Annotated in this window: 50 protein-coding genes, 1 rRNA gene, 1 pseudogene and 1 riboswitch (1 of these 53 cut by a window edge); of the genes and pseudogenes, 16 read left to right on the top strand and 36 right to left on the bottom strand. The window is 69.7% G+C overall.

The window, feature by feature from the left end; genetic code table 11:
• A protein-coding gene (locus ACIA8X_RS43815) for a cysteine hydrolase (RefSeq protein WP_399460616.1) crosses the window boundary here: on the bottom strand, window positions 1–239 show its beginning. Its footprint begins 412 nt before the window's first position; only the first 239 of its 651 coding nucleotides appear in the window; the start codon lies at window positions 237–239; its stop codon lies off the left edge, out of view.
• A 160-nt stretch (window positions 240–399) separates the two neighbouring features.
• On the opposite strand from ACIA8X_RS43815, the gene ACIA8X_RS43810 reads away from it, so the two are divergent.
• Complete coding sequence (locus ACIA8X_RS43810; RefSeq protein WP_399460615.1) at window positions 400–867, top strand: pyridoxamine 5'-phosphate oxidase family protein; 468 nt, start codon at window positions 400–402, stop codon at window positions 865–867.
• Between the two features lie 6 nt (window positions 868–873).
• Here ACIA8X_RS43810 and ACIA8X_RS43805 read toward each other — a convergent pair whose 3' ends face one another.
• Complete coding sequence (locus tag ACIA8X_RS43805; protein WP_399460614.1) at window positions 874–1,776, bottom strand: LysR family transcriptional regulator; 903 nt, start codon at window positions 1,774–1,776, stop codon at window positions 874–876.
• A gap of 74 nt (window positions 1,777–1,850) precedes the next feature.
• Here ACIA8X_RS43805 and ACIA8X_RS43800 point away from each other — a divergent pair, with 74 nt between their 5' ends.
• Window positions 1,851–2,801, top strand: a complete 951-nt coding sequence (locus ACIA8X_RS43800) for a DMT family transporter (RefSeq protein ID WP_393461768.1) — start codon at window positions 1,851–1,853, stop codon at window positions 2,799–2,801.
• A gap of 98 nt (window positions 2,802–2,899) precedes the next feature.
• Here ACIA8X_RS43800 and ACIA8X_RS43795 read toward each other — a convergent pair whose 3' ends face one another.
• Window positions 2,900–4,231 (bottom strand): aminotransferase class I/II-fold pyridoxal phosphate-dependent enzyme, encoded by a 1,332-nt coding sequence (locus ACIA8X_RS43795; protein ID WP_393461766.1) that lies wholly within the window; start codon window positions 4,229–4,231, stop codon window positions 2,900–2,902.
• Between the two features lie 35 nt (window positions 4,232–4,266).
• Here ACIA8X_RS43795 and ACIA8X_RS43790 point away from each other — a divergent pair, with 35 nt between their 5' ends.
• Together ACIA8X_RS43790 and ACIA8X_RS43785 are read left to right on the top strand one after the other, a co-directional pair.
• Complete coding sequence (locus tag ACIA8X_RS43790) at window positions 4,267–4,950, top strand: pyridoxamine 5'-phosphate oxidase family protein (protein ID WP_393461764.1); 684 nt, start codon at window positions 4,267–4,269, stop codon at window positions 4,948–4,950.
• Window positions 4,950–5,582, top strand: a complete 633-nt coding sequence (locus ACIA8X_RS43785; protein WP_393461762.1) for an FMN-binding negative transcriptional regulator — start codon at window positions 4,950–4,952, stop codon at window positions 5,580–5,582. Before ACIA8X_RS43790 ends, ACIA8X_RS43785 begins: the two co-directional genes overlap by 1 nt.
• 40 nt (window positions 5,583–5,622) lie before the next feature.
• Here the strand turns inward: ACIA8X_RS43785 and ACIA8X_RS43780 are convergent, their stop codons facing one another.
• The 3 genes from ACIA8X_RS43780 to ACIA8X_RS43770 all read right to left on the bottom strand — a co-directional run bounded on the left by ACIA8X_RS43780 (window position 5,623) and on the right by ACIA8X_RS43770 (window position 8,381).
• Window positions 5,623–6,567 carry a DMT family transporter gene (locus ACIA8X_RS43780; RefSeq protein WP_393461760.1) on the bottom strand — a complete coding sequence of 315 codons (945 nt, stop codon included), beginning with the start codon at window positions 6,565–6,567 and terminating at the stop codon, window positions 5,623–5,625.
• A gap of 176 nt (window positions 6,568–6,743) precedes the next feature.
• Window positions 6,744–7,748, bottom strand: a complete 1,005-nt coding sequence (locus ACIA8X_RS43775) for an EamA family transporter (RefSeq protein ID WP_399460613.1) — start codon at window positions 7,746–7,748, stop codon at window positions 6,744–6,746.
• Between the two features lie 75 nt (window positions 7,749–7,823).
• Window positions 7,824–8,381 carry a Clp protease N-terminal domain-containing protein gene (locus ACIA8X_RS43770; protein ID WP_393461757.1) on the bottom strand — a complete coding sequence of 186 codons (558 nt, stop codon included), beginning with the start codon at window positions 8,379–8,381 and terminating at the stop codon, window positions 7,824–7,826.
• Between the two features lie 199 nt (window positions 8,382–8,580).
• Between ACIA8X_RS43770 and ACIA8X_RS43765 the strand changes: the two genes are divergently transcribed.
• Window positions 8,581–8,769, top strand: a complete 189-nt coding sequence (locus tag ACIA8X_RS43765) for a hypothetical protein (protein ID WP_393461755.1) — start codon at window positions 8,581–8,583, stop codon at window positions 8,767–8,769.
• A gap of 114 nt (window positions 8,770–8,883) precedes the next feature.
• Complete coding sequence (locus ACIA8X_RS43760) at window positions 8,884–9,318, top strand: SRPBCC family protein (RefSeq protein WP_393461753.1); 435 nt, start codon at window positions 8,884–8,886, stop codon at window positions 9,316–9,318.
• 84 nt (window positions 9,319–9,402) lie between these two features.
• Here the strand turns inward: ACIA8X_RS43760 and ACIA8X_RS43755 are convergent, their stop codons facing one another.
• Complete coding sequence (locus ACIA8X_RS43755; protein ID WP_393461751.1) at window positions 9,403–10,023, bottom strand: PadR family transcriptional regulator; 621 nt, start codon at window positions 10,021–10,023, stop codon at window positions 9,403–9,405.
• A 669-nt stretch (window positions 10,024–10,692) separates the two neighbouring features.
• Between ACIA8X_RS43755 and ACIA8X_RS43750 the strand changes: the two genes are divergently transcribed.
• The gene (locus ACIA8X_RS43750; protein ID WP_393461749.1) at window positions 10,693–11,502 is read left to right on the top strand and encodes a PhzF family phenazine biosynthesis protein; all 810 of its coding nucleotides are present in this window, start codon (window positions 10,693–10,695) and stop codon (window positions 11,500–11,502) included.
• Between the two features lie 84 nt (window positions 11,503–11,586).
• Here the strand turns inward: ACIA8X_RS43750 and ACIA8X_RS43745 are convergent, their stop codons facing one another.
• Window positions 11,587–12,387, bottom strand: coding sequence for a CPBP family intramembrane glutamic endopeptidase (locus ACIA8X_RS43745; protein ID WP_393461828.1), 801 nt, complete (start codon window positions 12,385–12,387; stop codon window positions 11,587–11,589).
• A 104-nt stretch (window positions 12,388–12,491) separates the two neighbouring features.
• Window positions 12,492–14,009, bottom strand: a complete 1,518-nt coding sequence (locus ACIA8X_RS43740; protein WP_393461747.1) for a glutamate-cysteine ligase family protein — start codon at window positions 14,007–14,009, stop codon at window positions 12,492–12,494.
• Between the two features lie 578 nt (window positions 14,010–14,587).
• Here ACIA8X_RS43740 and ACIA8X_RS43735 point away from each other — a divergent pair.
• Entirely contained in the window at window positions 14,588–15,202 is a 615-nt protein-coding gene (locus ACIA8X_RS43735) for a hypothetical protein (protein ID WP_393461745.1), read from the top strand.
• 428 nt (window positions 15,203–15,630) lie between these two features.
• Window positions 15,631–15,837 carry a DUF5999 family protein gene (locus ACIA8X_RS43730; protein WP_177000843.1) on the top strand — a complete coding sequence of 69 codons (207 nt, stop codon included), beginning with the start codon at window positions 15,631–15,633 and terminating at the stop codon, window positions 15,835–15,837.
• Between the two features lie 164 nt (window positions 15,838–16,001).
• Here the strand turns inward: ACIA8X_RS43730 and ACIA8X_RS43725 are convergent, their stop codons facing one another.
• From ACIA8X_RS43725 to ACIA8X_RS43665, 13 genes are all read right to left on the bottom strand, one after another.
• Entirely contained in the window at window positions 16,002–17,045 is a 1,044-nt protein-coding gene (locus ACIA8X_RS43725) for an endo-1,4-beta-xylanase (protein WP_393461743.1), read from the bottom strand.
• A 56-nt stretch (window positions 17,046–17,101) separates the two neighbouring features.
• Window positions 17,102–17,866: a carbohydrate ABC transporter permease gene (locus ACIA8X_RS43720; RefSeq protein ID WP_393461826.1), complete on the bottom strand. Its 765-nt coding sequence runs from the start codon at window positions 17,864–17,866 to the stop codon at window positions 17,102–17,104.
• Between the two features lie 68 nt (window positions 17,867–17,934).
• The gene (locus tag ACIA8X_RS43715) at window positions 17,935–18,942 is read right to left on the bottom strand and encodes a carbohydrate ABC transporter permease (RefSeq protein ID WP_399460612.1); all 1,008 of its coding nucleotides are present in this window, start codon (window positions 18,940–18,942) and stop codon (window positions 17,935–17,937) included.
• Between the two features lie 6 nt (window positions 18,943–18,948).
• Entirely contained in the window at window positions 18,949–20,244 is a 1,296-nt protein-coding gene (locus ACIA8X_RS43710) for an extracellular solute-binding protein (protein WP_393461824.1), read from the bottom strand.
• 551 nt (window positions 20,245–20,795) lie between these two features.
• Window positions 20,796–22,130, bottom strand: coding sequence for a diaminopimelate decarboxylase (gene lysA / locus ACIA8X_RS43705; protein ID WP_393461739.1), 1,335 nt, complete (start codon window positions 22,128–22,130; stop codon window positions 20,796–20,798).
• Window positions 22,131–22,144: 14 nt separating this feature from the next.
• Window positions 22,145–22,510, bottom strand: coding sequence for an SAV_915 family protein (locus ACIA8X_RS43700; protein WP_393461737.1), 366 nt, complete (start codon window positions 22,508–22,510; stop codon window positions 22,145–22,147).
• A 375-nt stretch (window positions 22,511–22,885) separates the two neighbouring features.
• A complete protein-coding gene (locus ACIA8X_RS43695) occupies window positions 22,886–25,429 on the bottom strand; it encodes a DUF4118 domain-containing protein (protein ID WP_399460610.1) in 2,544 nt (847 codons plus the stop codon).
• 2 nt (window positions 25,430–25,431) lie between these two features.
• Complete coding sequence (locus tag ACIA8X_RS43690) at window positions 25,432–26,115, bottom strand: response regulator (RefSeq protein ID WP_393461733.1); 684 nt, start codon at window positions 26,113–26,115, stop codon at window positions 25,432–25,434.
• Between the two features lie 3 nt (window positions 26,116–26,118).
• Window positions 26,119–26,751 carry a potassium-transporting ATPase subunit C gene (locus tag ACIA8X_RS43685; RefSeq protein ID WP_393461731.1) on the bottom strand — a complete coding sequence of 211 codons (633 nt, stop codon included), beginning with the start codon at window positions 26,749–26,751 and terminating at the stop codon, window positions 26,119–26,121.
• 5 nt (window positions 26,752–26,756) lie between these two features.
• On the bottom strand, window positions 26,757–28,907 hold the full coding sequence (gene kdpB / locus ACIA8X_RS43680; protein ID WP_393461729.1) for a potassium-transporting ATPase subunit KdpB: 2,151 nt from the start codon (window positions 28,905–28,907) through the stop codon (window positions 26,757–26,759).
• The gene (gene kdpA / locus ACIA8X_RS43675; protein ID WP_393461727.1) at window positions 28,904–30,568 is read right to left on the bottom strand and encodes a potassium-transporting ATPase subunit KdpA; all 1,665 of its coding nucleotides are present in this window, start codon (window positions 30,566–30,568) and stop codon (window positions 28,904–28,906) included. Before kdpA ends, kdpB begins: the two co-directional genes overlap by 4 nt.
• Before the next feature lie 8 nt (window positions 30,569–30,576).
• Window positions 30,577–30,666: a K(+)-transporting ATPase subunit F gene (kdpF, locus tag ACIA8X_RS43670; protein WP_016434100.1), complete on the bottom strand. Its 90-nt coding sequence runs from the start codon at window positions 30,664–30,666 to the stop codon at window positions 30,577–30,579.
• Window positions 30,667–30,908: 242 nt separating this feature from the next.
• Window positions 30,909–32,750 carry an APC family permease gene (locus tag ACIA8X_RS43665; RefSeq protein WP_393461725.1) on the bottom strand — a complete coding sequence of 614 codons (1,842 nt, stop codon included), beginning with the start codon at window positions 32,748–32,750 and terminating at the stop codon, window positions 30,909–30,911.
• Window positions 32,751–33,015: 265 nt separating this feature from the next.
• Between ACIA8X_RS43665 and ACIA8X_RS43660 the strand changes: the two genes are divergently transcribed.
• Window positions 33,016–33,324, top strand: a complete 309-nt coding sequence (locus tag ACIA8X_RS43660; RefSeq protein WP_393461723.1) for a hypothetical protein — start codon at window positions 33,016–33,018, stop codon at window positions 33,322–33,324.
• A 179-nt stretch (window positions 33,325–33,503) separates the two neighbouring features.
• Here the strand turns inward: ACIA8X_RS43660 and ACIA8X_RS43655 are convergent, their stop codons facing one another.
• The gene (locus ACIA8X_RS43655; RefSeq protein ID WP_393461721.1) at window positions 33,504–35,978 is read right to left on the bottom strand and encodes an ATP-binding protein; all 2,475 of its coding nucleotides are present in this window, start codon (window positions 35,976–35,978) and stop codon (window positions 33,504–33,506) included.
• Window positions 35,979–36,163: 185 nt separating this feature from the next.
• On the opposite strand from ACIA8X_RS43655, the pseudogene ACIA8X_RS43650 reads away from it, so the two are divergent.
• The 3 genes and pseudogenes from ACIA8X_RS43650 to ACIA8X_RS43640 all read left to right on the top strand — a co-directional run.
• Window positions 36,164–36,886: pseudogene (locus ACIA8X_RS43650) on the top strand (cation:proton antiporter); the annotation flags it as partial.
• 535 nt (window positions 36,887–37,421) lie between these two features.
• Window positions 37,422–39,377 (top strand): amino acid transporter, encoded by a 1,956-nt coding sequence (locus tag ACIA8X_RS43645; protein ID WP_393461719.1) that lies wholly within the window; start codon window positions 37,422–37,424, stop codon window positions 39,375–39,377.
• Window positions 39,378–39,479: 102 nt separating this feature from the next.
• The gene (locus ACIA8X_RS43640; protein WP_393461717.1) at window positions 39,480–40,001 is read left to right on the top strand and encodes a hypothetical protein; all 522 of its coding nucleotides are present in this window, start codon (window positions 39,480–39,482) and stop codon (window positions 39,999–40,001) included.
• A gap of 109 nt (window positions 40,002–40,110) precedes the next feature.
• On the opposite strand, the gene ACIA8X_RS43635 is transcribed toward ACIA8X_RS43640, so the two are convergent.
• A complete protein-coding gene (locus tag ACIA8X_RS43635) occupies window positions 40,111–40,707 on the bottom strand; it encodes a DUF1707 domain-containing protein (protein ID WP_393461715.1) in 597 nt (198 codons plus the stop codon).
• Between the two features lie 109 nt (window positions 40,708–40,816).
• Between ACIA8X_RS43635 and ACIA8X_RS43630 the strand changes: the two genes are divergently transcribed.
• Window positions 40,817–41,212, top strand: coding sequence for a molybdopterin-binding protein (locus tag ACIA8X_RS43630; RefSeq protein ID WP_393461713.1), 396 nt, complete (start codon window positions 40,817–40,819; stop codon window positions 41,210–41,212).
• A gap of 78 nt (window positions 41,213–41,290) precedes the next feature.
• Complete coding sequence (locus ACIA8X_RS43625; protein ID WP_393461711.1) at window positions 41,291–41,710, top strand: molybdopterin-binding protein; 420 nt, start codon at window positions 41,291–41,293, stop codon at window positions 41,708–41,710.
• 85 nt (window positions 41,711–41,795) lie between these two features.
• Here ACIA8X_RS43625 and gcvP read toward each other — a convergent pair whose 3' ends face one another.
• Complete coding sequence (gcvP, locus tag ACIA8X_RS43620; protein WP_393461709.1) at window positions 41,796–44,681, bottom strand: aminomethyl-transferring glycine dehydrogenase; 2,886 nt, start codon at window positions 44,679–44,681, stop codon at window positions 41,796–41,798.
• 176 nt (window positions 44,682–44,857) lie between these two features.
• Window positions 44,858–44,953, bottom strand: a riboswitch (glycine riboswitch).
• Window positions 44,954–45,067: 114 nt separating this feature from the next.
• On the opposite strand from gcvP, the gene ACIA8X_RS43615 reads away from it, so the two are divergent.
• Entirely contained in the window at window positions 45,068–45,439 is a 372-nt protein-coding gene (locus ACIA8X_RS43615) for a PRC-barrel domain-containing protein (RefSeq protein ID WP_393461707.1), read from the top strand.
• 667 nt (window positions 45,440–46,106) lie between these two features.
• Here the strand turns inward: ACIA8X_RS43615 and ACIA8X_RS43610 are convergent.
• From ACIA8X_RS43610 to rrf, 11 genes are all read right to left on the bottom strand, one after another.
• Window positions 46,107–47,513, bottom strand: a complete 1,407-nt coding sequence (locus tag ACIA8X_RS43610) for a DNA polymerase IV (RefSeq protein ID WP_393461705.1) — start codon at window positions 47,511–47,513, stop codon at window positions 46,107–46,109.
• A 70-nt stretch (window positions 47,514–47,583) separates the two neighbouring features.
• A complete protein-coding gene (locus tag ACIA8X_RS43605) occupies window positions 47,584–48,237 on the bottom strand; it encodes a MerR family transcriptional regulator (RefSeq protein WP_393461703.1) in 654 nt (217 codons plus the stop codon).
• Window positions 48,238–48,498: 261 nt separating this feature from the next.
• Complete coding sequence (locus ACIA8X_RS43600) at window positions 48,499–48,972, bottom strand: bifunctional nuclease family protein (protein ID WP_004002801.1); 474 nt, start codon at window positions 48,970–48,972, stop codon at window positions 48,499–48,501.
• 86 nt (window positions 48,973–49,058) lie between these two features.
• Window positions 49,059–49,796: a MerR family transcriptional regulator gene (locus ACIA8X_RS43595; RefSeq protein WP_393461700.1), complete on the bottom strand. Its 738-nt coding sequence runs from the start codon at window positions 49,794–49,796 to the stop codon at window positions 49,059–49,061.
• A 41-nt stretch (window positions 49,797–49,837) separates the two neighbouring features.
• A complete protein-coding gene (locus tag ACIA8X_RS43590; protein WP_393461698.1) occupies window positions 49,838–50,743 on the bottom strand; it encodes an FHA domain-containing protein in 906 nt (301 codons plus the stop codon).
• A gap of 61 nt (window positions 50,744–50,804) precedes the next feature.
• Window positions 50,805–51,641 (bottom strand): DUF881 domain-containing protein, encoded by an 837-nt coding sequence (locus tag ACIA8X_RS43585; RefSeq protein WP_393461696.1) that lies wholly within the window; start codon window positions 51,639–51,641, stop codon window positions 50,805–50,807.
• 5 nt (window positions 51,642–51,646) lie between these two features.
• A complete protein-coding gene (locus ACIA8X_RS43580) occupies window positions 51,647–51,979 on the bottom strand; it encodes a small basic family protein (protein ID WP_003988855.1) in 333 nt (110 codons plus the stop codon).
• On the bottom strand, window positions 51,976–52,887 hold the full coding sequence (locus ACIA8X_RS43575; RefSeq protein ID WP_393461694.1) for a DUF881 domain-containing protein: 912 nt from the start codon (window positions 52,885–52,887) through the stop codon (window positions 51,976–51,978). Before ACIA8X_RS43575 ends, ACIA8X_RS43580 begins: the two co-directional genes overlap by 4 nt.
• Before the next feature lie 99 nt (window positions 52,888–52,986).
• Complete coding sequence (locus ACIA8X_RS43570; protein WP_393461692.1) at window positions 52,987–55,482, bottom strand: sugar phosphate nucleotidyltransferase; 2,496 nt, start codon at window positions 55,480–55,482, stop codon at window positions 52,987–52,989.
• 115 nt (window positions 55,483–55,597) lie between these two features.
• On the bottom strand, window positions 55,598–56,206 hold the full coding sequence (locus ACIA8X_RS43565; protein ID WP_093904149.1) for a CDP-alcohol phosphatidyltransferase family protein: 609 nt from the start codon (window positions 56,204–56,206) through the stop codon (window positions 55,598–55,600).
• A 109-nt stretch (window positions 56,207–56,315) separates the two neighbouring features.
• Window positions 56,316–56,401 (bottom strand): 5S ribosomal RNA (rrf, locus tag ACIA8X_RS43560); the annotation flags it as partial.

Here is a 56,401-nt window from a genome sequence, read left to right as displayed (position 1 = left end):
TGGTTGGCGCCGCGGCCGTCGGGACGGCGTTCGGCGATCGCGTGGATCACCTGGACGCCGCTCTCGTGGGCCGCCGCGACCAGCCGGGCGACGTGGGCGAGGGCACCCGAGGAGCGGGCCTCCGTGGCGAGTTCGGGCAACGCGCTGTCCGGTCCGACGACGCCCTGCTGGCACTCGACGGTGAGCAGGACGGTGGTCGCGGGGTCGAGGAGTTCGCTGAGTTCGGCGTGCGACGGCATGGTTCCCCCTGTGACCGACGGCGGTGTGGGCGGGCGAGCGTAGCCACCATTGCGTAAGGACGGAACCACCATTGCGTGTCGACGGAAGACGACCCATCCTTTTCTGACGTGATGTCAGAGGATCTCTCCTCTGACACGACGTGAGAGAAGAGGGGGCCGCATGACCGTGACTCAGCGCCGGGGCCGGAAGATCATGATGACGCCTGGCGAGCTGGACGAGTTCCTCACCACCCAGCGCACCTGTCGGGTCGCCACGGTGTCCACCGACGGCTTTCCGCATGTCAGCGCCCTGTGGTTCGCCTGGGACGGCATCTCACTGTGGCTGTACTCGGTCGTCCGCAGCAAGCGGTGGACCGATCTGCGGCGCGATCCGCGGGTGGCGATCGTGATCGACACGGGCGAGGAGTACGAGCAACTGCGCGGCGTCGAGCTGTCCGGCACCGTCGATTTCGTGGGCGAGATCCCGCGCGTCGGCGAGCTGCGGGCCGAACTCGACGTCCCCGAGACGCTGTTCGCCCGCAAGAACTTCGACATCGAGGAGATGCCGCACGACGGTCGGCACGCGTGGGTGCGGCTGACGCCCGAGAAGATCGTGTCGTGGGACTTCCGGAAGCTGGGGGCGCCGTAGGCGGCGTCAGGAGATGTTCGCCCCCGCGTCACGCAGTGCCCGTACCGCCGCCCGGATCGACGGGCGGCGGTCGGCGTCGGCTCGCCAGACGACGAAGACATGGCGCCGCACCCGCTGCCGCAGCGGCACGGTCACTACTCCGGCGGGCATCGGATGGCGCCCCAGCAGGGGCGCGATGCACACACCGAGCCCGGCGGCGACCAGCGCGAACTGGGTGTGTGACTCGGGGGCCCGGTGGCCGAGATGGGGCTCGATGCCCTGGGAGCGCAGCGTGAACATCAGCCACTCGTGACAGAACTCGCCCTCGCCCCAAGTGATCCACTCGTCCTCGGCGAACTCGGCGAGATCCACCTCGTCCCGATCGGCGAGCCGGTGCCCGGCGGGCATCGCCACGTCGGCAGGGTCGTCCACGATGTGCGCCTTGACCAGGCCCTCGGGCAGCGCCATCGGCTTGTTGTACCAGTCGAGCACGACGGCCAGGTCCAGGTCGCCGCGGATCACTCCGGCGATGCCGGCCTCCGGTTCAAGCTCGCAGGAGCGCAGACGCAGCGCGGGGTGCTCCGTGCGCAGGGTGGAGAGCGCGGACGGGAACAGCCCGCGTGCGGCGGTCGGGAACGCCGCGACTCTCAGCTCGCCGACGACCTGTCCGCGCTGTGCCTCCAGGTCGGACTGGGCCAGCTCGACCTGCGACAGGATGCGCGCGGCATGCTCGGCGAGCAGCCGGCCGGCATCGGTGAGCCGCACGCCGCGGCCGTTCTTGGCGAGGATCTGCTGGCCGACCTCGCGCTCCAGCTTGGACATCTGCTGGGACACGGCGGACGTCGTGATGTGGAGCCCTTCGGCGGCGCCACTGACCGAGCCGTGGCGGGCGAGGGCGTCCAGGGTGCGCAGGCGCTCCAGGTTCAACATGTAAGCGATTCTACGAGATACCCGGCGCGAGTTCTCGATTGTGCTACGAGGTTCTCTGCAGCATCGTTGCTGCCATGACCACCGCCTCCACCGCCACCACCGCCCCGCGCAACCCGGCCGCAGCGCCTGTCCGGCCTCGCCCCCGCGCCCGTCTCGACTGGCGGTTGCGCTTCGCCGCGCTCTCCCTGATCTGGGGCTTCAGCTTTCTGCTCATCAAGGTGGGGACCCATGGCTACGCGCCCTTCCAAGTCACGCTCGGGCGGCTGGTGTTCGGTACGGCGGTGCTGGCGGCGGCGATGCTGGTGAAGCGGGAGCGGCTGCCGCGCGGGGCGCGCACGTGGGGGCATCTGGCGGTCGCCGCGTTCCTGCTGAACGCGCTGCCGTTCTCCCTGTTCGCGTACTCCGAGCTGACCATCCCGTCCACGCTCGCGGGTATCTGCAACGCGACGTCGCCGCTGTGGGGCATGGCCCTGTCCCTGGTCGCGCTCTCGGAGGACCGGCCGACGCGGGTGAGGGTGGCCGGGCTCGGAATCGGGTTTCTCGGGGTGCTGACGGTGCTGGGGGCGTGGCAGGGGTTCACCGGGCTGGACGCCACGGGGACGGCGATGGCCTTGCTGGCCTCGTTGAGCTATCCGATCGGGTGGATATACGTGCGGCGGACGCTGGCCGGGTCGGGGGCGTCGCATCTGTCGCTGACCGGGGCGCAGTTGTTGTTGGCGTCGGTTCAACTGGCCGTTGTGACGCCCCTGTTCACGTCGGTTCCGGCTCACTGGGAGTTGGTGCCGTTGCTCGCGGTCGTGGCGTTGGGTGTGCTGGGCACCGGGCTCGCCGTGTTGATCCAGTACGGGCTGGTCGCGGAGGTCGGGCCGACGACGGCGCAGATGGTCACGTACTTCATTCCGGTCATCGCCACGGGGGCGGGGGTTGCCCTGTTGGGCGAGTCGTTGAGCTGGTCGACTCCGGTGGGGGCGGTGGTCGTGCTTGCGGGGGCCGCGCTTACTCAGGTGCGGCGCAAGAGCGCCTAGTGGGGTGGGTGAACGTCAATCGTTCGCGACTGCGGGCAGGTTGTGGCTGGTCGCGCAGTTCCCCGCGCCCCTTTGAGGTTGGCTGTCCTTCCCCGGCGTTACACATATCGCCTCGCCGGTGCCGGGGCCACCGCCGACGCCACCGCATCCGCCAGCGGGGCTACCTCCTCCGGGCCCAGGGTCGCGACCGTGACCCTGATCCCGGGCTGTGCGCCCATTCGGAAGCGGGCGCCGGGGGCCACCGCCCAGCCGGCGTGGAGGAGGCGGGCTACCGCGGTCGTCTCGTCGGGGACCGGGATCCAGACGTTGAGGCCGCTGCGGCCGTGGGCCTCGACGCCGCGTTCGGCCAGGGCCGTGAGGAGCAGGTCGCGGCGGCTGCGGTACGCCTTCGCCACCGCCGTCGGGTCCAGGGCGCCGTCGGTCCACAGCCGTACCACGGCCCGCTGTTGCAGGCGGCTGACCCAGCCGGGCCCCAGTCGCTGCCGGCCGCGGACCCGGTCGACCGTGACGGAGTCCCCGGTGAGGACGGCCAGGCGCAGGTCGGGGCCGTAGGCCTTGGCGACCGAGCGGACGAAGGCCCAGGTGCGGGTGGTGCCGGACAGGGAGTGCAGGGGCAGGTCGACGATGCCGTGGCCGTGGTCGTCCTCGATCAGCAGGATCTCCGGGTGCTCGCGGAGTACGGAACGCAGGGCACGCGCGCGCGTGGCGCTCACCGCGGCGCCGGTGGGGTTCTGGGCGCGGCAGGTGACGATCAGGGCACGGGCCCCGGCCTCCAGGGCTCGCCGTACGTCGTCCTCCCGCGGCCCTTCGTCGTCGACGGCGACCGGAGCGGTGCGCAGCCCGAGCGCGGGGATCATGTCGAGGAGGCTGCCCCATCCGGGGTCCTCGACGGCGACGGTGTCTCCCGGTTTGAGGTGGGCCGCGAGTACCCGCTCGATGGCGTCGAGCGAACCGGAGGCGACGGCCAGGGGGCCTTCCGGCACTCTCTCGGCGGCCAGTTCGGCCCGTGCCATCCGTGCCAGTTCCGGCTCCACGGGGTCAGCGCCGTACAGCACCGGTTCCCGGTCGCTCTGTTCGGCCGCGGCGGCGAAGGCCTTCGCGAGGGAGGGCAGCAGCGCCGGGTCCGGATTGCCGTTCGCCACGTCGCGTACGCCCTCGGGCGCGACCACCCGGGCACGCTCGCGCCCGGTCGTGGCCGGCCTGGGCCGCACCCGGCTGCCCCGGCGGCCCGCGGTCTCGATCACTCCACGCTCACGCAGGGTGCGGTACGCGGCGGCGACGGTGTTCGGATTCACTCCGAGCTCGACCGCCAACTCCCGCATGGGCGGGAGGAGTTGGCCGGGCTCCAGTTCACCTGCACCCACCGCACGCTCGACGCTCGCCGCAATCTCTGCTGCGCGTCGGCCTTCGATCCGATATCCTCCTAGCACAAACAAGATTATGCACTAGTGCAATGGAGAACGCAATGCAGGGGACCCCGCAGCCGACGTCGCCGCCCGCCGCCTACACGCCGACCGACCGCACCGTCCCCACGCGCTCGCCGAACCGGGCGTCGTACGACAAGGAACTGGTGCACGCGATACTCGACGAGGCCTACGTCTGCCATCTCGGATTCGTGCGCGACGGCGCTCCGGTCGTGCTGCCCACGCTGTTCGGCCGGGTCGGCGACACGCTCTACGTCCACGGTTCGACGGGCTCGCGCCCGCTGCGGATGACCGGCCAGGCCGACCCGGGGCTGCAGGTGTGCCTGACGGTCACGCACGTCGACGCGCTGATCCTGGCCCGCTCGGCCTTCCACCACTCGATCAACTACCGGTCGGTGGTGGTGCACGGGCTCGCGTACGACGTGACGGACCCCGAGGAGAAGCGGGTCGCCCTCGACGCCCTGGTCGACCATGTGGTGCCGGGCCGGGCGGCCGACTCCCGCCCCGCCAACAAGAAGGAGCTGGCCGCGACCGCCGTGATCCGCCTCGACCTGAACGAGGTCTCCGCCAAGCTGCGCACCGGCGGTGTGAACGACGAGCCGGAGGACCTCGCCCTCCCCCACTGGGCCGGCGTCGTCCCGCTGCGCAAGGGCTACGAGGCACCGGTCGGGGACCCGGACCTGGCCCCCGGCACCCGGCTCCCCGACTACCTCGGAGCCCTGTGATGCTGATCCACCCCTGGGACGCGCCCCACGACGACACCGAGTGGCAGCGGTGGCTGGCCGTCCACGACTTCGGGCAACTCGTCGTCAACGGCCTGGACGGGGAGCCGCCTCATGTCCAGCCGCTGCACTTCGTGTACGACGCCGAGCGCGGCGAGGTCGTCACGCACCTGGCCCGTCCGAACCCGATGTGGCCGGCCCTGTTGGCCGACCCCGAGGTCGTCCTGAGCGTGGTCGACGACTACGTGTACGTACCGGGTCCCTGGCAGGCGGCACCGGAGGAACCGCCCGAGCACGGCACTCCGACCAGCTTCTACGCGGCCGTCCAACTCCGGTGCCGGGCCCATGTCGTGGACGACCCGGCCGAGAAGGCCGAGATGCTCAACCGTCAGGTCGGCCACTTCCAGCCGGAGGGCGGTTCGGCGACGGTCGCGGTGGGCGAGGTGCCGTACGGCCGCCTGCTGTCCGGGCTCCGCGGGGTGCGGCTCGAAGTGACGGGCGTACGGGCCAAGTTCAAGTACGCGAATCACCGGACCGATCAGGTCAAGGACAGGGTCGCGGCCAGTCTGGCGCAGCGGAACGGTCCGCGGGACGCAGCCGCCCGCGACCACCTGCTCCGTCGGCGCACGGGCTGAAAGAGGGGCCCGTCACCCGTGCGGTGCGGGCCCCTCGGCGTCAGGCCGGCAGCGGCTTCCGCCGTGCGCCGCGCGTCTCCGCCGCCGCGAGACCCGCGACCGACCCGAGCATCAGCAGGGTGCCGACGAGGGTCGGTGCCGTCAGGTGTTCGCCGAGCAGGAAGACGGCGAGCACCGCCGCGCTGACCGGCTCCAGCAGCATGATCACGGACACCGTGGCGGACCGTACGGCCGCCGCGCCCGCGAAGTAGAGGGCGTACGCGAGGGCCGTGGGCACGGCCGCGATGTACGCCACCAGCCAGCCGAGCCGGACGGGGTCGACCGTGTGCGGCAGAAGCCCCTCGACGAAGGCGAACGGCAGCAGGCACAGGCTGGTGACCGCGAAGGCCCAGACGGACGTGGCGGCGGCGTCGGCCCCGCCGTCCCGGCCCCACTTGCGGGTCAGCAGGGTCATCACGGAGTACGCCGCCGCCGACACCAACGCGAGCAGCACGCCCCACGGCCGTACGGTCGCGCCCTCACCGCCGAGTGCGAGCACCGCGAGTCCGGTGAGCGCGCCGGCCACCGCCGCGACGCCCCCGCGGCCGAGCCGCTCCCCCAGCGTCAGCCGGGCGCCGAGGGTGATGAACACGGGACCGGCGCCGAGGGTGACGACGGTGCCCACGGCGAGTCCGGTGGCGTCCACGGCCGCGAAGTAGGCCGTCTGGAACACCGCGAGCCCGAGACCCGTGGCACCCGCCCGCCACGCCTTGCGACCGAGAGGCTCGGGGGTGACGGTCCGCGTGCGCGGACGCAGCGGCCGGACGGCGAGCAGCAGCACGAAACCGACGGCGCAGCGCCAGAAGGAGAGGGCGATCGGCCCCATGTCGCTGGTCCGGTAGACCAGCGAGGCGGCCGCGCCGGCGGTGCCCCAGGCGGCACCGGCGATGATCAGGTAGAGGAGGCCTCGCCCGATGGGCAGGCCGGAGACAGAGGTGTTCGACACGAGTTGTTCTCCGCAGACATGCAGAAGTTCTTGGAGGAGCCCGGCTCAGCGGGATCCGTGGACTTCGTCTGCGGGCAGCACCGTTCCGCCCGGCGAGTCGCCGGGCCGATGTTCCGGAGGGCCCGCCTCAGGCGGCCGGAGGCGGAAGAACGAGCGTCGAAGGCATGACGGCGAGCCTAGGCGACGTTTCCGCGGGCGGACAACTCGCGCTCGGGACCGCCGCTCGCCACCGGTTCGGCCGGGCTCTTGGCGGGCGCGGACGACTGCGCGATGAACGCCCCGAAGAGGACGACCGCCCCGCCGATGATCTGCGGCGCCGAGAGGTGCTCGCCGAGCAGGAACCAGGCGAGGACGGTCGCGATGACCGCTTCGAGGCAGGCCACGACTCCGGCGACCTGAGGCGAGAGCCGTCGTACCGAGACCACGCCGGTGACGTAAGCGATCACCGTCGCGACGAGCACGATCCAGGCGAGCAGCACGCCGGCCGCGACCGGGGTGCCGTTCATGTCGGCGGTGTCCGCGAGCAGCGACCAGTCCAGGTTCCAGGGGCGGGCGATGACGGTCAGGACGGCGGCGCCGATGAGCAGGCCGTACGCGATGACGCCGAGCGGGTCGGGGGCGGCGTCGCCGGAGTCGCTGCCCTGGTCGGACAGGACGAAGTAGCCGACCTGGCAGCAGGCGGCGCCGAGCGCGAGGAGCAGTCCGAGGGCGTCGAAGCTCAGGCCAGACCAGACCTCGACAACACAGGCGAGGCCGCCGACCGCGAGGACCACGCCGACGGCGGCGGCGCGTGTCACCGGCCGCCGCTGCACGAACCACACCCAGCCGAGGACGAGGGCGGGCGCCAGGTACTCGACGAGCAGCGCGACGCCGACCGGGATCCGGGATATCGAGGCGAAGTAGAACGCCTGCACGCCGGCCACACCGAGCAGCCCGAACCCGGCGAGCAGCGCGGGACGGCTGCGCAGCAGGTCGCGGTGGCGCACGGCGAGCGGCAGCATCACCAGGGCGGCGCCGGCCACCCGCAGCCACACCACGTGCAGCGGGTCGAGCCCCGCCTCGATCAGCGGCTTGGCCGCGACTCCGGATCCGCCGAAGGCGACCGCGGAACCGATCGCCAGACCGAGCCCGACGCCCTTGCCACGGCCGGCCTGACTGCTCTCATACGTACGCACGGGCACATGATGACAGGCGATGACAGGAGCGTCATCCCCGGTGACACCTGTCTCACCGAGTGGACGGGCGGGGTTCGGCGCCTAACGGGCGGTGTCGCCGGCCACGTACTCGTCACGCCGCTCGTCGATCCGGGCGCGCAGCACGTTCGCGTCGATGCCGGCGCGGTCGAGCACCTCGACGGCTCGCGCCTGCCGGTCCAGCACGATCGCCGCGAGCAGGTCGATGCCGCGAGCCTGGGTGTCGCCGCGCCGGGCGGCGTGTCGACGGGCGTGCTCCATGGCGCTCGCGGCCAGCGGGGAGAAGCCCTCGCCGTCCATCACGACGGGTACGGCGCCGGAGTCCTCGACGGTGCCCTGCCAGCGCAGGCCGTAGCCGATGGTGCGCTGCACGAGGTAGCCGAGCAGGCGGGCGATCTGGGGGCCGTCACCGAAGACGGCGTAGACGCCCGGGTCGTGCTCCAGGAGCGAGTGCAGCAGATGGGCCGTGTCGATCTGCCGGTCCCCGTCCCTGACCGCCCGCCGACGGGCACCGGAGACCACCGCTGCCAGCTCGTCGCTGAGCCTGGCATCGTCCGCCGGGGCGTCCGGGCGCCGGCCGTCCGGCTCCTGGGCCGACTGCCGGGGAATACGGGGTTGCACATCCCCTACCCCATCAGCCCCTTCGCGCCAGGTCATCCCCGAGAGGAAGCATCTTCGCGTCCCACACAGAGTGGACTCCGCCGGCCGACATCTCCTCCTTACGGATGACATCACGCCGAAAGCCCCCGGAGGGGCGCGCGCCCCTTTGCCATGCGCCTCTTACGCAACCAAGGCGCTCCGTCGCACGTCCCTCAGGAACATGGAGAGCAGGTGCTGGCTCGTGGCGCTGCCTGCCGTTGACGGCAGACAGTACGTCTACCGGGTGTACGCGCCGGAGGACGCCCTGCTCGCCGATTTGTTCTGGGATGCGTGGCACTGCCACGACGAGAGCGCGTTGCCTCGGGCGTGGGATGTGTTCGACGCGGCGGTGATACGGCGGGTGGGCTGAGTCCGCGGGGCGGGTCCGCGTCTCCACACTTTCTGACGGTTCATCAGTATTGAATGTTCCACGCCCCACGGCTACGTTCCGCGACACCGTAGCCCGAGACGAAGGGGTGGTCGCATGGCCGAAGTCAGCGCGGAGGCACGCATCGAGGCACCGGCCGAGAAGGTATGGGCGCAACTGACGGACTGGCCGGCGTACGGACAGTGGAACGCCACCCACACCAGTTTCCCGGGCGGCGGCCCCGCGGCCCTCGAAGTGGGCGGGACCTTCGAGGAGAACATGAAGCTGATGGGGTTCCCGGCCGAGGTCGAGTGGACCATCGAGGAACTGGAGCCGGCGCGGGTGCTGGCCATTCGCGGCAAGGGCCCCATGGCCGTGACCGTGGCCACGCGCTACACGCTCACCCCCGATGGCGACGGCGCCGCCACGACCGTACGCATCGACGGGGAGTTCACCGGGGCGGCGGTGTCACTGATGGCGGGCAAGCTCAAGGACTCGGCCACCGCGGCGCTGAACGAGTCGCTGCGCAAGCTGGCGGGGTTGGTGACCTGACCGGCCGCGCGACACCCACGAAGGCGCCCCGTGGAGCGTTCCACGGGGCGCCTTCACTTACGGCGGGGAGGCCGCCGGCGCCGCTCAGTCCTCGTCGGCGAGGATCAGGTACAGCTTCTTGCGGGCGTCGTTGATGACGGCCAGCGCCTTGTCGCGCTGGTCCTTGCTGCCCGTCTTCCAGACCTGCCCGAAGGCCTCCATCAGACCGAAGCCGGCCTGGCGGATCTCACCCAGAGCCTCCCAGTCGACACCGCGGGAGGCTTCCTCCCAGGGCGCCTCGGGCCCGCCTTCGGCCGCCTCGCGGCCCGCCTCCGTGAGCGAGAAGAGCTTCTTGCCTCCCTCGCTCTCACTGGCGATCAGGCCCTCGTCCTCCAGCAGCTGGAGGGTGGGGTACACCGAGCCGGGGCTGGGCTTCCACGCCCCGCCGCTGCGCTCGGCGATCTCCTGGATCATCTCGTAGCCGTGCATGGGGCGGTCCTTCAGCAGGGCGAGGATCGATGCCCGTACGTCACCACGCCGCGCCCTCCCTCGCGGTCCGCCCCGCCCCCTGGGCCCCCAAGGGCCGGGCCCGCCGAAACCAGGCCCACCGAAGCCGGGGCCGCCGCCCGGGCCGAAGGGCCCGAAGGCACCGCGAAGGCTCTCGAAGCCGCCTCGGCCGTGCTGACCGTGTCCACCGTGTCCACGCTCGTATCCATGGGAACGCATCGCAATCACTCCATTCCATCGTTGATCTGTCGCGATGCGTCAACGATATATCGGAACAGTTCGAATGGCAAGGGTCGGATTGAGATGGGCGGGTGGGTCGGCGAGGTGTGCCATGACCTGGCACGGAGGGGCACGGGGCGTACGGCACGGCGCTCGGGCGTGGGATACGGCGAGGCCGACGACTGGCGGTCCGGCCTGGAGGATCAGGGGCGCCTACCGGATGTGCGGGGCCCGGGAGGAAAGTGCGTACAGCTGCCGGTTGCTCCGAGCCATCGGACGGCCGCCGGTCCAGTCAGAGGACCAGGCAAACCGTTCGCGCAGCCCCGGCTCCGCATGAGTCCCACCGGTCGCCACGCCCAATCCCCGCTCCGCAAAAGTGCCTCAGGCCACCACCCCTACTCCACACCGGCGCCGCAAGCCGTCACCCCTCGTCCCGCGCACCGATATCCGCAGCCACTCTCCATGCGCCACCGGCTCCACGCCCCTATGCCACCCCAACACCTCACCGCATGACCAACCGTGTCGGCTCGTCCCCGCCCATGCACCCACCTCACCCGGAAAGGCCCTTGCCCCGCCTCCTGCTTCCTCCCCGACCCCACCCCGAAATCGGTCCAGCACCCCCGAATTGGCCTTGGCCACCCCCTCCCCGCACCCCCTAGCGTCAGCGCCATGCGGATTCGAATCGTCGATGCCTTCACCGACCGTCCCTTCTCCGGCAACCCGGCCGGGGTCCTGCTGCTCGACGGCTTCCCGGAGGACGACTGGCTCCAGAACGTGGCCATGGAGGTCAATCACGCCGAGACGGCGTTCGCGCATCGGCTGGCCGAGGGCGGGGAGGCCGACTGGGCGTTGCGGTGGTTCACTCCGGTCGCCGAGGTGGCGATGTGCGGGCACGCCACGCTCGCCACGGCCCATGTGCTGCACAGCACCGGCACCCACGAGGGACCCGTACGGTTCGCCACCCGCAGTGGCGTGCTCGTGGCCACGCCCCGCGAGGACGGCTCCGTCACGCTCGACTTCCCGACCGCCCCGCTCACGCCGGTCGAGGTCCCGGACGGGCTCGCGCAGGCATTGGGCGCCGAGCCGCTCACCACCGTCGACACCGGTCCGAACGTCGGCGACCTGCTCCTCGAACTCGCCGACGAGAAGGCCGTCCACGCCCTCGCCCCGGACCTCAAGGCGCTCGGCGCCCACTCCCGGCGCGGCATCATCGCCACCGCCCGCGCGCAGGACCCCACCCGGGGCTACGACTTCGTCTCCCGCTGCTTCTTCCCGAACGTCGGCATCGACGAGGACCCGGTCACCGGCAGCGCCCACACGGCCCTCGCCCCGTTCTGGTCCGACCGCCTCGGCCGGACCGAACTCACCGGCCTGCAGGCCTCCCGCCGCTCCGGCCGAGTCCACACGGAACTGCGCGGCGACCGCACGCTGCTGAGCGGCCGTGCGGTCACCGTCATCGAAGGGGAGTTGATCGCCTAGGAAGGCAGCTACGGAGGACGCCGGAGGGCACCCGAGCATGACGAAGGGGGCGTACGAGACCGTCGTACGCCCCCTCGAAGACGCTCACGCCGTCGGCAGCCACCCCACCTTCCCGGCCAGCAGCGCATACCCCACGAACGCCCCGATATCGAGCAGGGAATGCGCCACCACCAGCGGGCCCACCCGCCCCCAGCGCCGGTACAGGTACACGAACACCACGCCCATGGCCATGTTGCCGATGAAGCCGCCGATGCCCTGGTAGAGGTGGTAGGAGCCGCGCAGTACGGAACTGGCCACCAGCGCGGTGCCGGGTGTCCAGCCCAACTGGCCGAGGCGGCGCAGCAGATAGCCGACGACGATGACCTCTTCGAGGATCGCGTTCTGCATCGCCGAGAGGATCAGCACCGGGTACTTCCACCACACCTCTGGCAGCGCCTCGGGCACCACGGTGAGGTTGAAGCCGAGCCCGCGAGCGGCCAGGTAGAAGGCGATTCCGGTGCTGCCGATCACCGCCGCGATCGCCGCACCGCGGCCGAGGTCGGGCCAGGGCCGGGTGCGGTCGAAGCCGAGGGTGCGCAGGCTCTGCCCCTCGCGCAGCAGGAAGTGCGCGACGAGCGCTACGGGCACCAGGGCGGTGGTGATCCCGAAGAGCTGCCAGGCGAGATCCAGCCAGGGACGGCCCGGCGCGGCCGAGGCGTTGAGGGTGGCCGCCTGGTCCTTGAGCCCTCCGGGTTTGGTGACCGACCCGACAAAACTGATCAGGGCGGACACACCGCTCGCACCGAGCGAGAGCGCCAGAACGAGCAGCGTCTCGTCACGGAAGATCCGTCGGGTCGGCCGCTCGTGCGGAAATGAATCGGCCAGGGGGCCTGCCTCGCCCTGCACACGTGCCTCCAGTCGCACCACCGTCATGGGACGCCACAGCTTGCCCGATCAGTATGGAGCGGGCATCGGCGACCCCCATCGAGGCGACCCCGTGCGACCGGCCCTCACCCCAACGGCACCGGCTCCAGCAACCCCACCGGCCAGGTGTGCACCGGATCCCCGCGATGCATCAGCTCCCGGTACCGCCGCGTCGTCGCCGCCAGTGCCGCCTCCCGGGTCATCCCGGTCTCCCGTGCCCGGTGGAAGGTGGCCGCCTGCCAGGACGCGCCGTTCATGCGCCGTCGGCACCGCTCCTCGATGACGCCCAGGTAGAGATCCCGGTCGGCCGGCTCGACTCCCCACGCGTCCAGGCCGACCTCGGCCAGCGGCAGCAGTTCGTCGCGTACGAGGCTCACCGCGTCGACCTCGGTCGTCCCGCCGTACCGCCCCCGCCGGGGCCAGCGCAGCCGGGCGTCGATGCCGTGCTCGCAGGCCGCGTCGAAGTTGGCGGCCGCCGCCTCGAAGGGCAGCCGGGTCCACACCGGCCGCGACTCCTCGGCGAGGGCGCGGACGACGCCGTAGTAGAAGGCCGCGTTGGCGATGACGTCGGTGACGGTTGGCCCGGCGGGCAGCACGCGGTTCTCCACGCGCAGGTGCGGGACGCCGTCGGCGATGCCGTAGACCGGGCGGTTCCAGCGGTACACGGTGCCGTTGTGCAGCACGAGTTCGGCGAGCGTGGGCGTGCCGCCCGCGTCGAGGACTTCCAGCGGGTCCTCGTCGTCGCAGATCGGCAGCAGGGCGGGGTAGTAGCGCAGGTTCTCCTCGAAGAGGTCGTACGCCGAGGTGACCCACCGCTCCCCGAACCAGGTGCGCGGCCGCACGCCCTGTGCCTGGAGCTCGGGCGGGCGGGTGTCGGTGGACTGCTGGAACAGCGGTGGGCGGGACTCCCGCCACAGCTCACGCCCGAAGAGGAAGGGCGAGTTGGCGCCCACGGCGACCTGGGCGGCGGCGACCGCCTGCGCCGCGTTCCACACGTCGGCGAAGCGGCCCGGGGTGACCTGGAGGTGCAGTTGGACGGAGGTGCAGGCGGCCTCGGGGGCTATGGACTTCGAGGTGCAGGTCAGACGCTCCACGCCGTCGATGTCGAGCAGGAAGTCCTCGCCGCGGGCGGCCACGATCTGCTCGTTGAGCAAAGCGTAGCGATCGACGGCGGAGAGGTTCGAGGAGACCAGGTCGTCCCGGTCGAGGGTCGGCAGAATGCCGATCATCACGATTCCCGCGTCGAGCTCGCCCGCTTTTCGGTCGGCATATGCCAGTGACGTACGGAGTTCCTCGGCGAGCCGGTCGAATACCCGCTCCTGCAACCGGTGTGGGGCTATGTTCACTTCCAGATTGAACATGGCGAGTTCTGTTTGGAAATCACGGCTCGCGATCCGCTCCAGCACCTGCGCATTCAGCATTTTCGGCATGCCGTCGGCGCCGGCGAGGTTCAATTCGATCTCCAGCCCCATGAGGTTCTTGGGGCGGTCGAACCGCTTCTCCTCCAGCAGCCGCTCCAGGCCCGTCAGACACTGCCGCAGCTTCTCGCGGTAGCGCTGGCGATCGGACAGATCGAACCGACCTGCCACGACCTTCTCCCCCATCGAAGCTTCCCTCCTCGGACGGGTGGGCCCCGGGGGCCCACCCAGCGGGTCCTGGATCCGACCGCCGGTCTCCCGGGTCAGGTGGGATGATGCCCAGCCGAAGCGATCGATAACGTCCCGCGTCCGCCCGGCGCCCGCTAGGCTGTCGGAGTCACCGGCGGCACATTCACCGGGCATGCGGCACCGTGCAGTTTCGGACGGCTCACGAACTCGTGAAAAACGCCGACGAGAATTGGCCGACCGCACCGGGGCGTTTTTCGAGGTCATCGCCGTCTGATCGGCCGGGAATCGGGATGATTCCCGCATATCTCCGACCGAATGAACCCTTGCCGGGTGCACCGAAATCGGTTAGACGAAACACTGTCTGAACACCCGTCGTATAAACTCCGCAATCAAGGCAGAGGGTTGGCGCCCGCGGTCCCAGGACCTGTCGTCAGGTGAACGTACGGCAGGCCCCACACCCCCCTCGCGCTCCCTGACCCCGGCCCCCGCCTCTCTGACCTCCGTGAGCAGACAGCGCCGTCCGCCCCCGCCCCGCCCTCGCGCCACCGTGCCTGCCAAATGAGAGGCGACCCATCATGCCGCTGCATGTTCCCCCGGCTCCCGCGCCCGCACTTCGCTCCGTCCTCACCGCACTCGGTTCGCCCACCGCGGTCCGCGAGGCCCGAACACCCTCCCTGCGCGCAGCCCAGGGACCCACCACACCCGAACTCCCGCTGCCCGTACACGTGGTGGACGAGATCACCCCGGCGGGCGTGTCCGCGACTCGGCTGGCGGGCTGGCGCTTTCTGATCCACTGCGGGGAACGCGCGGTGGCCGCGGCCGAGACCCGCCTGACCCCCGACGGCTGGGCCTTCTCGCACTTCTTCGAGGGCCCGTACATCGCCTCCACGGAGCGCGCCCTGCGCCAGGCGGAGAAGATCCAACAGCCCTTCCAGCCGCGCCTGCTGTCGTTCCCCGGCCTCTACATGCTCACCCTCTGGCTGCACGGCGACTGCACCGCGGACGGCGCCGCCGGCCACCCCGACGCCGCCGACATCCTCATCCCGCTGGCCCCGGCCCCGCCCGGCATCGCGTCGCACCTGCCGCACCGGGTCGCCGAGCTGCTCCCGGTGCTCACCCACCGGGCGACCCCGACCCCGGCCCCGGCTCCACTGCCGCCGCTGCCGCCACTGCTCGGCTCACCCGCCTGACCGCGCGCCCCGCGAGCATCTCCGTACCCCGTCGCCCTCTTCCGGGTCGCGGGGTACGCGGCTGAACGGGGGCGGGACTACGCTCGTATCGGACAACGGGAAACACACGCGAACCGCAATCGGCTCGCACGAGCGAGAATGCGCTCGAATGAGCCTCCCAGGGCCTTCGGATCACCCGGACTAGCCCTATCCGACCACGGCGAACCATCCGAAGTGACCGTCGAGTTGGAATGAACCGCCGGCGTTCGGGATGCGTCATCAACCTGTAAGAAAGCGGTGCTGCGAAATCCCTGCGGATTGACGCCCGTGGGGCAACACTGGGTTCCGACCGACCTAAACAACGGGGGGCGGCCATGAACGAGTCTTCACGCCGCGAAACAGACACCACAGCCATCTCACACATCACGCCAGAGCGAAAGATCCCATCCATGTGCCAGCACCAGCCATCGTGCCCGTCAGCCAGCTCCGCCGACCGGGAGTCCGCCCGTCTCGTGGCGCACCACCCGGAGCAGGGATGGAGCCTGCTGTGCAACGGTGTTCTGCTCTTCGAGGACACCGGTGAGCTCCTGCCGGACGGCCAGATCATCGCCCCGCACCGTCCGCATGGCACCGGCAAGGTGGTAACCGCCGCGTAATGCCCGCCGGCGGATCACGCCGGAGAGGCCCGCACCACCGGGCGGCGCGACGGACGCCCGGCGTTCTTCCAGGGGCCGGTCGCAGACCCTGACTGCGAGCCGGCCCCCACGTGCGTTCAGGGGCGGTCACTCAACGTAACTCCTCGGTCGCCCTCCCCCTCGGCCTACTTCAGCGCCTCCCGTATCGCGAAGTACGCCGGCTTCGGCCGCAGCTCCTCGTCCCACGGCAGCGCGGCGCCCTGGCCCTCGAAGAACGCCGGGATCCAGCTGTACTTGTCCGTGTAGTCCCAGAGCGTGATGCCGACGCATCGGCGCACCGCGAGGCAGGCGTCGGTCAGATCCGCGTACCACTCGGCCTGCTGGGCCAGCTTCTCCTCGGTCGCGGGCAGGATCATCCGGATGTCGACCTCGGTGAGCGCGGTGTCCAGGCCCAGCCTGGCGAAGCGGCGGAGGTTGTCCTCCAGGGTGGTCGGATAGCCGTACTGAAGGGCCAGATGGGCCTGGAGACCGATGCCGTCGAGCGGGACACCCTGGGCCTTCAGCTCCTTGGCCAGGTTGTAGTAGGCGTCGCTCTTCGGGCCGATCCCCTCGATGTTGTAGTCGTTGAGGTAGAGCTTGACCTTGGGGTCGGCCTGACGGGCCCAGCGCAGGGCGTCGGCGATGTAACCGGGGCCGAGCGTCTTGTAGAAGATCGTCTCGCGGTACGTGCCGTCCTCGTTGAACGCCTCGTTGACGACGTCCCAGGCGAACACCTTGCCCCGGTAGTGCCGTACCTCCTTCTGGATGTGGTTCTTCAGTACGGCCCGCAGCTCGTCCGCCGTCCACTCCTTGCCGGTGAGCCAGCCGGGCAGTTGGCTGTGCCAGACGAGCGTGTGGCCGCGTACCTTCTGGTGGTTGGCGCGGGCGAGGTTCACGATCTCGTCGCCCTTGGTCCAGTCGAAGACGCCCTGCTGGGGCTCGGTGGCGTACCACTTCATGCCGTTGCCCGGCGTGACCTGGTCGAACTCGCTGCCCAGGACGGCCTTGTACGGCTCGTCGACGAGCTCGGGGTTGTCGGTGGCGCTGCCGAAGTAGCGGCCGTGGCGCTGGGCGAGGTCGGCGAGCGTGGTCGGCTTCTCGTGCGCCTGGGCGGGCGCACTCGTGCCGACTCCGGCGGCCATCAGGGCGGCGGCGAGGACGCCGACGAGTCTCAGACGGTTCTTGCGCATGGTGCGACTCCTCACGTGCGGATGTGTGGGCGAGCCGTACGGACCCCCGGCGCGGGTCATCCCTTGGTGGCGCCGGCGGTGAGGCCGCCGACGAGCTGGCGCTCGGCGACCGAGTAGAAGGCGAGGGCGGGGACCATGGCCAGCACCAGGTAGGCGAAGACGCGGGCGAAGTCGCCGGAGTACTGGCCCTGGAACTGCTGGACGCCGAGAGGCAGGGTCCACCAGGTGGAGTCGGTGAAGACGAGCAGCGGCAGGAAGAAGTTGTTCCAGCTGGTGACGACGGCGAGGACCGACACCGTGCCGAGCGCCGGCCGTGCCATGGGCAGCAGGACCCGCCAGAAGAACCCGAGCGGACCGCACCCGTCGAGCGTGGCCGCCTCCTCCAACTCGCCCGGGATCTGCCGGAAGAAGCCGCGCAGGATGATGATCGTCATCGGCAGCCCGAAAGCGGCCTGCGGCAGGATCACGCCCAGCGGGTTGTCGAGCAGGCCCATGGAGCGCAGCAGCAGGAACAGCGGCAGGGCCGCCACCGCGAAGGGGAACATCAGCCCCATCGTGAACAGGGTGAACAGCAACTCCCGCCCGCGGAAGGCGAACCGGGCGAAGGAGTACGCGGAGAGTGCGGACAGCGCGACGACGATGACGGTCGTCGTCACGGCGATCAGCGTGCTGTTGCCGAGCAGCCGCCAGAAGTCGCCGGAGCCGAGGATGCCGGTGTAGTTGCCGGTGACCCAGGGGGCGGGCAGTCCGACCGGGTTGGTGGAGAGCTGGTCGGTGGACTTGAAGCCGGAGAACAGGGCGTAGAGCAGGGGTACGGCCATCACCGCGCCGACCGCGACGAGGACCACGTGCAGGGGCAGATTCCTCAGGTTCCTCAGGCTCTTGCGGCTCACTTGCCGTCCCCCCTCATGGTGGTCGTGGCCCCTTCGAGGTCGCGGCGGAGCACGAACCGCTGGTAGGCGAGGGCGAAGACGAGGCTGATGCCGAACATGGCCACGCTGATCGCGCTGGCGTAGCCGACCTGGTAGCGCTTGAAGCCGTACTGGAACATGGTCACGGCCATGGTCTCGGAGTGGTGGTCGGGGCCGCCCTGGGTGACCACCCACACCAGGTCGAACAGCTGGATCGCCCCGATGACCGAGAGGAAGACGCTGATGCGCAGGGTGGGCGCGAGCAGCGGCAGGGTGACGTTGCGGAAGCGCTGCCAGGGTCCGGCGCCGTCGATGAGCGCCGCCTCGGTCAACTCCCTGGGGATGGACTGGAGTCCGGCCAGGTAGAGCATCATGTGGAAGCCGAAGTACTTCCACGTCATGACCAGGAACAGGGTGGCCATGACCATGGACGGGTCGGCGAACCACTCCCCGCCGATGCCGTCCAGGCCGATCCCGCCGAGGATCCGGTCGGCGAGCCCGTCGTCGGGGGCGAAGATCATGCCGAACAGGACGCCGGTGATGGCCTCGGACAGGACGTAGGGCGCGAAGAACAGCATCCGGTAGACGGCCCGGCCGCGGATCTTCTGGTTGAGCGCGACGGCCAGGGCCAGCGCGAACGGCAGTTGGAGTACGAGGGACAGGGCCACCAGGACGAAGCAGCGCCACAGGTCGCCCAGGAAGACCGGGTCGTCGAAGAGCCGGGTGAAGTTGTCGGCGCCGATGTAGTCGGACGGCATCCCGAAGCCGCCCCAGCGGAAGAAGGCGGCGTACAGCGCGAACAGGATCGGCAGCAGCACCAGGATGAGGAAGAGCACGAGTGCGGGCACCTGGAAGCCGACCGCGGTGAGCCAGTGCAGCGCACGCCGCCGGGCCCGCCCCCGGGCCGCGCCGGCGGACGGGGGCGGGGTGTCGGCGTCGGGGCCGCCGGGGCCGGTCCGCTTGTCCGGCAGGAACGTGGAGGCCATTGTCGGCTACTGCTCTTCCTTCGTGACCTGCGTGATCGACTCGGTGACCTGCTGGGGCGACTTGGACCCCGCGATGAGCGCGCCGACGCTGTCGTTGACCTCCTGGCCGACGGCGGGCGCGTAGGCCTGGTCGAGATAGAGCTGGAAGCCGGTGGCGGCCTTCAACTGGGCTTGTACGGCCTTGATGTTGGGGTCGACGATGGCGCTCTCGGCCGCCGGGAGCACCGGGAGGATGCCGGTCTTCTTGACCAGTTCCAGGTCCGTCGCCTCCGAGGCGAAGAACTTCAGGAAGTCGACGGCCGCTTGCGGGGCCCCGCTGCGCAGGGCGTGTCCGCCGCCCCCGCCGAACACCTCGGTGATCGCGCCCTTGCCGCCCTCGACCGCGGGGAACGGGAAGAAGCCGAGGTCGTCCCCGAGGCCCTTGCCGGCGTCCGCCTGGACGACCGGGGCCCACTGGCCCATCAGCTCCATCGCCGCCTTGCCGTTGCCGACGGCCGCGGCCTGGCCGGTGGGGGTGGAGTAGGCGGCGCCGAGGAAGCCCTTCTGGAAGGGCTGGAGGTCGACGAGTTCCTGGAGGTGCTGCCCGGCCTGCACGAAGGCGTCGCCGGTGAAGTCCTTGTCGTCGTAGGCCTTCTGGAGGGCGGAGGCGCCCGCGGTGCGCATGGCGAGGTAGGCCCAGTAGTACATGCCGGGCCACTTCTCCTTGCCCGCGAGGGCGAGCGGGGTGGTGCCCTTGGCCTTCAACTTCCGTACGGCGTCGAGGAATCCGCTCCAGGTCGTCGGTGGACCGCTGACGCCCGCGTCCTTGAACAGCGCCTTGTTGTACCAGAAGCCGATCATGCCGATGTCGAACGGGATGCCGTACACCTTCTCGTCGAGGAGATACGGCTCTTTCGCGACCGGCAGCAGACCGTCGGCGAAATCTTTCGTCCGGTCGGTGAGGTCCTCGACGAGCCCGGCGTCGACCTGTTGCTTCAGCACACCGCCGCCCCAGGTGTGGAAGATGTCGGGCAGCTTCCCTGAGGCGGTCAGGGCCGTCATCTTGGACTTGTAGGCGTCGTTCTCAAACTGGACGATCTTTATCTTCACCTTGGGGTTCTGGGCCTCGAACTTCTTGGCCAGCGCCGCCCAGACGCCCTTCGTCGGCTCGGTCGTGGAGATGTTCCACCACTCGATGGTGGTCGTGCCGTCCGACGACCCTCCGTTCGAGCCGCCGCCGCAACCGCTCAGTGCCGTCATGCCCACACCGGCCGCGGCGGAGGCCGCCAGGAAGCCGCGGCGGGACAGTCCCGGGTCGCCCATCATGCGCTCCTTGGGTACGGGACGGCCCGTCCTGGCCGTCCACTGGACCGAAAGTTTCGATTGAGATCCAGAAAGCTGCGTTGCTGCCGCACCCTAGAGACAGCTGCCAAACGGTGGCAACCCCTTGTACGCGGTGAATCTGCCGCCAACCGTCACGGCGTGGGCGGCTCTTGAGGACGCACTCGAACCAGTCGAGGGCCGCGCTCGCCCTCGGTGACGTACATACACCGGCTGCCGCGCGAGGCGCTGGCATACCGGACCGATGCGGGCGATCACGCTCGCCCCTCTCCCGCCGACCTCGATGGCGTAGAGGTGGGCCTCGTCACGCGAACGGACGGTCCGGCATGGCCCGTCGGCAGACCAGATCGAAACATTCGACCCCGATGGCGAACATTACGAGGCAGGCTGTACGAGGATGCCCGGGCCGGGACCAGACCGGCCCGGACCCGGGGTCGGTGGCCCGGGCAGGCCGGCCGGCATGAGTGAGGGAAGGCCGGCCCGCCCGGGGGTTTCTGGAGGAGGGGAAGTGGCGCGTCCGCGACAGCCGTGGGCTAGAGGCCCACGTCGCGGCTGCGGATGTCCTCCAGGGACTCGCGGCGGATCAGGAGGCGGGCCCGACCGTCGTCCACGGCGACCACCGGCGGGCGGCCGACCATGTTGTAGCCGGAGGCCATGGACAGGTGGTAGGCGCCGGCGACCGGGACGGCGAGGAGGTCTCCGGGACGGATGTCCTCGGGGAGTTCGACGTCGGCGGCGACGATGTCGCCCGCCTCGCAGTGCCGGCCCACCACGGTGACCGGGGCCGGGGCGGCGGTGCTGTGCCGGCCGACCAGGCGGGGCGCGTACCGGACGCCGTAGAGGGCGGGCCGGGGGTTGTCGCTCATGCCGCCGTCGACGGCGACGTACGTGTGCGTGCCGGTGCGCTTGACGGCGAGGACGTGGTACAGCGCGATCCCCGCCGGGCCGGCGATCGCCCGCCCGGGTTCGATGATGAGCCGGGGCACGGTGAGCCCCGCCGCCGCGCACGCCCCGACCAGCTCCGAGCGCACCTTGCGGGCCAACGTGGTGAGGTCCAGGGCGGGTTCGCCCGGGCGGTAGGCGATGCCGTGGCCGCCTCCGAGGTCGAGCTCGGGCAGGACCAGGCCGTGCTGTTCGTTCAGCCGGGCCATGAGGCCGACGATGCGCCGTACGGCGGACAGATAGGGCTTGACACTGGTGATCTGCGAGCCCAAGTGGCAGTGCAGGCCGGTCAGTTCGAGCTGCGGCTGGTCCAGTATCCGGGCGATGGCGTACTGCGCGTAGCCGTCGGAGATGGACAGGCCGAACTTCTGGTCCTCGGTGCCGGTGCGGATCTTCTCGTGGCCGCCGGCGCTGATGCCGGGCACGACCCGCACCATCACCTTCTGGTGGCCGTCGGGTCCGACCGCCGCGGCCAGCCGGGCGATCTCGGACGGGCTGTCGATGACGATCCGGCCGACCCCGAGGCGCAGCGCGGTGTCCAGGTCGCGGGGCGACTTGGCGTTGCCGTGCAGCACGATCTTCTCCGGCGGGAAGCCGGTGGTGACGGCGAGCTCCAGCTCACCGGCCGAGCAGACGTCCAGGCCGAGGCCCTCCTCGTCCACCCAGTGGACCATCGCCCGGCACAGGAACGCCTTGGCCGCGTACAGGATGTCGGCGTCGGGGAAGACCTGCCGGTAGGTGCGGCAGCGTTCGCGGACCTCGTCCTCGTCGATGACGTAGACGGGCGTTCCGAAACGGTCGGCGACCTCGGCGAGCGGTACGCCGCCCACGGTGATCTCGCCCTCGCGGGGCTCCACGGCCGAGGCCGGCCACACCGAGAGCGCGTCGGCCGAGGTGGTCACCGCGGGTTCGTGAATGGTGGTCATCGTGCGGTTCCCCCTCAGCCGATCCACAGGGCAAGTGCCGAGACGAGCGAGTGCTGCGGGGCGGGCTCCGCGGCGGACGGCGTGGTCACGGCCGGGGCGGGCGCGCAGAACTGGGGGTCCACCGTGACGGCGGTGACGCCGAGCGGTGCGGTCAGGGAGCGCAGGGCGGGCTCGGCGAGCCGGATCCAGGGCTGGTCCGGGCCGAGGGTGGCGGTCAGTTTCCGCTGCGAGGTGAACCCTACGGCGGTGCGGTCACCGATCGGTGTACGGAAGAGGCGGGCCGCGCAAGCGGCCTGTCCCGGCCGGACCGGAACGTACAGAGGGCCGGCCGGGAACCGATCAGAGGGCTCCGGGTCTTCGTCGGACAGGATGTCTGCCATGGGATTCCTCCGGGAGGATCCGAGGTGGGTCGGGCGGGTTGCTTGGGTCGGGCGAGTTGCTTGATGGCCCCGTACGCGGGGAGGCGGACCGGGGCTTGCCACTGACGCTATGCCCGATGACCCGGGGGTTCCGACGGCTCATGACGCGATGCTGACGGCGATGCCCCGGACGCTGACGGGATGCTGACACGGGGCACGGCCGCCCGGGGAGAACGCCGTCAGCGGTGCGCCAAGAAGAGCCGCGAGAGCTGGCGGCGGTGCAACGCGTGGCGGTGACGGTTGGACACCAGGCACCCGGCCCAGGGCCTGTTCGGCGGATCATCCCGGCGTCGCGGGACGGCGGATCATCCCGGCGTCGCGGGGTAGATCGAGCGGCTACGAACCCACCGCGGCCGGCACCTCCGGCTCCCCCGGCCGCCGCCCCTGCGCCATCCGCAGGCTCAGCACCATGGTGAGGCCGCCGCCAGGCGTGTCCTCCGCATTGATCGTGCCGCCCATTGCCTCGGCGAAGCCGCGCGCGACCGCGAGGCCGAGGCCCACTCCGGCGCCGCGCGGGGAGTCGCCGTAGCGCTGGAAGGGCTCGAAGACGCGGTCCTTGGCCTCGTCCGGGACGCCGCGCCCGCGGTCGACCACCCGTACCTCGACGCGGTCCCGGATGGCGCTGGCGGAGACCAGCACCGCCTTGTCCTGCGGGCTGTACTTGACGGCGTTCTCGACGACGTTGGCGACGACCCGCTCCAGCAGGCCCTTGTCCACGGTGACCATGGGCAGCGTCTCCGGGATGTCCAGCTCCACGCTGCCCTCCGGCACCCCGCCGAGCGCCATCGGAACGACCTCGTCGAGGTCGATCTCCCTGATCAGCGGTGTCACCGTGCCCGTCTGCAGGCGCGACATGTCCAGCAGGTTGCCGACGAGGAGGTCGAGCCGGTCGGCGCCCTCCTCGATCGCCTGGAGGAGTTCGGCCTCGTCCTCCTCGGACCAGGCCACGTCGTCGGACCGCAGGGAGGACACCGAGGCCTTGATACCGGCGAGGGGCGTCCGCAGGTCGTGGCTGACGGCGGCCAGCAGGGCCGTGCGGATGCGGTTGCCCTCGGCCAGCTCCTTGGCCTGGTCAGCCTCGCGCCTCAGCCGCTGGCGGTCCAGGACGACGGCCGACTGCGCGGCGAATGCGGCCAGCACCCGGCGGTCCTCCGCGGGCAGCACCCGGCCGGTCAGCGCCAGCGCCATGTGTTCGCCGACCGGTACGTCCACGTCCGCTTCGTCAGGGTCCTGGCAGGGCTGCGGGCCCACGCTGCCCGCGCAGGTCCACGGGTCGACGTCGCTCTCCCGCTCCAGCAGCGCCACCGAGTCCATGCCGAACGTCTCACGGACGCGTTCCAGCAGCGATTCCAGGCTGGTCTCGCCGCGCAGGACGTTACCGGCGAGGAAGGACAGGATCTCCGACTCGGCGCGCAGGCGGTTCGCCTGGTGGGTGCGGCGGGCCGCCAGGTCCACCACGGAGGCCACCGACACCGCCACGCCTATGAAGATGGCGATGGCGACGATGTTCTTCGGGTCGGCGATGGTCAGCGTGTGGACGGGCGGGGTGAAGAACCAGTTCAGCAGCAGGGAGCCGACCACCGCCGAGGCAAGAGCCGGCAGCAGCCCGCCGAGGAGCGCCGCGGCGACCGTCAGCGACAGGTACAGCAGCATGTCGTTGGCGAGGCCGACTTCGGGCGCGATGTGCGTCAGCAGCACGCTGAGGACGGCCGGGCCGAGTACGGCCACGAGCCAGCCCCAGATGATTCGCGACCGGCCGAGGCGGGCGCTGCGGGGCACGGGCAGTCCGCGTCCCTTGCCCGCCTCGTCGTGGGTGATCAGGTGGACGTCCAAGTCGGGGCCCGAGTCGCGGGCGACCGTGGCGCCGACGCCGGGCCCGAAGACGTACTGCCAGCTCTTGCGGCGGGAGACGCCGAGCACGATCTGGGTGGCGTTCACCCCGCGCGCGAAGTCCAGCAGAGCCACGGGGATGTCGTCGCCGACGACGTGGTGGAAGGTGCCGCCGAGGTCCTCGACCAGGCCGCGCTGGACGGCCAGTTCCTTGGGCGACGAGGACGTCAGCCCGTCGCTGCTGGCGATGTAGACGGCCAGCACCTCACCGCCGGCGCCCTTCTCCGCCAGCCGGGCGGCCCGGCGGATCAGCGTCCGCCCCTCAGGGCCGCCGGTCAGGCCGACGACGATGCGCTCCCGCGAACCCCAGATCGTCGAGACCTCGTGCTCACTGCGGTACGCGTTCAGATACTCGTCGACCCGGTCGGCCACCCACAGCAGAGCCAGCTCGCGCAGGGCGGTGAGGTTGCCCGGACGGAAGTAGTTCGACAGCGCCGCGTCGACCTTGTCCGGCTTGTAGATGTTGCCGTGCGCCATCCGCCGCCGTAGCGCCTGTGGCGACATATCGACAAGCTCGACCTGGTCGGCCCGGCGCACCACCTCGTCCGGCACGGTCTCCTGCTGGCGCACGCCGGTGATCGACTCGACGACGTCGCCCAGCGACTCCAAGTGCTGGATGTTGACGGTCGATATCACGTCGACGCCGGCCGCCAGCAGTTCCTCCACGTCCTGCCAGCGCTTGGCGTTGCGCGAGCCGGGGATGTTGGTGTGGGCCAGCTCGTCCACCATCGCCACCTTGGGCCGGCGGGCCAGGACGGCGTCGATGTCCATCTCGGTGAAGGAAGTGCCCCGGTACTCCAGCTCCTTGCGCTGGATCTGTTCCAGACCGTGCAGCATCACCTCGGTGCGCGGCCGGCCGTGGTGCTCCACGAACGCGACCACGCAGTCGGTGCCGCGTTCCACCCGCCGGTGCGCCTCGGAAAGCATCGCGTACGTCTTCCCGACGCCGGGTGCCGCACCGAGGTAGATCCGAAGTTTGCCGCGTGCCATGTTCACCCTTCGAAGCGGTAACCCATGCCGGGTTCGGTGATGAGATAGCGGGGGTGTGCGGGATCCGCTTCCAGTTTGCGGCGCAGCTGGGCCATGTAAACCCGCAGGTAGTTGGTGTTGCCGCTGCGGGACATGCCCCAGACCTCCCTCAGGAGGTGCTGCTGGGTGACGAGGCGCCCGGGGTTGGTCACCAGGATCTCCAGCAGATGCCATTCGGTCGGGGTCAGGCGTACGTCGCGGCCACCCCGTACGACCTTCTTGGCCAGCAGGTCGATGGTGAACTCGGTCGTCTCCACCTGGGTCGTCCCGGAGGCCGCCAAAGACTCTTCGGTACGGCGGACGGCGGCCCGCAGCCGGGCCATCAACTCGTCCATGCTGAAGGGCTTGGTGACGTAGTCGTCGGCGCCGGCGTCGAGTGCGGCCACCTTCTCGTCGGAGGCCTGACGGGCCGACAGCACCACGATCGGCATACGGGACCAGCCGCGCAGAGCCTTGATGACGTCGACCCCGTCCATGTCGGGCAGGCCGAGATCGAGCATCACCACATCCGGCTGACGCGCGGCCGCCAGCCGGAGGGCCGTGGCGCCGTCGGGCGCCGCGTCCACTCCGTACCGGCGGGCCTGCATGTTGATCACGAGTGCGCGCACCAGCTGTGGGTCGTCTTCCACGACCAGCACTCGGGTCATCGGTCAGTTGCCCTCGATCAGTTCCTTGAGGGCGATGTTCAGCTCAAGGACGTTCACGCGCGGCTCGCCCATGAAGCCGAGGGTTCGGCCCTCGGTGTGCTCGTCGACCAGCTTCCGTACCTGGGCGACGGACAGGTCGTTCTTCTCGGCGACCCGGTGGACCTGGAGGTCCGCGTACTGCGGGGAGATGTCCGAGTCCAGGCCGGAGCCGGAGGAGGTGACCGCGTCGGCGGGCACCTGCGAGGGCTTGACCTTGTAGTCGGCGGTGGAGTTCTCCTTGACGACCTTGGCCTTGGCCTCCTTCACCCACTTGATCAGCTCGGGGTTGTCACCGGAGCGGTTGGTGGCGCCGGACAGGATCAGCTTGTACTGCGTGTTGACCGAGTTCTCGCCCAGTCCGTTGGCCGGTCGGGGCTGGAAGTAGTCGAGGCTGTAGCCCTGTTGGCCGATCAGCGAGGAACCGACGACCTTGCCGTCCGACTTGACCTCGGAGCCGTTCGCCTTGTCGTTGAACAGCCCCTGCGCGATGCCGGTGACGACCAGCGGGTAGATGACACCGGTCACCAGGGTCAGTACGAGGAGGGCACGCAGGCCCGCCCCGAGCAACCGGGCCGTGTTGGATACGGAGTTGTTCATCGCGATCAACCGATTCCGGGAATGAGGGAGATGAGCAGGTCGATGATCTTGATGCCGATGAACGGCGCGACCAGCCCGCCGAGACCGTAGATGGTCAGGTTGCGGCGCAGCATCTTGTCGGCGCTGACCGGCCGGTACTGCACGCCCTTCAGGGACAGCGGCACCAGCGCGATGATGATCAGCGCGTTGAAGATGACCGCGGACAGGATCGCGGAGTCCGGCGAGGACAGGCCCATGACGTTGAGCTTGTCCAGGCCCGGGTAGACGGCCGCGAACAGCGCCGGGATGATCGCGAAGTACTTCGCGACGTCGTTGGCGATGGAGAACGTGGTCAACGCGCCCCGGGTGATCAGCAGTTGCTTGCCGATCTCGACGATCTCGATGAGCTTCGTCGGGTTCGAGTCGAGGTCGACCATGTTGCCGGCCTCCTTGGCGGCCGACGTACCGGTGTTCATGGCCACGCCGACGTCCGCCTGCGCGAGCGCGGGGGCATCGTTCGTACCGTCACCGGTCATCGCGACCAGCTTGCCGCCCGCCTGCTCCCGCTTGATCAGCGCCATCTTGTCCTCGGGAGTCGCCTCCGCGAGGAAGTCGTCGACACCCGCCTCCTCGGCGATCGCCTTGGCGGTCAGCGGGTTGTCACCCGTGATCATGACGGTCTTGATGCCCATGCGGCGCAGTTCCTCGAACCGCTCGCGCATGCCGTCCTTGACGACGTCCTTGAGGTGGATGACGCCCAGGATCCGGGCGCCGTCGGCATCGTCCACGGCGACCAGCAGCGGCGTGCCGCCGGCCTCGGAGATGCGGTTGGCGGCGGTGTCCGCGTCGTCGGCGACCGTGCCGCCCCGCTCCTGCACCCAGGCCATGACCGAACCCGCGGCGCCCTTGCGGACCTTGCGGGACACGCCGTCCTCGGTGAGGTCGACGCCGGACATCCGGGTCTGCGCGGTGAACGTGATCCACTCGGCGCCGACCAGCTCGCCCTGGTGGCGCTCGCGCAGGCCGTACTTCTCCTTCGCCAGGACGACGATGGAGCGGCCCTCGGGCGTCTCGTCGGCCAGCGACGACAGCTGGGCGGCGTCCGCGACCTCGGCCTCGGTGGCGCCCGCGACCGGGACGAACTCGGCAGCCTGGCGGTTGCCGAGCGTGATGGTGCCGGTCTTGTCGAGCAGCAGCGTTGAGACGTCACCGGCGGCCTCGACCGCGCGGCCCGACATCGCCAGGACGTTGCGCTGGACCAGACGGTCCATGCCCGCGATACCGATCGCGGAGAGCAGGGCGCCGATGGTGGTCGGGATCAGACAGACCAGCAGGGCGACCAGCACGACCATCGTCAGGTGCGTGCCCGCGTAGTCCGCGAACGGCGGCAGCGTGGCGCAGGCCAGCAGGAAGACGATCGTCAGCGAGGCCAGCAGGATGTTCAGCGCGATCTCGTTCGGCGTCTTCTGCCGCGCGGCGCCCTCGACCAGGTTGATCATCCGGTCGATGAAGGTCTCGCCAGGCTTCGTCGTGATCTTGATGACGATGCGGTCGGAGAGGACCTTGGTACCGCCGGTGACCGCGCAGCGGTCGCCGCCGGACTCCCGGATGACCGGGGCCGACTCGCCGGTGATCGCCGACTCGTCGACGGACGCGACACCCTCGATGACGTCACCGTCACCCGGGATGATGTCGCCGGCCTCGCACACAACGAGGTCGCCGATCTTCAACTCGGTACCCGGCACACGCTCTTCGACAGAACCGTCGAGCCGACGCGCCACCGTGTCGGTCTTGGCCTTGCGCAGGGTGTCGGCCTGGGCCTTGCCGCGGCCCTCGGCGACGGCCTCCGCCAGGTTGGCGAAGATCACGGTCAGCCACAGCCAAGCGCTGATGGTCCACCCGAACCAGTCGCCCGGGTCCTTGAAGGAGAAGACGGTGGTCAGGACGGAGCCGATCCACACCACGAACATCACAGGGGACTTGACCAGCACCCGCGGATCGAGCTTGCGGAAGGCGTCCGGCAGCGACTTGACCAGCTGCTTCGGGTCGAAGAGGCCCGCGCCGACACGGCCCTCGGGGGACTTGTGCCCCGTCGGCGCGTCCTGGTGCGGCGCAAGGGTGGGTGTGGACATGGAGTCCTGCTTCTTTACGTCGGTCTTCGTTACGTCGGTGGTCATGAGGCCAGCCCCTCGGCCAGCGGCCCCAGCGCCAGGGCCGGGAAGTACGTCAGACCGGTGATGATGAGAATCGCGCCCACCAACAAGCCGGTGAACAGCGGCTTTTCCGTGCGCAGCGTGCCCGCCGTGGCCGGGACCGGCTTCTGCTCGGCGAGCGAGCCGGCCAGCGCCAGCACGAACACCATCGGCACGAAGCGGCCGAGCAGCATGCACAGGCCCAGCGTGGTGTTGAACCACTGCGTGTCCGCGTTCAGACCGGCGAAGGCCGAGCCGTTGTTGTTGGAGGCGGACGTGTAGGCGTACAGGATCTCGGAGAACCCGTGCGCCCCGCTGTTGGTCATGGAGTTGGCCGGGGTCGGCAGCGCCATGGCGAAGGCGGTGAAGACGAGCACCAGCGCCGGGGTGACAAGGATGTAGCAGGCCGCCAGCTTGATCTCACGGGTGCCGATCTTCTTGCCCAGGTACTCGGGCGTACGGCCGACCATCAGACCGGCGATGAACACCGCGATGATCGCCATGATCAGCATGCCGTAGAGGCCGGAGCCGGTACCACCGGGCGCGATCTCGCCCAGCATCATGCCGAGCATGGTGATGCCGCCGCCGAGGCCGGTGAAGGACGAGTGGAAGGAGTTCACGGCACCGGTCGAGGTGAGCGTGGTCGCCGTGGCGAAGATCGAGGACGCGCCGACGCCGAACCGGGTCTCCTTGCCCTCGTACGCCCCGCCGGCGATGTCGAACGCCGGGCCGTGGTGGGCGAACTCGGTCCACATCATCAGGGCCGTGAAGCCGAGCCAGATGGTGGCCATCGTCGCGAGGATCGCGTAGCCCTGCTTGACCGAGCCGACCATCAGGCCGAAGGTGCGGGTCAGCGAGAACGGGATGACGAGGATCAGGAAGATCTCGAAGAGGTTCGAGAACGGGGTGGGGTTCTCGAAGGGGTGGGCGCTGTTGGCGTTGAAGTAACCGCCGCCGTTGGTGCCCAGCTCCTTGATGGCCTCCTGCGAGGCGACCGCGCCGCCGTTCCACTGCTGCGAGCCGCCCGTGAACTGACCGACCCCGTGGATGCCGGAGAAGTTCTGAATGGCACCGCACGCCACCAGGACGACCGCGGCAATCGCGGCCAGCGGCACCAGGATGCGTACGACACCACGCACCAGGTCGGCCCAGAAGTTGCCCAGCTCACCGGTGCGCGAGCGCGAGAAGCCGCGTACGAGGGCGACCGCGACGGCGATACCCACGGCAGCGGAGACGAAGTTCTGCACGGCCAGACCGGCGGTCTGCACGACGTGGCCCATGGCCTGCTCGCCGTAGTACGACTGCCAGTTGGTGTTGGTCACGAAGGACACGGCGGTGTTGAACGCCTGGTCCGGGTCGATGGCCGCGAAGCCGAGCGAACCGGGCAGCACGCCCTGCAGCCGCTGCAGGGCGTAGAGGAAGAGGACGCCGGCGGCGGAGAAGGCGAGGACGCCGCGCAGGTACGCGGTCCAGCGCATCTCGGTGTCAGGGTTGGCGCCGATGCCCTTGTAGATCCACTTCTCGACACGCCAGTGCTTGTCGGAGGAGTAGACCTTGGCCATGTAGTCGCCAAGCGGTTTGTAGGCGAGCGCCAGGGCCGCGATCAGCGCGAGCAGTTGTGGCAGACCGGCAAGTACGGGACCCATACCTTGTCTCAGAACCTCTCCGGGAAGATCAGGGCGAGGACGAGATAGCCCAGCAGGGCGACTGCCACGACGAGGCCGACGATGTTCTCGGCGGTCACAGCTTGGTCACCCCCTTGGCGACGAAGGCCACCAGCGCGAAGGCCGCGATCGTGGTGACGACGAAGGCCAGATCGGCCATCGTGAGCTCCTGGAGTGAGGTTCGGTCGGACAGGGACGGTTAGAGGAAACAGCCTTCGTGGCCGGAATCGAGCGCCGTTGACGGCTCCCATACGGCCCACTGCGCGCCCTTGACGGAACTCATACGGCAGTGCGATCACCGCAGGTCGCAGCCGCGCCCCGGTCAGAACAAGCGGAACCTCAACCTGCAGATCACCGCGTCGGTCTCCCTGCGCACGGCGTGCGCGACGATCGCGCCCCGCTGGTTCTGCAGCAGCCGCTGCCACATGCGCTCGGGCTCCGCCTCCGGGATGAGCACGGTGACCTGGGTGGCCGGCTCCGCGGCCATGACGTCACGGACGTACGCGGCGATGGGGCGGCCCAGAGAGCGGCGCTCGCTGGTCAGCCGGACCAGGGGCACGCCGGGGTCCCACTCGGTCCAGGAGCGCTCCAGGGCGTGCAGCGCGGCCCGGTCCTCGGGGTCGGGGTGGCAGACGGTGACCACACGGACCTCGTCGCCCAGGGAGGAGGCGGCGGTGAGGGCCTCGGAGGTGAGCCGGGTGAGCGAGGAGACGGGCACGACCACGACCGAGTGGTCGCGATGCGGATGCTCGGGGATGCGGCCGAGGCCGAGGCGGTCGCCGATCCGGGTGTAGGCGCGGTGCACGGTCTCGAAGGCCATGACCAGCAGGGGCAGGGCGATCACGATCAGCCAGGCGCCCTCCTCGAACTTGGTCGCTGTTACGACGACGGCGGAGACGCCGGTGAGCAGCCCACCGAAGCCGTTGAGCAGGGCTTTGCCGCGCCACCCCGGGCCCTTCTGGAGACGCCAGTGCAGGACCATGCCCACCTGGGCGATCGTGAAGCCGACGAAGACGCCGATGGCGAAGAGCGGCACGAGGGTGTTGGTGTCGCCGCCCGAGAAGACGATCAGCCCGGTGGAGACGGCCGCCAGCGCGAGCACGCCGTGCCGGTGCACCTGCCGGTCGGCCTTCAGCGCGAACACGTGCGGCAGGTAATTGTCGCGGGCGAGCAGCTTCAGCAGCACCGGAAGGCCGCCGAAGGAGGTGTTGGCGGACAGGGCCAGCAGGATCATCGTCCCGAACTGGACGACGTAGAACGCCCAGTTGTGGCCGAAGGAGGCGTCCGCGAGCTGGGCGAGGACGGTGACGCCCTCGACCGGCTGGAGATGGAAGCGGGAGATCAGCACCGACAGGCCGATCAGCATCACGCCGAGCACGGCGCCGAGGGCGATCTCCGCGCTCTGGGCGCGCTTGACGCGCGGGACGCGGAAGGAGGGGACGGCGTTGGCGATGGCCTCGACGCCGGTGAGGGCGGAGCACCCGGAGGCGAAGGCCTTCAGCAGGAGCAAGGCGCCCACGGTGGTGGAGTTGTCGGAGAGGACCGAGGCGTGCCCCGCGGCGGCCTCGGTGCTGACCGGCGCGGACCGGAACAACCCGACGACGATCAGCACCAGGATGGAGCCGACGAAGATGACGGTCGGCGCGATGAACGCCTTCGCCGACTCGACGATGCCGCGCAGGTTCACCGCCGTGATCAGCGCGAGCACGGCCAGGCACAGCCACAGCCGGTCGTCGTAGAGCGCCGGGAAGGCGGAGGTCAGGGCGGCCACACCGGCCGTGACGGCGACGGCGACGTTGAGGACGTAGTCCAGGCCGAGCGAGCCCGCCGCGACCAGGCTTGTGCGCCTGCCCAGGTGCGCCTTGGCCACGGCGTAGGAGCCGCCGCCGTCCGGGAAGGCGGCGATCACCTGCCGGTACGAGGCGACCAGCACCGCCAGCAGAGCGGCGATGGCGAGCGTGACCGGGAGCGTGAAGCCGAGGCCGTGGGCGCCGGCCGCGGCCAGCACCAGCACGATCGCCTCGGGCCCGTACGCCACCGACGCCATGGCGTCGAGGGACAGGGCGGCGAGGCCTGTGACGGCGGTGAGCCGGTGCCGTTCGCCGGTATCCGGCGGTTCCTCGTCGGCGGGGGTCGCCCCGGGCGTGGCGGTCAGGACGGACATGGAATGCGTGCTCCTTCGTACGTCGAGCAGTCACGCGCGAGGTGCCGCGCGTGACTGACCAAGGTTCTGTCCGCACCACGCCGTTCCCGACCGCTCCTTGCGCGTTCTTCGCGCCCAACGGCCCGTCCTTGACGGCACTTTGACGCGTGTGTGACGCGCACAACGGACGTGTTGTCGCTGCGGCGGCGTCAAGAACGGCCGGGCGCTCGTCAGAGGACCGTCAAGGTGCGCTGCTCCGGCTCGCGCGCTCCCTACCATCGGCCGTATGGGACACCGCAACGACGCGCGCGACGACGACCTGATCGGAGAACCGGCCAGGCCCCTGGAGGAGACGGCGACCGACCGCCGCTGGGCACGCGATCTGCTCGACTCGTTCCGCTGCGCGGCCGTCCTGCTGTGTCTGCTGTTCCTGATCGACTGGGGCGCCGACACCCTCGTCGACGCCCGCGCCGCGCTGTGGTTCACGCTGGCGGTCCTGCTGTTCGTGGTGCTCTGCCCGGCGCGGGTCTCGGCCGGCGCAGGCTGGCTGGCCTCCCGTCGGGCGACGGTTTTCAAGGCCTCCGGCCTGGACTGACACCGCGCACGACCACGCCCTCAGCCACGCGGGATGGTCCGGACGCACACCGGGCACGACCACGCCCTCAGGGGCACAGGAGAGTCCGGAAGCACGCCGAGCACGACAACACCCTCAGGGGCGCGGGGAACTGCGCGACCAGCCGCAACGAACCCGCACCCGCCGCGCCACAGACACCCCTACGGCGATCCCACCCCCACCGCATCCCCCACCAGCGGCAACGAAACAACCATCGTCAGCCCACCCCCCGGCGTGTCCTCCGGAAGCACCGTTCCGCTCATCGCCTCGGTCAGCCCCCGCGCCAAGGCGAGCCCCAGCCCCAGCCCGGCCGTGTTGTCAGTGTCCCCCAGCCGCTGAAACGGCTCGAAAATCCGCTCCCGCCCCGTCACCGGAAGCCCCGGCCCCCGGTCGACGACCCGGAGTTCGGCCCACCCCGCCAACGCACTTGCGGTGACCAGCACTTTGGTTCCCGGCGGACTGTGCCGGGCCGCGTTGGCGACCAGGTTGGCGATCACCCGTTCCAGCAGCGGCGGATCGACGAGCACCGACGGCAGATCCTCCACATCCCCGACCTCGACGCCAGGGATGTCCACCAGCGCGGCCGGCAGGACCTCCTCCAGCGCGGTGGGCCGCAGGTTCAGCTTCAGCACGCCCGCCTCCAGCCGGCTGAGATCGAGGAGGTTCTCCACCAGACGGTTCAGCTTGGCCATGGACTCGTCGGCGGTGGCGAGGAGTTCGTCCCGGTCCTCGGCGGAGAACTCGACGTCCCGGCTGCGCAGTGACGTCACTGCGGCCCAGCCCGCGGCGAGCGGCGTGCGCAGGTCGTGGCCGACGGCGCGCAGCAGTGCCGTACGCATACGGTCGGCGGCCTTCACCGGCTCGACCTCGGCGGCGGCCTCGGCGAGCCGGGCCCGCTCCACGGCGGACCCCACGTGCGCGGCGAAGGCGGCCAGCACACGCCGCTCGGACGGGGACAGGTCGCGCCCGTGGAGCGCGAGGTAGGCACCCGGGCCCGCCGGTACCGCGGTCACTCCCGCGGTGTCGGGCGGCTCGTCGACCAGTTCGGCCGACTCCATGCCGAAGGTCTCCCCGGCTCGTTCCAGCAGGGCCGGGATCGTCTGGCCGCCGCGCACGATGCTGCCCGCGAGGGAGGACATGGTCTCCGCCTCGGCGGTGGCCCGGGCGGCTCTGCGGGACAGGCGCAGGGAGCGGTCGACGACCACGGCGACGGTGGCGGCGACCACGGCGAACACCGCCAGCGCGATCAGGGCGTTCGGATCGTCGAGCGTGAAGGCACCGATGGGCGGGATGAACCAGTAGTTGAGCAGCAGGGACGCGGTGACGGAGGCGACCACCGCGGACGCCACACCGCCTATGCGGGCCACGCCCACCACCGCGAGCAGGAACAGCAACGCCTCGCTGGTCAGGTTCAGGGTGCCGCGCAACTGCGCGAGGACGAGGGTGAGCAGCACCGGCAACACGAGTCCGGCGACCGGTCCCGCGATCAGCCGGGACGTGGAGAGCGTACGGCGGCGGGACGGCAACAGGGTGCCGCGGCCGGCCCGTTCGTGGGTGACCCGATGGACGTCGATGTCGCCCGAGAGCGCGACGACGCTCTCCCCCGTCCCGAGGCCCGTCACGAACCGTTCCAGGCGCCCGCGCCGACTGGCGCCGAGGACGAGCTGGGTGGCGTTCTCGGCGCGGGCGAACTCCACGAGCGTGGTCGCAACGTCGTCGCCGACGACCGAGTGGTAGCTGCCGCCGAGGTCCTCCACGAGCCGGCGCTGACGGGCGAGCGAGGCGTGCGAGGCACCCGCTGTCAGGCCGTCGCTGCGGGTCACGTGCACGGCGAGCAGGTCCCCGCCGGCCGACCGGGCGGCGATGCGGGCGGCCCGCCGGATGATCGTGTCGCCCTCCGGGCCGCCGGTCAGCGCGACCACGACCCGCTCCCGGGTCTCCCACACCCCGCCGATCGCGTGCTCGGCGCGGTAGGTGTTGAGGGCCTCGTCGACCCGGTCGGCCACCCACAGCAGCGCCAACTGCCGCAGCGCGGTCAGATTGCCGGGCCGGAAGTAGTTGGCGAGGGCCGCGTCGATCTTCTCCGGCGCGTAGATGTTGCCGTGCGCCATGCGACGCCGCAGCCCCTCGGGCGGGATGTCGACGAGCTCGACCTGCTGGGCGCGGCGTACGACCTCGTCGGGCATCGTCTCGTGCTGGGGCACCCTGGTGATCTTCTCGACCACGTCCTTGAGGGACTCCAGGTGCTGGACGTTGACGGCCGTGATGACATCGATGCCCGCGGCCAGCAGTTCCTCGATGTCCTGCCACCGCTTGGGGTGACGTCCGCTGCCGGGGATGTTGCTGTGGGCGAACTCGTCGACGATCGCAACCCGCGGCCGGCGGTCGAGCACCGCGGCGAGGTCCATCTCCTCGAACCGGCCGCCCCGGTAGCCGCACGGGAGCCGTGGCACGACCTCCAGACCGTCGAGCATGGCCTCGGTCCGTGGCCGCCCGTGGCATTCGGCGAACGCCACCACCACATCGGCCCCGCGGCCGGCGCGACGCCGCCCCTCATCGAGCATGCGGTACGTCTTGCCCACCCCCGGGGCCGCCCCGAGGTAGACCTTCAGCCGTCCGCGCGGTACTTCGTTCATCAGGTCTCAGCGAACCGCTCCGCGAGCCCCCGGGCAGACATCTTGACGCATCCCTGGCGCCTCTCACGTGGACGTTGACACTGTCTTGACAAGGCAAGGGCCGATAGGTGAAGGCGGTGTGCCGGGAAGTCTGGTCGGCTCGAAGCCATGGTGGCTTCGCTCAGGGCCCCCAGGGGGAAGTCGGCATGCGCGGCGTGGGTACGGTTCCCGCACTCGTGGTACTGACCACGTTGGTGGCGACCTTCGCACGCCGCCGCGGATACCCGCCCCCTCTCCTCGTGGTCGCCGGGCTGACCGTGGCGCTGCTGCCGGGCACCCCGCAGATCGAGATCAGCCCGGAGGTCATCGGCCTCGTCGTTCTGCCGCCGCTGCTGTACGCGAGTGCGGAGGAACTCTCCTGGCGTGAGCTGCGGCTGGTGTGGAAGCCCGTCGGCGTCCTCGCGGTGGGCCTGGTGCTGGCGTCGGCGGCGGCGGTCGGCGCGGTCGCGTCGGCGATCACGCCGCTGTCCTGGCAGCTGGCCCTGGTGTTCGGTGCGGTCCTGGCCAGCACCGACCCCGTGGCGGTCACAGCACTGGGCCGTCGGCTGGCACTGCCGCCCAAGGTGCAGGTCCTGGTGCAGGCGGAGAGCCTGTTCAACGACGCGACCTCGCTGGTGCTGTTCCGTGTCGCCGTAGGTGTGGCCGTGGCGTCGGCGGCCGCCGACTGGAGTGCGGCGGGCTCGGAGTTCGCCGTCCTCGCGGGCGGCGGCACGGTCATCGGCGCGGCGGTCGCGGCCGTGGTCGCGCTGATCCGGCGGCGCACCGAGGACCCGGTCCTGGAGACGGTGATCGCGCTGGTGACGCCGTACGCGGCCTACGTTCTCGCGGAGGCGGCCCACACCTCCGGCGTCACCTCGGTCGTGGTCGCGATCCAGCCATGAACGGCCTCCGTTGACGTGCTTCTGACGTGCGCTCAGGCCGGTTTGACGCGGATTGACGCGACACACCACCAGGCCGTATGAGTCCCACAAATACCTTGCTGAGCAGGGCCGTCCGGGCACGGAGCGCGACTGGATTCCCTATCGGCCGCCGAGAAGGCCACGGGCGTCAGTGACCTCACGGGACCGTGCCGCCGTCCCACCGCCGACGTCCGTGCGCCAGCGTGCGGGGCCGGGGCCGGGGCCAGCGCATGAGCCCTGACGCTGCGTGTCCGCCCCCACTCCACCCCCTGGCACCCCCACATACAGCCCAACCCCCGCCCTACGAGTCCGTGAGCTGAACTCTTGATGCACGCCCACCGCGGACAGAGCCAGTCTTAACGGAAGCTTGACGCCGCCCTGCCGATCATCCGTGGGCCCGGGCGTCACTCTCCGCATACGCTGGTGCCGCCGTCCGCGTGATGGCCGGAATCCGACGCCGTCCCGCAACCGCACATGGTGGCGTCCGCACATCAGGAGCACGCCGATGGCCACGACCGAACACCCTCCGCCCAGTCGCCTGCGCGCCTGGATGCTGGAGGGCCTGTCCGACATGGGCAAGGGCCATGGCCGCCAGGCGGAGCCGACCGAGTCCAAGCTGGAGCACAAGGGCCAGCCCTGGTACCGCGTCATGTGCCTCACCGGCGTCGACTACTTCTCGACCCTCGGTTACCAGCCGGGCATCGCGGCCCTCGCGGCCGGCCTGCTGTCCCCCATCGCCACCATCGTGCTGGTGATCGTCACCCTGGCCGGCGCCCTGCCCGTGTACCGGCGGGTGGCCGAGGAGAGCCCGCACGGCCAGGGCTCGATCGCGATGCTGGAGCGACTCCTGACGTTCTGGAAGGGCAAGCTCTTCGTCCTGACGCTGCTCGGCTTCGCGGCCACGGACTTCCTGATCACCATCACCCTGTCGGCGGCGGACGCCTCGACCCACCTGGTCGAGAACCCGCACCTGGAAAGCGCCCTGCACGACAAGCAGTTGGTGATCACCCTGATCCTGGTGGCACTGCTGGGCGCCGTGTTCCTCAAGGGCTTCCTGGAGGCGATCGGCGTCGCCGTCGCCCTGGTCGCGGGCTATCTCGCGCTGAACGCGGTCGTCGTGGCCGTCGGCCTGTACCACGTCGCCACCGAGGGACACGTGGTCACCGACTGGTCCAACGCCCTCACCGCCGAGCACGGCAACGTCTTCGTCATGATCGGCGTCGCCCTCATCGTCTTCCCCAAGCTCGCGCTCGGCCTCTCCGGCTTCGAGACCGGCGTCGCCGTGATGCCCCACGTCAAGGGCGACCCGGGCGAGACCGAGGAGGACCCCAAGGGCCGCATCCGGGACACCAAGAAGCTCCTCACCACCGCCGCCCTGATCATGAGCTGCTTCCTGATCGCGACGAGCTTCATCACCACCCTGCTGATCCCGGAGAAGGAGTTCGAGTCGGGCGGCGAGGCCAACGGCCGCGCACTCGCGTTCCTCGCCCACGAGTACCTCGGCAACGTCTTCGGCACGGTCTACGACGCCTCGACAATCGCCATCCTGTGGTTCGCCGGCGCCTCCGCCATGGCCGGCCTGCTCAACCTGATGCCGCGCTATCTGCCCCGCTACGGCATGGCCCCGCACTGGGCGCGCGCGGTGCGCCCCATGGTCATCGTCTTCACGCTGGTCGCCTTCCTGGTGACCTGGATCTTCGACGCCGATGTCGACGCCCAGGGCGGCGCCTACGCCACGGGCGTGCTGGTCCTGATCAGCTCCGCCGCGATCGCCGTGACCATCGCCGCCCGCGAGGCCGGCCAGCGCAAGTGGTTCATCGGCTTCGCGGTCATCTCGGCGGTGTTCCTCTACACGACCGTCGTGAACGTCATCGAGCGCCCCGACGGTGTGAAGATCGGCGCCTGCTTCATCGCGGGCATCATCCTCATCTCCCTCCTCTCGCGGCTGCTGCGCGCCTTCGAGCTCCGCGTGACCAGCGTGACGCTCGACCCCATGGCGGAACGTTTCGTCCGGGACATAGCCAGCCGCAAGATCCGGTTCATCGCCAACGAGCCGGACCGTCGGGACAAGGCCGAGTACCGCGACAAGGTCGAGCAGATCCGCACCGACAACGACATCCCGGGCCAGGAGGACTTCGTCTTCGTCGAGGTGACGGTCACCGACCCGTCGGAGTTCGAGGCGGGCCTGACGGTACGCGGCGAGGTCATGCACAACCGCTACCGCGTCCTCACTCTGGAGTCCGCCTCCATCCCCAACGCCCTGGCCGCGCTGCTCCTGCACGTCCGTGACACGACCGGTTGCATCCCGCACATGTACTTCGAGTGGACCGAGGGCAACCCCTTCACCAACTTCCTGCGCTTCTTCCTCTTCGGCCAGGGCGAGGTCGCCCCGGTCACCCGCGAGGTGCTGCGCGAGGCCGAGCCCGAGCCGGCCCGGCGACCACGGGTGCACACCGGCTGAAACGCCTGCGGCCATCAGGATCGCGTCAACGATGACTCGTAAGGCGTCAGAACACCGTCACGGGCGGTCACTCGGGCGCCCCGGCCACCTACCGTCGATCGTGTGCATGGCAGACGACCGCGTCCGGCCCCGACCGGCGACCGCCACTGGCCAGGCAGCGTGCGGTTCGCCATGGGCTGCACCCTGACCTTCTTCGCCATGACCCTGTTGGTCGACTGGGACGCGGACACCCTGACACCCTCCCGCACCCTGCTCTGGCTGGCGATGACGGCCGCGCTCTTCACGATCCTGCTCCCTCAACGCGTCACCGCCGGCCCGGGATGGCTGGCGGTCCAGGGGCTCGTACGACGGCAGCGGGTACGGACGGACGCCCTGGTGGCCCTACGGCAGTACGGCGATCTCTCCGCACACCTGATCCTGCGCGACACCGACGGCCGCCGCCTGGAACTCGACCCTCGCACCCTGATCGCCAACCCGCTGCTGTGGCACGAGCTCGACAACGGGATACGCCGCTCGCGGGAGCGCGGGACGCTACGGGAAGGCACGGACGTACTGGAGAAGCTGCGGCACCAGATCGACGACGCGACGGCTCGGGCGGTGCTCCGGGAGTCGGGGATCTACTGAGCCCGTCGAGCAGGGCATCGGGGATCTGCTGAGCCCGATACTCACGGCGCCCGGGACCCACTGAGCCCGAGACTCACGCCGTCCGAGATCCAAGGCATCCGAGATCCACTCAGCCCAACACCCACGCCGCCCGAGATCTGCTGAACGGCGTACGCCGAGCGGGCCCCACCACGACCCGCCCGTACGCCTTCCGCCCCGCGATCTCGACCCGCAGCACGACCGGCACACCGGCGTCACCGGCAGGACGCGCCTTGATCTTGGCGTATTCGACGGCCAAGGAGTCGGTGTCCACCACGACGCCAGGCCGGGTGACCAGCCTCAAGGTGCCGCCCTGCATGTCGAGGTCGATGCGCAAGGTCCCGTCGGCTATCACCGCGTGCGTGAAGTCGAGGGTCACGTCACCCCAGGACGACTTGATCTCCAGCCGCCGCGGCACCACCCACCCCTCACCCCGCACGAACGAGCCGCCCTGCTGCTCGATACGGACGACATCCTTGGCCTCGACTCCGCCCGGCACCGGCGACAGATCCGCCCTCAGCGCGGCCAACTCACCCAAGGTGCGGGCGGAAAGGGCGGCGGTCACCCGCTCGTCCAGCTCCTCCATGCTCAGCCGGCCGTCACCCGCCGCGGCGTTCAGCACGTCCACCACGCGGTCCCGGTCCACGTCCGAAGCCCGCAGCCCCGTCCGCGACGGCTCAGCCGACATACCCTCACCCCGATCACACGCCATCGACCCCACTAACGCCATATCGCGTTATACCCAACGGCCAACCCCCTGCCCAGGGTTCCCAGCGATGCCCCCTATCGTGACCGGCATGCACTCCTACACGATCGGCCAGGCGGCGCGACTGCTGGGCGTGAGCCCCGACACCGCCCGCCGCTGGGCGGACGCGGGCCGGGTGGCCACCCACCGCGACGAGGCCGGACGGCGCCTCATCGACGGCACGGACCTCGCCGCGTTCTCGGTCGAACTCGCCAAGTCCGGCAGTGGCGAGGAGGAGACGTCGTACACGTCCGTCCGCAACGCCTTCCCCGGCATCGTCACCGCGATCAAACTCGGCGACGTGGCGGCCCAGGTCGAGATCCAGGCCGGCCCGCACCGGCTGGTCTCCCTCCTCACCCGCGAGGCGGTCGAGGAGCTGGGCCTGGAGGTGGGCATGGAGGCCACCGCCCGCGTGAAGTCGACGAACGTCCACATCGACCGCACGTAACCGGACAACAGCGGGCACTACGGTAGGAATCGCTAGCCCAAGCCGCCACAAGCCCCTACCGTCTGCGAGGCGTCCCCCATGAGCCTGAGCATCCGCAATCAGCTCCCCGGCACCGTCACCGCCATCACCCCCGGCGAGGTCATGGCAACGGTCAAGGTCCGCCTCGCCGGCGGCCAGGACCTCACCGCGGCGGTCACCCTGGAGGCCGTCGAGGACCTCGGCCTGACCGCGGGCACCGCCGTGAACGCCCTCGTGAAGGCCACGGAGATCTCCCTCGCCACCGCCCCGGTCAAGGGCCTGTCCATCCGCAACCAGCTCCCCGGCACGATCACCGGCCTCGCCACGGGCGGCGCGATGGCCTCGGTCAAGATCGCCGTGGACGGCGCCGACCTGACCGCGGCCATCACCAAGGACGCCACCACCGACCTCGCCCTGTCCCCCGGCGTCCCCGTGGTCGCGCTGGTCAAGGCGACGGAGGTCGCACTGACGACGACGTGACGCACAAGGGCTCCGCCCCGGCCATGGACGGCCGGGGCGGAGCCCTAAGTTCAGCTGCGTCGGTACGGGTACGAACCCGTGAACGTCAGTCCTCGTACGCATCCAGCGGCGGGCAGGAGCAGACCAGGTTCCGGTCACCGAAGGCCTGGTCGATCCGGCGCACCGGCGGCCAGTACTTCTCGGTGGCCGACACCCCGGCCGGGAACACGGCCTCGTCACGGCCGTACGCGTGCTCCCACTCCCCGCCCAGCGCGCCCGCGGTGTGCGGGGCGTTGCGCAGCGGGTTGTCGTCGGCGGGCCACTCGCCCGACCCGACCTTCTCGATCTCCGCGCGGATGGCGATCATCGCCTCGCAGAACCGGTCGAGTTCGGCCAGGTCCTCGGACTCGGTCGGCTCGATCATCAGCGTCCCGGCCACCGGGAACGACATCGTCGGCGCGTGGAAGCCGTAGTCGATGAGCCGCTTGGCCACGTCGTCGACGCTCACCCCGGTCGCCTTGGTCAGCGGCCGCAGATCGATGATGCACTCGTGCGCGACCAGCCCGCCCGGCCCGTTGTAGAGCACCGGGTAGTGCGGCTCCAGCCGTTTGGCGACGTAGTTGGCGGACAGCACCGCCACCTGCGTGGCCCGCTTGAGTCCCTCGCCGCCCATGAGCCGGACGTACGCCCACGAGATCGGCAGGATCCCGGCGGAGCCCCAGGGCGCGGCCGAGATCGGCCCGACTCCCGTCTCGGGCCCGGCGGCGGGCTGCAGCGGGTGGTTCGGCAGATACGGCGCCAGGTGCGCCCGCACGGCGACGGGCCCGACGCCCGGACCGCCGCCACCGTGCGGAATGCAGAACGTCTTGTGCAGGTTCAGGTGGGACACGTCACCGCCGAAGTGCCCCGGCTTGGCAAGCCCCACAAGGGCGTTGAGGTTGGCGCCGTCGACGTACACCTGCCCGCCCGCGTCGTGCACCTGCGCGCAGATGTCGGCGACATGCTCCTCGAACACACCGTGCGTCGACGGGTACGTGATCATCAGCACCGACAGCTCGTCGCGGTACTGCTCGATCTTCGCCCGCAGGTCCTCGACGTCGATCTCGCCGTCCTCGGCGGTCTTCACGACGACGACCTTCATGCCGGCCATGACGGCACTGGCGGCATTGGTCCCATGCGCGGACGACGGAATCAGACACACGGTCCGCTGCTCGTCCCCGTTGGCCCGGTGGTACCCGCGTACGGCGAGCAGCCCGGCCAGCTCGCCCTGCGACCCGGCGTTGGGCTGGAGCGACACGTTGTCGTAGCCGGTGACCTCGGCGAGACGTTCCTCCAGCTCGCGGATGAGCGTCAGATAGCCCTGCGCCTGCTCGGCGGGCGCGAAGGGGTGCAGCTGCCCGAACTCCGGCCAGGTGACCGGTTCCATCTCGGTCGTCGCGTTGAGCTTCATCGTGCAGGAGCCCAGCGGGATCATGCCGCGGTCGAGCGCGTAGTCACGGTCGGCGAGCCGGCGCAGGTAGCGCAGCATGGCCGTCTCGGAGCGGTTCTGGTGGAAGACGGGGTGCGTGAGGTACTCGTCCCCGCGCAGCAGCCCACCCTGAAGACCGTCCTCGGCCGCCGCGTCCAGCGCCTCGATGTCCCCCTCGACCCCGAACGCCGTCCATACGGCGCCCAGTTGGGCCCGCGTGGTGGTCTCGTCGCAGGCGATGGACACCTGGTCGGCATCGACGAGACGCAGGTTGACGCCGTTCTGCCGGGCGGCGGCGACGACCTCGGCGGCCTTCGCGGGCACCCGCACGGTCAGCGTGTCGAAGTAGGCGCCATGCACCACCTCGACCCCACCCGCCGCGAGCCCCGCGGCGAGGACGGCGGCATACCGATGGGTCCGCAGAGCGATGCCCTTCAGCCCCTCGGGCCCGTGGTAGACGGCATACATCCCGGCCATCACGGCGAGCAGCACCTGAGCGGTACAGATGTTGCTGGTCGCCTTCTCCCGGCGAATGTGCTGCTCACGCGTCTGCAGGGCCAGCCGGTACGCCTTGTTCCCGTCGGCGTCCACGGACACGCCCACGAGCCGACCGGGCAGGCTGCGCGCGAACTTCTCGTGCACGGCCATGTAGCCGGCGTGCGGCCCACCGAAGCCCATCGGCACACCGAACCGCTGCGTCGTCCCGATCGCGATGTCCGCCCCGAGCTCACCAGGGGACTTCAGCAGGGTGAGCGCGAGCAGGTCGGCGGCGACGGAGACGAGGGCACCGAGCTCGTGAGCCTGCTCGATGACGGGCTTGATGTCCCGTACGACACCGGAGGCGCCCGGGTACTGGAGGAGCACGCCGTTGATCTCACGCCTGGCGATCTCGGCGGGGATTCCCTCGCTGAGGTCGGCGACCACGACCTCCACACCCGTCGGCTCGGCGCGGGTCTCGATCACGGCGATGGTCTGCGGAAGGACGTCCGCGTCGATCAGGAACAGACCCTTCTTGTTCTTTCCCATGCGCCGGGACAGGGCCATGGCCTCGGCGGCCGCCGTGCCCTCGTCGAGCAGCGAGGCGCCTGACGTCGGCAGCCCGGTGAGATCGGCGACCATGGTCTGGAAGTTCAGCAGGGCTTCGAGCCGCCCCTGCGAGATCTCGGGCTGGTACGGCGTATAGGCGGTGTACCAGGCGGGATTCTCCATGACATTCCGCAGAATGACCGGCGGAGTGAACGTCCCGTAGTACCCGAGCCCGATCATCGAGTCCAGCACCTGATTGCGGTCGGCGAGCGACCGCAGCTCGGCCAGCACCTCGGCCTCGGTACGCGCCCCCGGCAGATCGAGGGAGTCGGCGTTCTTGATCACATCCGGCACCGCGGCGGCGGTGAGCTCGTCCAGCGAGCCGTACCCGACATGGGCAAGCATCTTGGCCCGAGCCTCATGATCGGGACCGATGTGACGCTGCTCGAAGGGAATACCCTGCTCGAGCTCGGAGAGCGGAATGCGATGGGCGGTCATTGCGGAGGCCTCCTGGTCTGACACGACCTTCGAGGGGCACCACGGCACGGGTACCCGGACGGCCTCCCCCTCTGTCATCTCAACCTGAGAGCTTCACCGGGCCACCCGAGGGCTCCCGGCTTTCACCGTCGGTGAGAGCGGAGGCCATCGACACCCGCCCTGCTTTCCAGAGTGACCTCGTCCGTGCGGTACGTGTGCCTGAGAGATTCCGGGGAGGATTTGCTCCTTCGGCGCCTCCGATGGTGTCCGGAGGACTCTCCCGCACGGGGTCAGCAGCCGCTAGCAAGACTACCAGCGAGGTCAACGCACGAACCTTCGAGTGGCCGCACTCACCAATGTGCCCTTTCGTAGTGCTTACGGATGAGTTGCGACCAAGTGGAGGGCCCGTGCAGACCGACATCGATCCGCGCAATCTGATCGGCCGCAAGGCCTTCGACCGTGACGGCACCAAGATCGGCACCATCGACGAGGTCTACCTCGACGACGCGACCGGAGTGCCGGAATGGGCGGCGATACGCACCGGCCTGTTCTCCCGGGACGCCTTCGTCCCCCTGGAGCCCAGCGAACTCGTAGAGGGCACCCTCCACGTCCCCTTCGACCGAGCCCTGATCAAGGACGCCCCCGACTTCGGCGTAGGCCGCCACCTCTCCCCCGAACAGGAACTCCAGCTCTACCACCACTACGGCCTGAACGTGGCACCTCCGCCCCCCATCCCAGACCGAGACTTCGGCAAGCTGGCAGGCACAGAGGACACCTGACCCACCCCACATCAGCCCCGACGAAACGTCTGCTTCACCCCACAGCAGCCCCCACCAAACGCCTACCTCACCCCACAACCACCATCACGGCACTCCAGCCCCACCCCATAACAGCGCCTGCGGCGGCACGCCTGCTCACTCCACAACAGCGCCCACGACACACGTGCCCCACCCCCACGACACTCCGTTCCCTCCCCACAGCCGCTCTTACGGCATGCCTATCTCACCCTCCTACAACGCGCTCCATCCCCAACGACCCGCTGCAGTTCCTAAGCCCTTCCTCACGCACCTGAGGCCACACCCACCCCAGCCACCGGCCTGCCCCGCACAGCCCACGGGACCCAAGCCCACCCAGCCCGCGGACAGCCACGCCGCCAGGACGGAACCCACCCAACCTGCGGGCAGCCACACCGCCAGGGCGGAACCCACCCAAGCACGCACAGCCCCCGGGTCCCCGCCACCCAGCCTGCGGACAGCCATGCCGCTGGCACGGAACCCACCCAGCCTGCGGGCAGTCGTGCCGCTGGGGCGGCACGGGTGGGCGCAGGCGGCACCACGCAAGCGCGGACGAGCGTCCCCACCTCCAGCGCAACCACAACCCCGGCCCGGCTCGGCAGCCAAGCTCCCCAGGCCCTCCGCCACCCCACACCCCCAGCCAACCCGCCCCCTAGCCGCCCGGAACCGCAGACGCCACCCCCGAGTCCCCCTCCCCGCCCCCCGTTCCCGAACCCCCAGGTCTTCGCGCCACCAGCGGCAACGGCTCGGCCGACTCCAACCCCGGATCGTCCACCCGAAACGTCCGCACCCGCCCCGGCTCCGACCCAGGCGTCTCGAACCGCACAGTCACCCGCCCTAGCCCACTCCCCTGTACCCACCCATGCCCATACTCGACGTGCCGCACGTCATGCCCGGCAACCCACCGCCGCTCAACAGGCACGACTTCCCGCTCCTCCGCAGGCTCCCCCTGATCCCCCTCCTCCTCGGCGAGCTCCACCCGCTCCCCCGCCGCCTGCGCGAACAGATCCTCCTGCGTGTAGTCGGCCAACCCACTCACCCCGACCCCCAGCAGCCGCACACCCCCCGTCGTGTCCACGGCATCCAGCAACCGCGCCGCAGCCTCCCGCACCACCGCCGGATCATCCGTAGGCCCCCGCAACGTCTCGGACCGCGTCAGGGTGGAGAAGTCGTACCGCCGCACCTTCAGCACGATCGTCCGCCCGGACAACCCGGCCCCCCGCAACCGCCGCACACAACGGTCGGCCAGCCGCTGCACCTCAAGCCCGACCCGGACCCGATCATGGATGTCCACGTCATACGTGTCCTCGACGGAGACCGACTTGGCCTCCCGCTCCGCCACCACAGGCCGATCGTCATGCGCCAGCGCCATGGCATACAGGGCACGACCATGGGCGTTGCCCAGCAGCCGTACGAGCTCGTCCTCCCCCGCCTCGGCGATCTCGTCGACCGTGTGGATCCCGGCCCGCCGCAGATGGTCCCCCGTCGCCGGCCCCACCCCCGGCAACGTCCGCACGGACATCGGCCCGAGCAGCGCCCTCTCGGTCCCGGGCTCGATCAGCACCAGCCCATCGGGCTTGGCCTGCTCCGAGGCGATCTTCGCCAGCATCTTGGACCCGGCCAGCCCCACCGACCCCGCAAGCCCCGTGACCGCCCGTATGTCGCCGCGCAGCTTCGTCCCCACCAGCCGCGCCGACCGCTCGTCCCAGGCCACTCCCCCGGCGTCCAGGTCCACGAACGCCTCGTCCAGGCTCAGCGGCTCCACCAGCGGCGACAGCTCCCCCAGCAGTCCCATCACCAGCTCGCTGATCTCCCGGTAGACCGCGAAGCGCGGGACGAGATACGCGGCATTCGGCGCCAGCCGACGCGCCTGGGCCGTGGGCATCGCCGAGTGCACCCCGAAGACCCGAGCCTCATAGGACGCGGTGGCAACGACTCCACGCGGCCCGATCCCACCGACGATCACGGCCTTCCCGCGCAGGCTCGGCTTGGATGCCTGCTCCACCGAGGCGTAGAAGGCATCCATGTCGAGATGCAGGATCGTGGGCGCGTTTCTCACATCTCCGATGCTGCCTCACGCCACTGACAATGCCCCGCTACGACCGCGCTGCGACGGCCACTCAGACTGCTCAGACAGCCCGATTACGCCGCCGAGCCAGCTCATCGGCGGGGTTGTGCCCGACCAACGTCTCCCCGGTGTCGATGCGCTCCCCGTGCAACTGCGACAAGGCACTCTCGACGTCCCGCCACACCACACCCACGGCGATCCCGAAGATCCCCTGCCCACCCTGGAGCAGCGCATGAACCTCGTCCGGCGAGGTGCACTCGTACACCGTCGCACCGTCGCTCATCAGCGTCATGCGCTCCAGATCACGAAAGCCCCGCTCCCGCAGATGCTGCACGGCGGTCCGGATGTTCTGCAGCGACACACCGGTGTCGAGGAACCGCTTGACGATCTTCAGGACGACGACGTCCCGGAAGCTGTACAGCCGCTGTGTCCCCGACCCGTACGCGGGCCGCACGCTCGGCTCGACCAGGCCGGTGCGCGCCCAGTAGTCGAGCTGCCGGTAGGTGATACCGGCGGCCGCACACGCCGTCGGACCGCGGTAGCCGATCTCCTCGGACTCCATGGACGCCGCCCCTCCGCCGCTGCTCGGCACGGCCGTCGGTCGCTGCGGAGCGTGATCGGTCGCGCTGCCCTGAAGCGGGTACGGTCCGCTCGTCCTCGCCCCGAGACTGGGCCCGGAAGCGCCCCCACCCGCACCGTCGCCGCTGCTTCTCACGCCGACCTCCGTCCTTGACCTGCCTTCTCGACGGTAGGCAGTCACCAGGGGTGCGTCAACGATCGCCACACTCGGCACGCCGAGTGATAATCACCCTAGGAGTGGTTTCCCGCACCCCACCGCGGGGAAAGGCTAGCCGAATGCGCTCGAACGAGGCCGCGGGACGCTCTCACTCGCCGCAGGCAAATGCCGGCATTTGAGCCGCAACCGACTGCGGGCCACCCGTTCACGGACCACGAGCCGCAGACAGCCCACGCCGCCTCACTGACTGCTGGTGCCGAAGTCCTCGGGCGAGATCTGGTCGAGGAACTCGCGGAACTTCTCCACCTCGTCCTCCTGCTCGTCCGGAATCGCGATGCCGGCATCGTCGAGCACCCCGTCGCTGCCGTAGATCGGCGTTCCGGTGCGCAGGGCCAGCGCTATGGCATCCGATGGGCGGGCGCTCACCTCGACACCGCTGGCGAAGACCAGCTCGGCGTAGAAGACGCCCTCACGCAGATCCGTGATGCGTACTTCGGTGAGCTCCTGACCGACGGCCTCCAGCACGTCCTTGAACAGGTCGTGGGTCAGCGGTCGCGCGGGGGCCATGCCCTGCTGGGCGAAGGCGATCGCCGTCGCCTCCCCCGGCCCGATCCAGATGGGGAGGTAGCGGTCGCCTCCCACTTCGCGCAGGAGCACGATCGGTTGGTTGGAGGGCATTTCCACCCGGACACCTACGACATCGAGCTCGTTCACACAGCAACCCTAGGCCGTGCTCGGGACGTTTGGGTAGTCGGGCCGAGAACGGCTGGCCGATCCGGCCGATCCCGGGTATGCCCGGCTCAGGGCAGCTGCACCCCGAGCGCGGTCTGCACGAGCGCGGCATGCAGCTTCACCGTCAGCCCCGCCAGCTCCTTCGCACGGGCCTCCGCGTGTGCCCTGGTCTGCGGGTTGCGGTGGCGCCTGAGGGGTGCCACGACCTGGTCCACGAGCCCGGCCTCACGGTCGGCCGCCGCCTTCATCACCCGCAGATGCCTCGGCTCGATCCCGAACCGCCCCAGCTCGGCGACGAGGGAGGCCACGGTCACCGCCTCCGCCTTGTACGCCCCGCCCGGCAACGGAGCGATCAGGCCGTACGACTCCCACTCCTCAAGCTCCTGCTCACCGATCCCGGCAGCCACGAGCAGCTCGGCGCGCCCCACCCGGGCCACCGCGGGCCCCTCGACGGGCTCCAGCACGGTTTCGCCGTCCCGCTGGCGGCACAGTGCCGGCAGGGGGGCGGCTTCACCGCGCTCCATGGCGTCCAGATGCTCGCGGATCACCTTGAGCGGCAGATAGTGGTCCCGCTGCATCCGCAGGACATGGCCGAGGCGCTCGACGTCCTGCGCGCTGAACTTGCGGTACCCCGAGGGGGTCCGCTGCGGCTCGACAAGACCCTCCGACTCCAGAAAGCGGATCTTGGAGATGGTGATGTCAGGGAACTCCTCGCGCAGCACGTTCAGGACCGTGCCGATGCTCATCAGCCGACTGTCCGTGGCGGCGGCGCCGGGCCGGGCACCGCCGCTCGGTGTTTTCAGCATGGACCTTCCCTGGGTCTCCCCGGATGGACTCCGGGGGAGGGTCAGTAGCCCCGCTGGCTCGCGTAGAAGACCAGCCGATACTTGCCGATCTGCACCTCGTCGCCGTTGTTCAGAGCGACCTGGTCGATCCGCTCGCGGTTGACGTAGGTGCCGTTCAGGCTGCCGACATCGGCCACCGTGAACGAGCCGTCCTGGGCGCGACGGAACTCCACGTGGCGACGCGAGACCGTCACGTCGTCCAGGAAGATGTCGCTCTGCGGGTGCCGACCAGCCGTAGTCAAATCGCTGTCCAGGAGGAAACGGCTGCCCGAGTTCGGCCCGCGACGCACCACCAGCAGCGCGGAGCCCAGCGGCAGCGCGTCGACAGCCGCCTGTGCCTCGGGGGACAGCGCCGGGATCTGCGTCTGGCCGGTGACCTCGGCGTCGTAAGCCTCAAGGCCGGAGATGGAGATCGTGGAGGTCGTCTCGGACGGGCGCTCGGGCGTCGCACCGGCCCGCAGCGGAGCGCCGCAGTTGGAACAGAAGCGGCTGTTCTCCGCGTTGCGGTTACCGCACCTCGTACACACCAGGGCCGACATCGGGGAAAACCCTCCACCCGTACTTGAGGTTGACGGTTGCCCGAAACCTATGTCGCCGGACTGGCCAGGGTCAACTGACGGCGCGCTTTGACCTCCGGAAATGTCGCCGCCCGGACCAGGCACCTGGTCCCTGAAGAGGGGACGCTGCCCTTCCTCGTCCCCCTGTGCGCGATGACGAGCGGTCGCGTTGTCGTTACCCTCTCGCGCGCTCTTGCCGAACAACTTCGCAAACAACTTCACGGGCGATTCCCCTTGACCGAAACAGACCCGCCCGTGGGGCAGGACGAACCCTGACTGCTCACACTGGCCGACCCGGACATCTTCACAACGTCCGTCTCCACCAGACAGTTTCCACCACGCACCACCCATTCGGTGCGTCGACCCCCCGCAACCTCATGCCCTCGCCGGACGTCCGCCATGCACCGCCGGTTCACTGGGAGGACGACCGAGCGTAGTCAGGCCGCTTCGCAGCTCGCAAGGCGTCCACGACGATCTTGTCCGACCGCTCGATGGTCACGGTGGCCTGCTCCTTCTCGAGAGTCTGCACCACGCCTCCAGGGATGTTGAGCGCCGGTTCCAGGTCCTGCGGCTTGCCGATGACCTTGAAACGATAGGGAGCGTTGATCTTGTTCCCGTCGACGCTCACGCTGTTGCCGGAATCCGTCAGATAGGTTCCGGCGACAACGCGTACGCCGTTCACCTGGATCGCCTCAGCGCCGGCCGCGCGCAGCTCCTGGATCGCGTCGAGCAGCATGTCCGCTTCGACCGTCCCCTTCGTGTCGTCGATGGTCAACGTGATGCCTGGTCCCTGCGCGGCCACCGTGCCCGCCAGAATGCCGAGTTGCCTTTCCTTCTCGACCGTCTGCTTGCGGGCCTCCTCGGCCTGGTTCGAGCTGTTCTCCAGCTCGTCGCGCTGCTTTTCAAGACCTTGCTTCTCGTCCTCAAGACGCTGAGTACGGTCGTCCAGTTCATCGAGAATGCGAACGAGATCTTCCTGACGTGCGCCCCGCAGTGCGCTGTCACCGTCGCTGTTGGACGCGACCTGGACGGCCAGGCCGAAGCCGAGGCCGAACAGCAGCAGGGCGACGATGAGTTGGGCCCGGGTGACCCTCGGCGGCCACAGCCCCTGCACCAGCCGCTGCCGCCCGGTCAGCCCGCTCTGCTGCTCCTCGGGAGCCTCCGCGGCCTCGGCAGCGCCGACCGCAGGAACCTCCTCGGGCAGTTCCTTGCGCAGCCTGTTCTCGGGTGTCTCGTCGTGGTTGCTCATCGGCCTCACGCCCGGAACACGTGCCGGCGAATGGCCGCGGCGTTCGAGAAGATCCGGATGCCGAGCACCACGACGACACCCGTGGAAAGCTGGGCGCCCACACCCAACTTGTCGCCCAGGAACACGATCAGCGCGGCCACGACCACGTTGGACAGAAACGACACGACGAAGACCTTGTCGTCGAAGATGCCGTCGAGCATGGCCCGCAGACCCCCGAAGACGGCGTCCAGCGCCGCCACGACGGCGATCGGCAGATAAGGCTCGACGACCGCCGGAACCTCGGGCCGGACCAACAGGCCGGCCACGACTCCCACGACGAGGCCCAGTACGGCGATCACGATGTGCCCTTCTCGGTTTTCTCGGTGTTCGGCTGTGCGGTACGTACGGTCACGCTCGGTGCGGCGGGCAGTCGAAGGTCGTCCTGCACGGAAATACTGGTCCTGATCCCGAAGTTCTCCTGCAGGGCGTGCAGGTAGAGCCCGTCCGCGCTGTCCTGGAACCTGGTGCTGAGCCGCTTCCCGTCCCCCACCGCGAGCACCGTGTACGGCGGGACCAGCGGCTTGTTGTCGACCAGTATCGCGTCTCCCGCGGCCCTGATGGCCGACAGCGCCGTCAGCCGCTGCCCGTTGATGGAGATCGCCTCGGCGCCCGACTCCCACAGTCCGTTGACCACACGCTGCATGTCACGGTCGCGCACCCGCCCGGTGTCGGCGAACCCGGATGTCCCGCGCGGATTGCCGTCGCCATCGGTGGAGGCTTCCTTGGCGTCGTTCACGACGAGCCTCACGCCGGGCCCGTGCACTTCCACGGCGCCCGCCAGGATGCCCACCAGCTCGGCCTGGTCGCTGTCACCTGTCGTTTTCAGCGCCTCGCGCTGTCTCGCGCTCACGTCGTCACGCAGCTTGTCGACGGACTCCTCCAGCTGGTCGGCCGCCGCCGTCTCACGGTCGATGCGGTCGATCAGTTCCTCGCGCTCCTTGGCCATGACCGGCGCAGCCACCCGCGCCTGCGCCGCTCCCACAGTCACCACGAGCGCCGCGAGCACCAGACCAGCAGCCAGCCCCAGCTTCGCCCGCAGCGTCTTGGGCAGACCCCCGTCGCCCGCGGCCTTCTTCCGGGCAGCAGCCTCTGCGTACCCGTCGTCGAGGCTGTGATCCATGACGTTGGTGAGCAGCGACATGGACGCGTCGGGCCGCGTGGGGGGCGTAGGTGTGCTCCGAACGGGGGGCTGCGGCATGCCGCACATCGTCGCACGTTGCGACCACTACCTCCGAATGGCCCCACCGGCGTGCCGGACAGGCCCCGTTCGGGGACACCTGTCCGGCACGCGCGCGTGCTGCTTGCCTCAGCGGCCGGCGCTGTCCACGACAGCCGACCACTCGTCGAGCAGGGCCTGCGCGGACGCGTCGTCCGGCCCCTCGGCCCACAGATGGGTGACCGCTTCGGCCGGGTCGGGCAGCACCATCACCCAGCGCCCGTCGGTCTCCACCACTCGCACACCATCAGTGGTGTCGACAAAGCGATCGCCGGCGGCCTCGACGACCCGCCGCATGACTAGCCCCTTCACGGCCCAGGGAGTCGCAAGGTCCCGCTTGATGACATGCGCCCGCGGGATCCGCGCGTCGATCTGGCTGAGCGTGAGCTGCGTCCGCGCCACCAGCCCGATGAGCCGTACGAAGGCCGCCGTACCGTCGAAGACGCTGCTGAACTCCGGGACGATGAACCCGCCCCTGCCGTCACCACCGAAGATCGTCGTGTCGTCACGGCCCACCCGGGTCAGATCGTCCGGTGATGTGGTCGTCCACTCCACCTGAGTCCCGTGATAGGCCGCCACCTGCTCGGCGATCCGTGTGGTGGTCACCGGCAGCGCCACCCGTCCACTGCGCCGCTCAGCGGCCACGAGGTCGAGCATGACGAGCAGGGCCCGGTCGTCCTCGACGATCCGCCCCTTCTCGTCGACCAGCGACAGCCGCTCACCGACCGGGTCGAACCGCACCCCGAACGCGGCCCGCGCCGACGCCACGATCTCGCCCAGCCGCACCAACCCCGACCGTCGCGTATCCGCCGACTCCGTGGGCCTCGACTCGTCCAGACCCGGGTTGATGGTCAGCGAGTCCACACCGAGCTTGCCGAGCAGACTCGGCAGCACAAGCCCGGCACTCCCGTTCGACGCGTCGACCACGACCTTGAGCCCCGACTCCGAGATCCCGGTCGTATCGACGTTCCGCAGCAGCGACCCGGTGTACGAGTCGAAGACACTGGCCGGAAAATGCAGATCCCCGATCTCACCCGGGAACGCACGCCGGTACTCCTGCCGCGCGAAGACCCGGTCGAGCTTGCGCTGACTGGCCTGAGACAGGTCGGCACCCTGCCCGTCGAAGAACATTATGTCCACGGAATCCGGCACCCCGGGCGTCGTCCGGATCATGATCCCGCCGGCACTGCCCCGCGCGGTCTGCTGCCGCGCCACAGGCAGCGGTACGTTCTCGAGATCTCGTACGTCGATGGCGCTGGCCTGCAGAGCGGAAATGACCGCCCGCTTCAGCGCACGCGCACCACGGGAGTGGTCGCGAGCCGTCGTGACGGTGGAACCCTTCTTCAAGGTCGTCGCATAGGCGCCGGCGAGGCGCACGGCGAGCTCGGGCGTGATCTCCACGTTCAGGATTCCGGAGACACCACGAGCACCGAAGAGATGCGCCTGCCCCCTCGACTCCCAGATCACCGAGGTGTTGACGAAGGCGCCGGCCTCGATGGTCTTGAACGGATAGACGCGCACATTGCCCTGAACGATCGATTCCTCACCGATCAGGCACTCGTCACCGATGACCGCGCCGTCCTCGATCCGGGCGGCGCGCATGATGTCGGTGTTCTTACCGACGACGCAACCGCGCAGATTACTGTGCTGCCCGACGTACACGTTGTCGTGGACAACAGCCTTGTGCAGAAAGGCGCCGCTCTTCACGACGACGTTCGAGCCGACGACGGTGTGCTCCCGGATTTCCGCCCCGGCCTCGACCTTGGCGTAGTCCCCGATGTACAGCGGCCCGCGGAGAACGGCATCAGGATGCACCTCAGCGCCTTCCGCCACCCACACACCCGGGGAGATCTCGAAGCCGTCGATCTCGACGTCGACCTTGCCCTCCAGAATGTCGGCCTGCGCCTTCACGTAGCTCTCGTGAGTGCCGACGTCCTCCCAGTATCCCTCCGCGATATACCCATAGATCGGCTTGCCCTCCTTCATCAACTGCGGGAAGACATCGCCGGACCAGTCCACGGGGACGTCGGGCTCGACATAGTCGAAGACCTCGGGCTCCATGACATAGATGCCGGTGTTCACCGTGTCCGAGAAGACCTGACCCCAGGTCGGCTTCTCCAGGAAGCGCTCGACCCGGCCTTCCTCATCGACAATGGTGATGCCGAATTCCAGCGGATTGGGCACACGGGTCAGACAGACGGTGACCAGCGCGCCGTTTTCCTTGTGGAAATTGATCAGCTCGGTGAGGTCGAAGTCAGTCAGGGCATCACCGGAGATGACGAGGAAAGCATCGTCTTTCAACGCCTCTTCGGCGTTCTTGACGCTTCCGGCGGTACCGAGTGGCTTCTCCTCATTGGCATAGCTGAGCTCCATTCCGAGCTCTTCACCATCACCGAAGTAGTTCTTGACCAGCGAGGCCAGGAACTGAACGGTCACGACGGTTTCGGTCAGCCCATGCCTTTTGAGCAGCCGCAGAACGTGCTCCATGATCGGCCGGTTGACCACCGGCAGGAGCGGCTTGGGCATGCTTGAGGTCATGGGGCGCAGGCGTGTGCCTTCGCCCCCGGCCATCACGACGGCCTTCATGTCGGAAGCGTCCTCCTCGAAGAGACGACGGTCTAGCCGACTTCACCCGTCCAGATTGTCCCGCACTTTTCCGCCGCGGGCCATCGAGCAGCTACGCCCACTTCAATCCGCGAGTTCAATCGGCCATGGCGTCCGCACGAACCAGGCGGCGGACTTGTACCACGTAGAGGACTCCTGCCCACCAGTACAGCGTTGTACCCCATCCGGCGAACGCCCATCCGAAAATAGCAGCGAGTGACGGGAGCCAGCCACTCCCGTCACTGAGCAGCAACAACGGGAAGGCGTACATCAGGTTGAAGGTGGCCGCCTTACCCAGGAAGTTCACCTGCGGCGGCGGATAGCCATGACGCCTGAGGACGCCCACCATCACCAGCAGAACCAGCTCTCGGGCCAGAAGTGCAGCGGTCAACCAGATGGGCAGAATCTCGCGCCAGGTGAGACCGACCAGAGTCGAGAGAATGTAGAGCCGGTCAGCAGCGGGATCCAGCAGCCGGCCGAGACTGCTGATCTGGTTCCAGCGCCGCGCGAGCTTGCCGTCCAGATAGTCACTGACGCCGCTCAGAGCCAGCACCAGAAGCGCCCAGCCATCGCTCTTCGGCCCGCCGAACTCGGGCCTGAGAATCAGCCACAGGAACAGCGGCACGCCAACGAGCCGCGCCATGCTGAGGATGTTGGGGATGGTGAGGACCCGGTCCGTCTGGACGCGGGTCTCCTGGACCTCCACCCGGGAGCCTCCTGTGGGAAACGTACTTACGATGCCCCCTGACCCTACCCCAACGCAAAAAAGCTCTGGCTCTCGGGCTGCATGCCCAAGAGCCAGAGCTCTAAAAGGAGTTCGGCGGCGTCCTACTCTCCCACAGGGTCCCCCCTGCAGTACCATCGGCGCTGTAAGGCTTAGCTTCCGGGTTCGGAATGTAAC

This window comes from Streptomyces sp. NPDC051738, from assembly GCF_044453205.1.
Lineage (GTDB): Bacteria > Actinomycetota > Actinomycetes > Streptomycetales > Streptomycetaceae > Streptomyces.
The sequence above is the reverse complement of the archived record's forward strand: the minus strand, read 5'-3'. Positions and strand labels throughout refer to the sequence as shown.

Excerpts from the sequence above, each read along its gene's own strand:
- ACIA8X_RS43710 (WP_393461824.1), bottom strand. The coding sequence starts at position 20,244 with ATGGGCGACCCGGGACTGTCCCGCCGCGGCTTCCTGGCGGCCTCCGCC.
- ACIA8X_RS43585 (WP_393461696.1), bottom strand. The coding sequence starts at position 51,641 with ATGAGCAACCACGACGAGACACCCGAGAACAGGCTGCGCAAGGAACTG.
- ACIA8X_RS43785 (WP_393461762.1), top strand. The coding sequence starts at position 4,950 with ATGCTGATCCACCCCTGGGACGCGCCCCACGACGACACCGAGTGGCAG.
- ACIA8X_RS43575 (WP_393461694.1), bottom strand. The coding sequence starts at position 52,887 with ATGTGCGGCATGCCGCAGCCCCCCGTTCGGAGCACACCTACGCCCCCC.
- ACIA8X_RS43750 (WP_393461749.1), top strand. The coding sequence starts at position 10,693 with ATGCGGATTCGAATCGTCGATGCCTTCACCGACCGTCCCTTCTCCGGC.
- ACIA8X_RS43630 (WP_393461713.1), top strand. The coding sequence starts at position 40,817 with ATGCACTCCTACACGATCGGCCAGGCGGCGCGACTGCTGGGCGTGAGC.
- gcvP (WP_393461709.1), bottom strand. The coding sequence starts at position 44,681 with ATGACCGCCCATCGCATTCCGCTCTCCGAGCTCGAGCAGGGTATTCCC.
- kdpB (WP_393461729.1), bottom strand. The coding sequence starts at position 28,907 with ATGACCACCGACGTAACGAAGACCGACGTAAAGAAGCAGGACTCCATG.
- ACIA8X_RS43635 (WP_393461715.1), bottom strand. The coding sequence starts at position 40,707 with ATGTCGGCTGAGCCGTCGCGGACGGGGCTGCGGGCTTCGGACGTGGAC.
- ACIA8X_RS43720 (WP_393461826.1), bottom strand. The coding sequence starts at position 17,866 with ATGGCCGTACCCCTGCTCTACGCCCTGTTCTCCGGCTTCAAGTCCACC.
- ACIA8X_RS43690 (WP_393461733.1), bottom strand. The coding sequence starts at position 26,115 with ATGACCCGAGTGCTGGTCGTGGAAGACGACCCACAGCTGGTGCGCGCA.
- lysA (WP_393461739.1), bottom strand. The coding sequence starts at position 22,130 with ATGACCACCATTCACGAACCCGCGGTGACCACCTCGGCCGACGCGCTC.
- ACIA8X_RS43725 (WP_393461743.1), bottom strand. The coding sequence starts at position 17,045 with ATGCGCAAGAACCGTCTGAGACTCGTCGGCGTCCTCGCCGCCGCCCTG.
- kdpA (WP_393461727.1), bottom strand. The coding sequence starts at position 30,568 with ATGGGTCCCGTACTTGCCGGTCTGCCACAACTGCTCGCGCTGATCGCG.
- ACIA8X_RS43765 (WP_393461755.1), top strand. The coding sequence starts at position 8,581 with ATGGAGAGCAGGTGCTGGCTCGTGGCGCTGCCTGCCGTTGACGGCAGA.
- ACIA8X_RS43800 (WP_393461768.1), top strand. The coding sequence starts at position 1,851 with ATGACCACCGCCTCCACCGCCACCACCGCCCCGCGCAACCCGGCCGCA.
- ACIA8X_RS43590 (WP_393461698.1), bottom strand. The coding sequence starts at position 50,743 with ATGGGTGGTGCGTGGTGGAAACTGTCTGGTGGAGACGGACGTTGTGAA.
- ACIA8X_RS43625 (WP_393461711.1), top strand. The coding sequence starts at position 41,291 with ATGAGCCTGAGCATCCGCAATCAGCTCCCCGGCACCGTCACCGCCATC.
- ACIA8X_RS43700 (WP_393461737.1), bottom strand. The coding sequence starts at position 22,510 with ATGGCAGACATCCTGTCCGACGAAGACCCGGAGCCCTCTGATCGGTTC.
- ACIA8X_RS43715 (WP_399460612.1), bottom strand. The coding sequence starts at position 18,942 with ATGGCCTCCACGTTCCTGCCGGACAAGCGGACCGGCCCCGGCGGCCCC.
- ACIA8X_RS43655 (WP_393461721.1), bottom strand. The coding sequence starts at position 35,978 with ATGAACGAAGTACCGCGCGGACGGCTGAAGGTCTACCTCGGGGCGGCC.
- ACIA8X_RS43735 (WP_393461745.1), top strand. The coding sequence starts at position 14,588 with ATGCCGCTGCATGTTCCCCCGGCTCCCGCGCCCGCACTTCGCTCCGTC.
- ACIA8X_RS43740 (WP_393461747.1), bottom strand. The coding sequence starts at position 14,009 with ATGGGGGAGAAGGTCGTGGCAGGTCGGTTCGATCTGTCCGATCGCCAG.
- ACIA8X_RS43665 (WP_393461725.1), bottom strand. The coding sequence starts at position 32,750 with ATGTCCGTCCTGACCGCCACGCCCGGGGCGACCCCCGCCGACGAGGAA.
- ACIA8X_RS43805 (WP_399460614.1), bottom strand. The coding sequence starts at position 1,776 with ATGTTGAACCTGGAGCGCCTGCGCACCCTGGACGCCCTCGCCCGCCAC.
- ACIA8X_RS43570 (WP_393461692.1), bottom strand. The coding sequence starts at position 55,482 with ATGAAGGCCGTCGTGATGGCCGGGGGCGAAGGCACACGCCTGCGCCCC.
- ACIA8X_RS43760 (WP_393461753.1), top strand. The coding sequence starts at position 8,884 with ATGGCCGAAGTCAGCGCGGAGGCACGCATCGAGGCACCGGCCGAGAAG.
- ACIA8X_RS43685 (WP_393461731.1), bottom strand. The coding sequence starts at position 26,751 with ATGAACAACTCCGTATCCAACACGGCCCGGTTGCTCGGGGCGGGCCTG.
- ACIA8X_RS43755 (WP_393461751.1), bottom strand. The coding sequence starts at position 10,023 with ATGCGTTCCCATGGATACGAGCGTGGACACGGTGGACACGGTCAGCAC.
- ACIA8X_RS43810 (WP_399460615.1), top strand. The coding sequence starts at position 400 with ATGACCGTGACTCAGCGCCGGGGCCGGAAGATCATGATGACGCCTGGC.
- ACIA8X_RS43730 (WP_177000843.1), top strand. The coding sequence starts at position 15,631 with ATGTGCCAGCACCAGCCATCGTGCCCGTCAGCCAGCTCCGCCGACCGG.
- ACIA8X_RS43790 (WP_393461764.1), top strand. The coding sequence starts at position 4,267 with ATGCAGGGGACCCCGCAGCCGACGTCGCCGCCCGCCGCCTACACGCCG.
- ACIA8X_RS43660 (WP_393461723.1), top strand. The coding sequence starts at position 33,016 with ATGGGACACCGCAACGACGCGCGCGACGACGACCTGATCGGAGAACCG.
- ACIA8X_RS43645 (WP_393461719.1), top strand. The coding sequence starts at position 37,422 with ATGGCCACGACCGAACACCCTCCGCCCAGTCGCCTGCGCGCCTGGATG.
- ACIA8X_RS43595 (WP_393461700.1), bottom strand. The coding sequence starts at position 49,796 with ATGCTGAAAACACCGAGCGGCGGTGCCCGGCCCGGCGCCGCCGCCACG.
- ACIA8X_RS43695 (WP_399460610.1), bottom strand. The coding sequence starts at position 25,429 with ATGGCACGCGGCAAACTTCGGATCTACCTCGGTGCGGCACCCGGCGTC.